General features: G+C 38.9%; 57 protein-coding genes (1 of these 57 only partly in view). 34 read left to right on the top strand and 23 right to left on the bottom strand.

Annotated features, from left to right (window positions below; all coding sequences use genetic code 11):
* The first annotated feature begins 502 nt into the window (after nucleotides 1-502).
* Together H9N25_RS13590 and H9N25_RS13595 are read left to right on the top strand one after the other, a co-directional pair.
* Nucleotides 503-1,024 carry an acyl-CoA thioesterase gene (locus H9N25_RS13590; protein ID WP_167295289.1) on the top strand — a complete coding sequence of 174 codons (522 nt, stop codon included), beginning with the start codon at nucleotides 503-505 and terminating at the stop codon, nucleotides 1,022-1,024.
* A gap of 69 nt (nucleotides 1,025-1,093) precedes the next feature.
* Nucleotides 1,094-2,128: a cation:proton antiporter gene (locus tag H9N25_RS13595; RefSeq protein ID WP_223833384.1), complete on the top strand. Its 1,035-nt coding sequence runs from the start codon at nucleotides 1,094-1,096 to the stop codon at nucleotides 2,126-2,128.
* A 215-nt stretch (nucleotides 2,129-2,343) separates the two neighbouring features.
* On the opposite strand, the gene H9N25_RS13600 is transcribed toward H9N25_RS13595, so the two are convergent.
* The 3 genes from H9N25_RS13600 to H9N25_RS13610 form a co-directional block, all read right to left on the bottom strand.
* Nucleotides 2,344-2,907: a hypothetical protein gene (locus H9N25_RS13600; RefSeq protein WP_190326250.1), complete on the bottom strand. Its 564-nt coding sequence runs from the start codon at nucleotides 2,905-2,907 to the stop codon at nucleotides 2,344-2,346.
* A gap of 9 nt (nucleotides 2,908-2,916) precedes the next feature.
* On the bottom strand, nucleotides 2,917-3,423 hold the full coding sequence (locus tag H9N25_RS13605; RefSeq protein ID WP_190326251.1) for a hypothetical protein: 507 nt from the start codon (nucleotides 3,421-3,423) through the stop codon (nucleotides 2,917-2,919).
* A 305-nt stretch (nucleotides 3,424-3,728) separates the two neighbouring features.
* Complete coding sequence (locus H9N25_RS13610) at nucleotides 3,729-4,142, bottom strand: EVE domain-containing protein (RefSeq protein ID WP_190326252.1); 414 nt, start codon at nucleotides 4,140-4,142, stop codon at nucleotides 3,729-3,731.
* 123 nt (nucleotides 4,143-4,265) lie between these two features.
* Between H9N25_RS13610 and H9N25_RS13615 the strand changes: the two genes are divergently transcribed.
* The 3 genes from H9N25_RS13615 to H9N25_RS25110 all read left to right on the top strand — a co-directional run bounded on the left by H9N25_RS13615 (nucleotide 4,266) and on the right by H9N25_RS25110 (nucleotide 6,047).
* Nucleotides 4,266-4,997 carry a hypothetical protein gene (locus H9N25_RS13615; protein ID WP_190326253.1) on the top strand — a complete coding sequence of 244 codons (732 nt, stop codon included), beginning with the start codon at nucleotides 4,266-4,268 and terminating at the stop codon, nucleotides 4,995-4,997.
* Between the two features lie 356 nt (nucleotides 4,998-5,353).
* Entirely contained in the window at nucleotides 5,354-5,881 is a 528-nt protein-coding gene (locus tag H9N25_RS13620; protein WP_190326254.1) for a Crp/Fnr family transcriptional regulator, read from the top strand.
* Between the two features lie 31 nt (nucleotides 5,882-5,912).
* Nucleotides 5,913-6,047: a hypothetical protein gene (locus tag H9N25_RS25110; protein WP_255524465.1), complete on the top strand. Its 135-nt coding sequence runs from the start codon at nucleotides 5,913-5,915 to the stop codon at nucleotides 6,045-6,047.
* Nucleotides 6,048-6,081: 34 nt separating this feature from the next.
* Here the strand turns inward: H9N25_RS25110 and H9N25_RS13625 are convergent, their stop codons facing one another.
* Both H9N25_RS13625 and H9N25_RS13630 read right to left on the bottom strand, forming a co-directional pair.
* On the bottom strand, nucleotides 6,082-7,251 hold the full coding sequence (locus H9N25_RS13625; RefSeq protein ID WP_190326255.1) for a pectate lyase: 1,170 nt from the start codon (nucleotides 7,249-7,251) through the stop codon (nucleotides 6,082-6,084).
* A 56-nt stretch (nucleotides 7,252-7,307) separates the two neighbouring features.
* A complete protein-coding gene (locus H9N25_RS13630) occupies nucleotides 7,308-7,511 on the bottom strand; it encodes a hypothetical protein (protein WP_190326256.1) in 204 nt (67 codons plus the stop codon).
* Nucleotides 7,512-7,796: 285 nt separating this feature from the next.
* On the opposite strand from H9N25_RS13630, the gene H9N25_RS13635 reads away from it, so the two are divergent.
* The 8 genes from H9N25_RS13635 to H9N25_RS13670 all read left to right on the top strand — a co-directional run bounded on the left by H9N25_RS13635 (nucleotide 7,797) and on the right by H9N25_RS13670 (nucleotide 16,630).
* Complete coding sequence (locus H9N25_RS13635) at nucleotides 7,797-8,345, top strand: hypothetical protein (protein WP_190326257.1); 549 nt, start codon at nucleotides 7,797-7,799, stop codon at nucleotides 8,343-8,345.
* Entirely contained in the window at nucleotides 8,249-9,346 is a 1,098-nt protein-coding gene (locus H9N25_RS13640; protein WP_190326258.1) for a transglutaminase domain-containing protein, read from the top strand. The genes H9N25_RS13635 and H9N25_RS13640 overlap by 97 nt, the downstream gene beginning before the upstream one ends.
* Nucleotides 9,343-10,371 carry a hypothetical protein gene (locus H9N25_RS13645; protein WP_190326259.1) on the top strand — a complete coding sequence of 343 codons (1,029 nt, stop codon included), beginning with the start codon at nucleotides 9,343-9,345 and terminating at the stop codon, nucleotides 10,369-10,371. Before H9N25_RS13640 ends, H9N25_RS13645 begins: the two co-directional genes overlap by 4 nt.
* 151 nt (nucleotides 10,372-10,522) lie before the next feature.
* Complete coding sequence (locus H9N25_RS13650) at nucleotides 10,523-11,752, top strand: O-antigen ligase family protein (protein ID WP_190326260.1); 1,230 nt, start codon at nucleotides 10,523-10,525, stop codon at nucleotides 11,750-11,752.
* A 14-nt stretch (nucleotides 11,753-11,766) separates the two neighbouring features.
* On the top strand, nucleotides 11,767-13,251 hold the full coding sequence (locus tag H9N25_RS13655) for a hypothetical protein (protein ID WP_190326261.1): 1,485 nt from the start codon (nucleotides 11,767-11,769) through the stop codon (nucleotides 13,249-13,251).
* A gap of 6 nt (nucleotides 13,252-13,257) precedes the next feature.
* Nucleotides 13,258-13,632 carry a hypothetical protein gene (locus tag H9N25_RS13660; protein ID WP_190326262.1) on the top strand — a complete coding sequence of 125 codons (375 nt, stop codon included), beginning with the start codon at nucleotides 13,258-13,260 and terminating at the stop codon, nucleotides 13,630-13,632.
* Between the two features lie 728 nt (nucleotides 13,633-14,360).
* Nucleotides 14,361-14,657 carry a hypothetical protein gene (locus H9N25_RS13665; protein ID WP_190326263.1) on the top strand — a complete coding sequence of 99 codons (297 nt, stop codon included), beginning with the start codon at nucleotides 14,361-14,363 and terminating at the stop codon, nucleotides 14,655-14,657.
* 746 nt (nucleotides 14,658-15,403) lie between these two features.
* Nucleotides 15,404-16,630 carry a phage tail protein gene (locus H9N25_RS13670; protein WP_190326264.1) on the top strand — a complete coding sequence of 409 codons (1,227 nt, stop codon included), beginning with the start codon at nucleotides 15,404-15,406 and terminating at the stop codon, nucleotides 16,628-16,630.
* Nucleotides 16,631-16,777: 147 nt separating this feature from the next.
* Here the strand turns inward: H9N25_RS13670 and H9N25_RS13675 are convergent, their stop codons facing one another.
* The 3 genes from H9N25_RS13675 to H9N25_RS13685 form a co-directional block, all read right to left on the bottom strand.
* A complete protein-coding gene (locus H9N25_RS13675) occupies nucleotides 16,778-17,467 on the bottom strand; it encodes an ATP-dependent Clp protease proteolytic subunit (RefSeq protein WP_190326265.1) in 690 nt (229 codons plus the stop codon).
* Nucleotides 17,468-17,545: 78 nt separating this feature from the next.
* Complete coding sequence (locus tag H9N25_RS13680; protein ID WP_167295302.1) at nucleotides 17,546-17,815, bottom strand: hypothetical protein; 270 nt, start codon at nucleotides 17,813-17,815, stop codon at nucleotides 17,546-17,548.
* A complete protein-coding gene (locus H9N25_RS13685; protein ID WP_190326266.1) occupies nucleotides 17,796-18,356 on the bottom strand; it encodes an RNA polymerase sigma factor in 561 nt (186 codons plus the stop codon). Before H9N25_RS13685 ends, H9N25_RS13680 begins: the two co-directional genes overlap by 20 nt.
* Nucleotides 18,357-18,520: 164 nt before the next feature.
* Here H9N25_RS13685 and H9N25_RS13690 point away from each other — a divergent pair, with 164 nt between their 5' ends.
* From H9N25_RS13690 to H9N25_RS13700, 3 genes are read left to right on the top strand one after another with little or no spacing between them, the layout of a single operon-like run.
* A complete protein-coding gene (locus tag H9N25_RS13690; RefSeq protein WP_190326267.1) occupies nucleotides 18,521-19,237 on the top strand; it encodes a hypothetical protein in 717 nt (238 codons plus the stop codon).
* A gap of 30 nt (nucleotides 19,238-19,267) precedes the next feature.
* Nucleotides 19,268-19,903: a hypothetical protein gene (locus tag H9N25_RS13695; protein ID WP_190326268.1), complete on the top strand. Its 636-nt coding sequence runs from the start codon at nucleotides 19,268-19,270 to the stop codon at nucleotides 19,901-19,903.
* Between the two features lie 17 nt (nucleotides 19,904-19,920).
* Entirely contained in the window at nucleotides 19,921-20,376 is a 456-nt protein-coding gene (locus H9N25_RS13700; protein ID WP_190326269.1) for a DUF4262 domain-containing protein, read from the top strand.
* Nucleotides 20,377-20,712: 336 nt separating this feature from the next.
* Here H9N25_RS13700 and H9N25_RS13705 read toward each other — a convergent pair whose 3' ends face one another.
* Complete coding sequence (locus H9N25_RS13705; protein WP_190326270.1) at nucleotides 20,713-22,746, bottom strand: plastocyanin/azurin family copper-binding protein; 2,034 nt, start codon at nucleotides 22,744-22,746, stop codon at nucleotides 20,713-20,715.
* A gap of 7 nt (nucleotides 22,747-22,753) precedes the next feature.
* Nucleotides 22,754-23,359, bottom strand: coding sequence for a hypothetical protein (locus H9N25_RS13710; protein WP_190326271.1), 606 nt, complete (start codon nucleotides 23,357-23,359; stop codon nucleotides 22,754-22,756).
* Nucleotides 23,360-23,810: 451 nt separating this feature from the next.
* Here H9N25_RS13710 and H9N25_RS24655 point away from each other — a divergent pair, with 451 nt between their 5' ends.
* Entirely contained in the window at nucleotides 23,811-24,452 is a 642-nt protein-coding gene (locus H9N25_RS24655) for a glycoside hydrolase domain-containing protein (protein ID WP_223833385.1), read from the top strand.
* A complete protein-coding gene (locus tag H9N25_RS24660; protein WP_330221109.1) occupies nucleotides 24,407-25,531 on the top strand; it encodes a DUF4091 domain-containing protein in 1,125 nt (374 codons plus the stop codon). Before H9N25_RS24655 ends, H9N25_RS24660 begins: the two co-directional genes overlap by 46 nt.
* 289 nt (nucleotides 25,532-25,820) lie before the next feature.
* Here H9N25_RS24660 and H9N25_RS13720 read toward each other — a convergent pair whose 3' ends face one another.
* Nucleotides 25,821-28,079: a glycosyl hydrolase family 95 catalytic domain-containing protein gene (locus H9N25_RS13720; RefSeq protein ID WP_190326272.1), complete on the bottom strand. Its 2,259-nt coding sequence runs from the start codon at nucleotides 28,077-28,079 to the stop codon at nucleotides 25,821-25,823.
* Nucleotides 28,080-28,215: 136 nt separating this feature from the next.
* The gene (holA, locus tag H9N25_RS13725) at nucleotides 28,216-29,238 is read right to left on the bottom strand and encodes a DNA polymerase III subunit delta (RefSeq protein ID WP_167295313.1); all 1,023 of its coding nucleotides are present in this window, start codon (nucleotides 29,236-29,238) and stop codon (nucleotides 28,216-28,218) included.
* A gap of 212 nt (nucleotides 29,239-29,450) precedes the next feature.
* Between holA and H9N25_RS13730 the strand changes: the two genes are divergently transcribed.
* Nucleotides 29,451-29,909 carry a type I restriction enzyme HsdR N-terminal domain-containing protein gene (locus H9N25_RS13730; protein WP_167295590.1) on the top strand — a complete coding sequence of 153 codons (459 nt, stop codon included), beginning with the start codon at nucleotides 29,451-29,453 and terminating at the stop codon, nucleotides 29,907-29,909.
* 896 nt (nucleotides 29,910-30,805) lie between these two features.
* Here the strand turns inward: H9N25_RS13730 and H9N25_RS13735 are convergent.
* The 4 genes from H9N25_RS13735 to H9N25_RS13750 all read right to left on the bottom strand — a co-directional run bounded on the left by H9N25_RS13735 (nucleotide 30,806) and on the right by H9N25_RS13750 (nucleotide 38,092).
* The gene (locus tag H9N25_RS13735) at nucleotides 30,806-31,999 is read right to left on the bottom strand and encodes a Gfo/Idh/MocA family protein (RefSeq protein ID WP_190326273.1); all 1,194 of its coding nucleotides are present in this window, start codon (nucleotides 31,997-31,999) and stop codon (nucleotides 30,806-30,808) included.
* Between the two features lie 314 nt (nucleotides 32,000-32,313).
* Nucleotides 32,314-33,678 (bottom strand): 3-keto-disaccharide hydrolase, encoded by a 1,365-nt coding sequence (locus H9N25_RS13740; protein ID WP_190329156.1) that lies wholly within the window; start codon nucleotides 33,676-33,678, stop codon nucleotides 32,314-32,316.
* Nucleotides 33,679-33,727: 49 nt separating this feature from the next.
* Nucleotides 33,728-35,083, bottom strand: coding sequence for a Gfo/Idh/MocA family protein (locus H9N25_RS13745; RefSeq protein WP_167295315.1), 1,356 nt, complete (start codon nucleotides 35,081-35,083; stop codon nucleotides 33,728-33,730).
* 342 nt (nucleotides 35,084-35,425) lie between these two features.
* Nucleotides 35,426-38,092: a valine--tRNA ligase gene (locus tag H9N25_RS13750; RefSeq protein WP_190326274.1), complete on the bottom strand. Its 2,667-nt coding sequence runs from the start codon at nucleotides 38,090-38,092 to the stop codon at nucleotides 35,426-35,428.
* Nucleotides 38,093-38,415: 323 nt separating this feature from the next.
* On the opposite strand from H9N25_RS13750, the gene H9N25_RS13755 reads away from it, so the two are divergent.
* Nucleotides 38,416-38,838 (top strand): DoxX family protein, encoded by a 423-nt coding sequence (locus tag H9N25_RS13755; protein WP_190326275.1) that lies wholly within the window; start codon nucleotides 38,416-38,418, stop codon nucleotides 38,836-38,838.
* Between the two features lies 1 nt (nucleotide 38,839).
* Here H9N25_RS13755 and H9N25_RS13760 read toward each other — a convergent pair whose 3' ends face one another.
* Both H9N25_RS13760 and H9N25_RS13765 read right to left on the bottom strand, forming a co-directional pair.
* Nucleotides 38,840-39,475: a Uma2 family endonuclease gene (locus tag H9N25_RS13760; protein ID WP_190326276.1), complete on the bottom strand. Its 636-nt coding sequence runs from the start codon at nucleotides 39,473-39,475 to the stop codon at nucleotides 38,840-38,842.
* A gap of 253 nt (nucleotides 39,476-39,728) precedes the next feature.
* Nucleotides 39,729-41,711, bottom strand: a complete 1,983-nt coding sequence (locus H9N25_RS13765) for a heavy metal translocating P-type ATPase (RefSeq protein ID WP_190326277.1) — start codon at nucleotides 41,709-41,711, stop codon at nucleotides 39,729-39,731.
* Between the two features lie 347 nt (nucleotides 41,712-42,058).
* On the opposite strand from H9N25_RS13765, the gene H9N25_RS13770 reads away from it, so the two are divergent.
* The 3 genes from H9N25_RS13770 (at nucleotide 42,059) to H9N25_RS13780 (ending at nucleotide 45,676) form a co-directional block, all read left to right on the top strand.
* Nucleotides 42,059-44,092 carry a M13 family metallopeptidase gene (locus H9N25_RS13770; RefSeq protein WP_190326278.1) on the top strand — a complete coding sequence of 678 codons (2,034 nt, stop codon included), beginning with the start codon at nucleotides 42,059-42,061 and terminating at the stop codon, nucleotides 44,090-44,092.
* Nucleotides 44,093-44,372: 280 nt separating this feature from the next.
* A complete protein-coding gene (locus tag H9N25_RS13775; protein ID WP_167295321.1) occupies nucleotides 44,373-45,188 on the top strand; it encodes a DUF2625 domain-containing protein in 816 nt (271 codons plus the stop codon).
* Between the two features lie 23 nt (nucleotides 45,189-45,211).
* Nucleotides 45,212-45,676: a DinB family protein gene (locus H9N25_RS13780; protein WP_167295322.1), complete on the top strand. Its 465-nt coding sequence runs from the start codon at nucleotides 45,212-45,214 to the stop codon at nucleotides 45,674-45,676.
* Between the two features lie 49 nt (nucleotides 45,677-45,725).
* Here H9N25_RS13780 and H9N25_RS13785 read toward each other — a convergent pair whose 3' ends face one another.
* Complete coding sequence (locus H9N25_RS13785; protein ID WP_190326279.1) at nucleotides 45,726-46,064, bottom strand: MmcQ/YjbR family DNA-binding protein; 339 nt, start codon at nucleotides 46,062-46,064, stop codon at nucleotides 45,726-45,728.
* Nucleotides 46,065-46,307: 243 nt separating this feature from the next.
* On the opposite strand from H9N25_RS13785, the gene mnmD reads away from it, so the two are divergent.
* The 6 genes from mnmD (at nucleotide 46,308) to mazG (ending at nucleotide 51,255) form a co-directional block, all read left to right on the top strand.
* Entirely contained in the window at nucleotides 46,308-46,970 is a 663-nt protein-coding gene (gene mnmD / locus H9N25_RS13790; RefSeq protein WP_190326280.1) for a tRNA (5-methylaminomethyl-2-thiouridine)(34)-methyltransferase MnmD, read from the top strand.
* A 557-nt stretch (nucleotides 46,971-47,527) separates the two neighbouring features.
* Complete coding sequence (locus H9N25_RS13795) at nucleotides 47,528-48,475, top strand: aldo/keto reductase (protein ID WP_190326281.1); 948 nt, start codon at nucleotides 47,528-47,530, stop codon at nucleotides 48,473-48,475.
* Between the two features lie 78 nt (nucleotides 48,476-48,553).
* Nucleotides 48,554-49,663: an AI-2E family transporter gene (locus H9N25_RS13800; protein WP_167295326.1), complete on the top strand. Its 1,110-nt coding sequence runs from the start codon at nucleotides 48,554-48,556 to the stop codon at nucleotides 49,661-49,663.
* Between the two features lies 1 nt (nucleotide 49,664).
* Nucleotides 49,665-49,961 carry a hypothetical protein gene (locus H9N25_RS13805; protein ID WP_116253049.1) on the top strand — a complete coding sequence of 99 codons (297 nt, stop codon included), beginning with the start codon at nucleotides 49,665-49,667 and terminating at the stop codon, nucleotides 49,959-49,961.
* 17 nt (nucleotides 49,962-49,978) lie between these two features.
* The gene (locus H9N25_RS13810) at nucleotides 49,979-50,428 is read left to right on the top strand and encodes a DoxX family protein (protein ID WP_167295327.1); all 450 of its coding nucleotides are present in this window, start codon (nucleotides 49,979-49,981) and stop codon (nucleotides 50,426-50,428) included.
* Nucleotides 50,429-50,448: 20 nt separating this feature from the next.
* Nucleotides 50,449-51,255 carry a nucleoside triphosphate pyrophosphohydrolase gene (gene mazG / locus H9N25_RS13815; protein WP_190326282.1) on the top strand — a complete coding sequence of 269 codons (807 nt, stop codon included), beginning with the start codon at nucleotides 50,449-50,451 and terminating at the stop codon, nucleotides 51,253-51,255.
* A gap of 81 nt (nucleotides 51,256-51,336) precedes the next feature.
* Here mazG and H9N25_RS13820 read toward each other — a convergent pair whose 3' ends face one another.
* Nucleotides 51,337-51,720: a YchJ family protein gene (locus H9N25_RS13820; protein WP_223833387.1), complete on the bottom strand. Its 384-nt coding sequence runs from the start codon at nucleotides 51,718-51,720 to the stop codon at nucleotides 51,337-51,339.
* 74 nt (nucleotides 51,721-51,794) lie between these two features.
* Here H9N25_RS13820 and H9N25_RS13825 point away from each other — a divergent pair, with 74 nt between their 5' ends.
* The 3 genes from H9N25_RS13825 to H9N25_RS13835 are packed head-to-tail and all read left to right on the top strand — an operon-like array spanning nucleotide 51,795 to nucleotide 53,493.
* Entirely contained in the window at nucleotides 51,795-52,595 is an 801-nt protein-coding gene (locus tag H9N25_RS13825; RefSeq protein ID WP_167295329.1) for a tRNA pseudouridine synthase A, read from the top strand.
* Between the two features lie 36 nt (nucleotides 52,596-52,631).
* Nucleotides 52,632-53,078 carry a hypothetical protein gene (locus H9N25_RS13830; protein WP_190326283.1) on the top strand — a complete coding sequence of 149 codons (447 nt, stop codon included), beginning with the start codon at nucleotides 52,632-52,634 and terminating at the stop codon, nucleotides 53,076-53,078.
* A 13-nt stretch (nucleotides 53,079-53,091) separates the two neighbouring features.
* On the top strand, nucleotides 53,092-53,493 hold the full coding sequence (locus tag H9N25_RS13835; protein ID WP_190326284.1) for a hypothetical protein: 402 nt from the start codon (nucleotides 53,092-53,094) through the stop codon (nucleotides 53,491-53,493).
* Between the two features lie 55 nt (nucleotides 53,494-53,548).
* Here the strand turns inward: H9N25_RS13835 and H9N25_RS25315 are convergent, their stop codons facing one another.
* The gene (locus H9N25_RS25315; protein ID WP_330221038.1) at nucleotides 53,549-53,824 is read right to left on the bottom strand and encodes a hypothetical protein; all 276 of its coding nucleotides are present in this window, start codon (nucleotides 53,822-53,824) and stop codon (nucleotides 53,549-53,551) included.
* Nucleotides 53,821-54,768 carry an ABC transporter permease gene (locus H9N25_RS13840; RefSeq protein ID WP_330221039.1) on the bottom strand — a complete coding sequence of 316 codons (948 nt, stop codon included), beginning with the start codon at nucleotides 54,766-54,768 and terminating at the stop codon, nucleotides 53,821-53,823. Before H9N25_RS13840 ends, H9N25_RS25315 begins: the two co-directional genes overlap by 4 nt.
* A 178-nt stretch (nucleotides 54,769-54,946) precedes the next feature.
* On the opposite strand from H9N25_RS13840, the gene H9N25_RS13845 reads away from it, so the two are divergent.
* Both H9N25_RS13845 and H9N25_RS13850 read left to right on the top strand, forming a co-directional pair.
* Nucleotides 54,947-56,215, top strand: coding sequence for an exo-beta-N-acetylmuramidase NamZ family protein (locus tag H9N25_RS13845; RefSeq protein ID WP_190326285.1), 1,269 nt, complete (start codon nucleotides 54,947-54,949; stop codon nucleotides 56,213-56,215).
* A gap of 145 nt (nucleotides 56,216-56,360) precedes the next feature.
* Complete coding sequence (locus H9N25_RS13850; RefSeq protein ID WP_184469249.1) at nucleotides 56,361-56,567, top strand: hypothetical protein; 207 nt, start codon at nucleotides 56,361-56,363, stop codon at nucleotides 56,565-56,567.
* 27 nt (nucleotides 56,568-56,594) lie between these two features.
* Here the strand turns inward: H9N25_RS13850 and H9N25_RS13855 are convergent, their stop codons facing one another.
* Nucleotides 56,595-57,671: the 3' portion of a PAS domain-containing sensor histidine kinase gene (locus H9N25_RS13855; RefSeq protein WP_190326286.1), read on the bottom strand. 783 nt of this gene lie beyond the right edge of the window; the window shows 1,077 of its 1,860 coding nt (coding positions 784-1,860); the start codon falls outside the window, past its right edge — the gene reads right to left on this strand; it ends in the stop codon at nucleotides 56,595-56,597.

Consider the following 57,671-nt stretch of genomic DNA (forward strand, 5'->3'; position numbering starts at 1 on the left):
CGGCGTTCTTCGCTCTAGACTGTGGTTTTTCAAGGCAAGCCTAGCATAGTGCTCATAACTAATGCCAAAAAATACGAATCAAAAAGATCGAATAATTGCACATATTAGGAAGGAAAACACTATTTCAATCTGCAAAATCTGTTTGCTCTGCGGGAACAACCTTACTCATGCTTTCCCGCTGATCTCGCAGATGACCGCAGTAAACAAAATAATAAATCTGCGAAAATCTTATTCACCTTCGGTAACATAATAAGAATTCCATTTTAATTGAAATGAGTTTTGGATCTTAATTTCGTCAGCTGTAAAGGAGCGACGAAGCAATCGTACAACTATCGCTAATAGCGAGCGCATTAAGATTGCTTCGTCGGCTGAAAATGCCTTCTCGCAATGACGATTCCTCGAAAACAACTCCGTCCAAATGCTTTAATTTTTCTAAAAATGATCACTCAGCGTAAAGACCGCCTATGCTATTTCACCACATTTTACTTACTTTTGCCATCAAATGAGTTTAAAAAAGAAATTTGCCAGAGAAAGTTTTACCATCATGAACGAATTGGTATTACCAAATGATACCAATACCTTAAATAACCTAATGGGCGGACGCCTGCTTCATTGGATGGATATTGCAGCGGCAATTTCGGCCCAAAAACACTGCAACCGCATTGTGGTTACCGCTTCGGTTGATAATGTTTCTTTTAAACAGCCCATTAAATTAGGTGATGTAATTACCATCGAAGCCAAAGTTACAAGGGCTTTTAATACCTCGGTAGAAGTCCGTTTAGATGTATGGGCAGAGAATATTCCAAGTGGCGCACGCCAAAAAAGTAATGAGGCTTATTATACTTTTGTTGCGGTTGATCAGAGTGCGCGTACCATACCGGTACCCGAACTTGTTCCGGAAACGCCAGAAGAAATTGATTTATTTGATGGTGCTTTGCGCCGCAGGCAATTGCGACTGGTTTTAGGAGGCAAAATGGACCCTGATGAGGCCAGCGAACTCAAGGCACTTTTCTTTAAAGCATAATTTTTACATTAAATTGCTTTCAGCTTAGCCTGATTGTTTTATTTTAGCGTTTACCCTACGCTGAAAAATATGACAACTTATACCATTCTTATTATTTTAAGCGGATTAGTAATTTTCTCTTATCTGTTTGATTTAGTGGCGAGTAAAACCAAAGTACCATCGGTTTTATTGCTGCTCCTTTTAGGTATTGGTTTACGTTTGCTGGTCGATAACCTCAAGATACAAACCTTCAATTTCCTGTCTATCCTACCCACACTGGGTACTGTAGGCTTAATTTTAATTGTTTTTGAAGGTTCTCTCGAACTTAAATACGACCGACATAAAAACAAGATTATACGCAGTGCTTTTTTCTCTGCCCTAAGCATTTTAGCTGGAACTATCGTGGTAATAACCAGTATCATTTACCAGATCACCCACCACAATTTATATACCTGTATTGCCAATGCCATTCCCTTTAGCGTAATCAGCTCGGCTATTGCCATCCCTTCGGCAGCAGCATTAAATAATACCGATAAAGAATTTGTGATCTACGAATCTTCTTTTTCAGATATCCTGGGGATTATCATTTTCAACTTTGCCATTACCAACCACTCTATCAATACCTCTGCTTTTATTGGCCTGGGTTTAAGTACCTTCCTCATCCTTTTGCTATCGGCCATTGCCTGCGTGGTGTTGTTGTACGTAATGGGCCGACTGGTACACCACATTAAATTCTTCTTAATTATAGCCATACTGATACTGGTTTATGCCATTGGCCAGTCATACCATTTATCTTCACTGGTTTTAATTTTAAGCACCGGATTATTCCTGAACAATGCCGATGCCATCGAGAATGCCTGGTTTAGGGGAATCTTTTTATATAAAAATTTAACAGCCGATTTATCCCAGCTCTATCAATTATCGGCAGAAAGTGCTTTTATATTACGCACTTTTTTCTTTGTTATTTTTGGTTTTACCATGAATATCAACAGCCTGAACGACAAAATTGTACTGGCTAATGGTTTTTTCATTTTGATATCGATTTACATCATTAGAGTGGTATTTCTCAAAATATTCAAAAAAGAAAACCTGAGTCCGATTTTATACATTGCCCCCGAGGACTGATCAGCATTTTGCTTTATTTCAACCTGCCAGCTTCCTTAAAAATACCAGAAGTGGGTACACCATTTTTATTCCTGGTTGTACTGGGATCGAGTATTGTAATGACGCTGGGTATCACCTTGAGCAAAAGAAATACGGTGGGGCATTAGTTTATTGGGTTGATTGTGGAAACTGGTTAATCGGTTAATTGTTTAAATCGGTTAATTGATAGCCAACGCCTAGGGTTTAAAGGAAGATGATATGCTTTTTAATTGTTGCAGCTCAGCCAGTACGTTTGGATTGGCCTGGTAATAAATAGAATAATAACTCAGCTCGTTTATAGGCTTAGCACCTTCATTGTTAAACTTAAAACGTGCTACATTAGGGTTAATGGCATGAATAGGTAAAGCAAATGCATTGCCCACTGCAGTAAAAATAACCGAATAAAAAGTGATGGCGGCATAGTCTTTTAAATCAGGTGCTTCGTGTCCAAATTTGTCAACGCTTTTACCCCGCTCATCCGTATGGTACTGATCCGGATCCTCATCCCCTACTTTAATGAGATTGATGCCTTTAAAGTCTTTTTTAACGGCACGGATCTGCACGGTTTCAATTTCATTCAGCAGTACCGGAATAAGCGTACCATCGTGATTTAAAACCACCTTTACCGAATCTACCCTTTGTAAAATACCTTTGCACTTAGCCTTTTCGGTTTTAACAATGGCAATGTATGGCTTTACTCCCTGAGCTTTTAATAGCGTACAGGAGAGAAAAAAGATGAGCACAAAACAGATGGTTTTCATATTAAAGCATTAAGGTTTGTCTGTATAATATGCTTTTGAATACTTTTCCAGTTTGTGATACTCATTTGCAAACAGACTGGCGTCTTTATTGATTTTAAGCGTCATTTTATTTGCTAAAATTTCAGATGCCAGGCCATAACCTACGCCAGCTACCATTCCGGCAGATGTTACACTTGCTAAAATAAACAACCGCGAATCATCAGGAAGATCACCCAAAAATGCCATAGAACCAATAGCTGCGCCGCAAATTGTTCCGTACAATAAGCCTTGAGCTGTGGTGAAGCTGTTTTTCTTTAAACGGATACTCATAATATGCCGGGCCTTTATCACCACAGATTTTCCATCAAGATCGAGCGTAAGCCCCTCACTATTGATCTGTGCTAAGATGCCTTTATGTGTACCTAAAGAATCGGTTTTTACCTTTACCTGGTAGTGGTTAAATTCCTGTGCGCTACTTCGATTCACGAATAAGCAGGTGGCCAGAACAACGAGCGATGCAATTATTTTAAATTTCATGTAGAGGGCGTTAATCGTAGATAAAAATATCAATAAAAACTGAAATTAATAACTAACAACTGAAATTGCCAACTGCTTACTGAAAACTGCCAACTGAAAACTTTAGTGCGTAGCATTAGGCGCTTAGCGTGAAAACTCCCAACTGAAAACTCTCAACTCCAAAATTTAGTGCGTGGCACTAGTCGCTTAGCGGGAAGACTCCAAACTCCCAGCTCCAAACTCCCAACTTTATTACCCCCCTTAAATAGACTCAAGACTTCCGACTTAAGACTTTGGGACTCTGGACTTGGGACTCCGGACTAACCCTACGCCCCCATTTCCAGAATCTTATCAAATTCTGCGGCTTTTAATGGCATTACCGATAAACGCCCCTGGCGCACCAGCGAAATATCAGCCAAACTTGGCTCGGCCTTGATCTGCTCTAAGGAAACCGGGTTCTTTAACGTTTCTACAGGCGATAAATCAACCACTACCCAGTTGGCATCATCAGTAGTTGGATCTTGATAAAACTCTCTTACTACTTTGGCAATACCCACCACATTTTTACCTTCGTTACTATGATAAAAAAGCACCAAATCGCCTTCTTTCATGGCTTTTAGGTTATTTCTGGCCTGATAATTACGCACGCCATCCCAAAAGGTACGGCCATCTTCATTAAATTTTTCCCAACTGTATTTAAAAGGCTCTGATTTTACTAACCAATATTTTGTTTTTTCCATGTTTAAAGTGGTTTAAAGGGCATTTTTTATGTGATCGTTGACAAAACCGTTGACAAAAATGCTAACAATCCCGTTGACACCTCCGCAAGGCATACGATTTAAACTTTCAAAATTTAAAGCAGTATGAAAACAAGCAGTGCCAAATCACAGTCCGAAAACCACTTTATTAAAGAGTGGAACGGGACGGAATTCAATCTGTCGATCCCCGCAAAAATAACACATTCGAACAAACCTTTCATATATTTTTATTGGCCAAATCCGGACAAATATGGAAGGCTGGAAAGAGCCAGAAAGGGCGGTATCGGAGGGGTAAACGATTCGAAGATCTCGGTCAAAAAGAAAGCTGTTGCCGCAGTCGATGCCATCACCCAGATGCTCGGCAAGGGATGGAACCCATTTACCAATGCCTATGTCGACCTGGGTGTTCAGGTCAACCTTACAATACTCAGCCCTATTTCCAAATGCCTGGATGTCTGGCTGGAACACAGAGAGGAACGCCGCAATAGTAATATGATCGGCAGGACAGCCTTAAAGAACAACAAAATAGTCGTGAAGCACTTCAAGGACTGGCTTGAGCTCAAGGGCTTTACCAATCGCAAGATCGGAACATTCAACTCAATCGATATAGACAATTTTCTGGGCTTCAAGATGAATCAGCTCAAATGGGGAAAGGTGACCTATAACACGTACAGGTGTGATGTTGGCACTTTCTTTTCCTATCTGAATAAGTTCAAGGTGGTCCATGATGGGTATTTCACGAAAAATGGCCGCGCGTTTCGGATTTATGCTGACACCCTGTTTCATTTTAAGCTGATCACCCCATTTCAGGGCAAGCTGGCCGTTTTGATCTTCTGATCAAAGCTTTTCAATATATTCTTCCTCAATAACTTTTCAAATTGGCGTAAAATAAGAGGCTCTAGCGTAGCATCTCTATGGGAGGTAACTCTTGTGACCTGGCTATTGATTTGAGTCAATCTATGCCGCTTTTTTTGGAATTTGAGCACTTCTAACTTGGGACATATAAATGTCCGGTTTTGAAGAAAATCGGTCTTGAGTTAGACCAGGCGGGGGGATGCGATAGAGAAAAGCGAGTTTGGTACCGATGTTTATATTTGTTTAGAGGGAATTAACATTATATGCTACATCCGGCAACTAAATTGGCGGCCAGCTTGGCCTGAAATAGAGGGGTTACATTTGATGAAATATACAAGGTGATCACCGAGACTTTTAAACGCAAACACCTGTTGCTCAGACCGGGGGAAACTGCCCGGAGACTGTACTTTATCCGCAGTGGATTTTTACGTGCCTTTTTCATTGACGAAAATGGAAAAGAGTGCACCACGTGGTTTATGGGGAAGGGCGATCTGATGATCTCGGTTTACAGCTTTTTCACCCAAAAACCTGCCCATGAGTACATACAAGTACTTCAGGACTGTAAACTCCAGTCCATAAGCTGGCAGCAACTGAACGCATACTACGCCGATTTCCCACAAGGGAATTTGCTGGGCCGGATCGTCACACAGAAGTACTACATCATGAGTGAGGAAAGGGCGATTTTCCTGCGTAGTCAAACCCCGACATTACGCTATGAAAAATTGCTTGAACACCACCCCGAGATAGAGCAGCAGACAAGCCAAAACAACATCGCCTCCTATCTTGGAATTTCCCGTGAAACCTTAAGCAGAATCAGGCGTAAAAAATTGCAAATGTGTCACCAGACACAAAACGGCCAAAATTAAGCAGCTATCTTTAACTATAAAAATTTGACTTATGAACGCAAAGCTCAAAACTACAATGCTGTTTGTACTGGTGATCTGTGCATGCAAAAAAGAACCGTTCAACAATAATATTGTGAAAAACGAAATAGCCACTATTTCAATATCCCTGGATGAGGCAAAAACTTAATGGCTACACAAATAGCTATTTCAAAAGCCAGTACTTAATACTGTTTAGACAAAAGAGAGTTGATATAGAGCTCGATCATCGTATAGCCGTTAATGTCTATTGCATTACGGTCGCTAGGATCATTAGATTTTAATTTTCTTGCTTTCTCCCAACTGTCTGGCATGCCATCGTGATCATCATCTCTAGGTGCCTTTCCTGATTTGTATTCAGGCCATCCCCCAACTTGTTCTGGAAAATCAATAATCCCTTTTTTAAAACTAGTTTTTTTGGCCTTCTCGGGATTTACTAAACCCAATATTATCCTCCCGTCCACAGCATCCCTCTTCGGGAAATTTGCGCCAACATTTCTCATCACTGCGCTAAAGGCATCCTTAGCGGAACTGTAATTTAAGACAGCATATTTTTCAATATAAAAAGGCTGTTCTTTGACAAGCCCTTTCCGTAAATCCAATGGCAATTCCGATAGATCAATACCATAATTATTATTATCAGTTATCAAGGAATCATTCTGCATGATGTTCCCTTTTAAGTACCATGTCCCAAGTCCTTTTGCCTTTTGCGCATTATAATTGGCTTTTACAAATTTAAGTCTGGAGACTGTTGCAGGGCCTGGAAGATAATAATTATTGACCAGGTTTATTGCTGAACTGCCTCCATTAATCTCGACCTCTCCCCCGTAGCAGGCATTTTCCGTTCCCCAGTTATAAATCACATTATATCTATAATCTACCAATGCAGTAGTATCATGTGCCCTGGCACCATTAAAACGAACAGTCCGGCTATTTTGATCAGCAATTAAATTGTGGTGGAAAGAAACCCGTTGACCTCCCCAAACTCCGCCATAAGACCGTTTGCCCTTAGCATGCCCTGCATCATAGAGGCCTTCGCTTATAATACACCACTGGAATGAAACATTTTTGACATCATATAGTGCTGCACATTCCTCGTTGGCCCAACTGAATGAGCAATGATCTATGATGATGTCATGGGCATTCTCGATATCAATCCCATAAGAACCAGAGGGTAACCTACCTCCGGGACGGGACCGCAGGTACCTGATGATGATGTTACCATGGTTTTTGTCCTTAATCCCTGATGCACCATTGATAATCAGCGACCTGCCTTTCAGGCATATACCATCTCCGGGTGCTGTCTGTCCTGCTATAGTTAGGTTAGATCTTTTTATCCTTAAATCACTTTTCAATTCTATTATTCCCGAAACCCTGAAAACAATTGTTAGCGGATCATTTGGATAACTGTTCAGTGCCCCCTTAAACTTCCATCTCCACTATCATTAAGGTTAGCCACCTCTACCACCATTCCGTTACGTCCACCTGAAGCAAAACACCCGAACCCTTCGGCCCCTGGAAATGCAAGCACTTTTTTTTGATCATAAGTAAAGTGATATCCGGAAATACCATACCAAGAAAAAATACAGAATAGGAAAAGAAGTTTTGACATCATAGCAGCGTTAATTAAAAAATCATCAATTGTGTTTCAAAACTGCAAGTTAACAAAAAGACCACATTTAGGATCTTAATAAATAGTGATGCCATCGACGATTTTTTCAGGCTCAGCTCCGACTTGACTCTAAGCCTACAGCTACGATATTGCGAATATCAATAACTAAGCATCCTCAGCAAAGAAACTACCTTACAGCCGACCAAAAAGCTCGCATTATCGGATTAAAATTATAAAATCACTTTTTTGTTATTTATATTGCCACACCAATTATAACCGATAAACACTATGCGCTTCTCACTCAATTTTTCAAAAAGTTCTCTTTTAATCAAAATATCCGTAATCGCATTTTTTTCAACTATTTTATTCAGCTGTACAGACAATGAACACGGTTTAGCAGAATCGTTTCAGCTAGCGGGCAATAACCGGCAAGAAATCAAAAAAACCCTTGAGCATTTCAACGCAGAAAAAAACAGCAAAAAGATTCGCGCAGCTGAATTTCTTTTATCACAGATGAAGTATCAATTTCATCATGAAGGTGCCTCAAAGGATAGCTACGATAGTCTTCTTAATATATTGAGTAAAGTTCCATACGAAAGAATGGAAAAGCTTGAATTCATTTGGGACAGCTTAAGGAAATCTCTTAAAACACCGATCAGAGATGATGCTGACCTTATTTGCGACTTAAAAAACATTTCTTCACAGAACTTAATAGAACATATCGATGCTGCTTTTGACGCATGGAACAAGCCTTGGTCAAAAAATATATCTTTCGGGATTTTTGCGAATATATATTACCATATAAGCTGGTTAACGAGCAGCCGGACAAATGGATGATCGATATCCAAAAAAGGTATCATTCTCTAGCCGAAAAAAACAGCTCACAGGCCGATCCTTATCAGATGTGCCTAGCTATTAATAACCAACTAAAAAAAGATTTCAAGATACGGTCATTCCCTTCTATCTGGGATCTAAATTTTCATGAGCTGGATATGTTAAAGTCGGGAAAATGCTATCATGCGACCCAGTACACAACTTACGTCATGAGGTCACTGGGAATACCTATAGCGATGGATTTTACCCCATATTGGGGAAACATGAACGGGGGACATGAATGGAATGCTTTAATATTCAATGGCCACCCGGTTCCATTCATTGGGTCAGAATCTGATCCAGGGCTAACAAAAATTGATCTGGCACGACAAAGGAAAAGGGCAAAAATATTCCGTAGAACTTATAGTTTCCAACAACAAAGCCTGGCTGCGCTAACAAAAGACCCTTTAGATATCCCGGTACTCTTTAGGTCCGCTCAGCTCAGGGATGTAACGGATCAATATATCCCGGTCTCAGATGCCGTGGTGAGTAATCTGCCCTCCGGTCAAAATGGAACACCGTTATACCTCTGTGTTTTCAACCGTCAGCAATGGATGCCCACGGCCTGGGCAATGATTAAGCACGGAAAATCAAAATTCGTAAAGATGGGAAGGGATATTATCTACTTACCAATGTATTATCAATCTGGAGAGCTCTCAGCCGCCGGCAATCCTGTATTGATCAACAGCGAAGGATTATCTGTTCAGATCAACGACAACGGAGATAAAACAAAACTTGTTATCAAACAGAAAAGTCCGGAGGGCCCAGGTATTACAAAAGGACAGGAATATGAACTGTTGATCTGGCAAGGCAAGTGGAAACCAGTTGAGAAAAGAACTGCGACTGCAGATTCAATTGTTTATAACGGGATCTCAAAAAATGCACTCTACCGGATAACAAGTAAGGACAAAATGTCAAAAGAAAGAATTTTTATCATTGATAACTGTAAGCCGCTTTGGAAATGAAAAAAAAGATATTAGCTGTTACAATGATTGTATTGATTATAGGTTGCAAACGCAAAAACCAGAGCAACGTCAATTTTTCGCATCTACAGAACATGGAGGATGTGTCTGATACAATCGAATTAACAAAAGAAGCTAAGGTCAGGGTTTATTGTACTGGGGAACTGAAACCAGATTGGGCCAATGTAAGTCGTGAATATATTGGCCAGGACGACGATATTGAAGTTTTTTTTAGACAGGCTGACAACAATATAAAAAAAATAATATTTAAAGAGTCAGATAAAAAAGGAGATACTTTGGTTGCTGAAATAGACCAAGTTAAATGCATCCAACATTATGATAAGGTTTTGGAGAAATACGTCGCCTTCATTACCATACCCCGCAAACTGGTTTTAAATAAGACTCGTCCGGACAGTTCTTTTGAATTTGATATCGCCATTGGTGATAATGATGATGGCATTAAGCAAAAAGCAAAATTATGCTGGGCAGGCCACAAGGACCCTCTTTTTGAAGGAAGGTTGGCGAGCAGAATAGTGATTACAGACCATGATTCTGTATCCCAAGACCAAAGAGTGGCAATAGCAAAGAAGATCACGCATCCCGCCACAGACCTGGCAGTTTTTCCACGCTACCTGATCGGAAACCTTGTTGCCGGGCAGGTTAACGATGTAGATGATTTGTCGGGATTTTTTAGGACAGGCTGGGACAACGATAACATTTATCTTTTGCTAGAAATTAAAGATTCTGAACAAAGAAAATTCAGGAACGAAATCCTGGCAAAAGATGATAATTTTGTAGACAGAGGATGGATCGAAGATCTCAAAGGCAAAAAAATCTGGCAGATGAACCTGATTCAATCAAAACCTGGTGGCGGTGCGTTGAAAAACCAGTATTGCGATACCCTACTGTCATTAGTTCCCGGAAAATATGTTGTTAAATATTCTACTGACGAATCACACGCTTGGAACGCTTGGGACGCACCTGCACCAAAAAAGAAGTTTTGGGGTATTACGGTTTCGAGCAAATAGGGTGTATTAGTTAATAGACCTCTTGGTAATATCCTACACACTTTTGCTAATATAATACCAGATATCGTACAATTATCTGCCGATTTTTATTGATAAATAATCGTGTCCTTGACGATTAAAGAAACAAATATAAATTAAAGGTAATATTAACTTGCTCTCACCGAAACTGATATTTAACAAGGGAATAACTATATGGTTTTTAATAATCCTATGGTTCGTTGTATCTGTAATTTTAAATAGCAGGTCTCTTCTTATCGGAACCTTAGTAGTATTGCTATTTTACATTATCCGCGAGAACAGGAGTATTATAAACAGACTGAGGATATACTATCTGGGCATACTATTTTCGGTCTCAATAATATTGCTTGCCTGTTTTTACAAACAGGATTCTTCCCGTGGCCGGGTACTCATATATAAAATCTCTTCAGGAATATTCTTTGATAGTGGAATCTACGGGATCGGTATCGGCAACTTTAAATCGACCTACTTACATTACCAACAAAAATATTTTCAGTCTGAAGAGAAAGACTATTCTGAAGAAGCCTTACTGGCAGATAATACCTATTATCTATTTAATGACTATTTTCAGTTTGTGCTTGAAGCAGGCTTATTGGGACTGCTAATAGTTATTCTATTCTGGACCCTGATTGTTAGAGCTTTTGTTTCCTTTTATAAGCTGCATAAAAGCCTCGCTGAAGAAATCTGTTTTATTGCTGTCATCCCACTTGTTTTTGCGGCCCTCTTCAATCATCTGTTTGAAAAAGTTGCTGTACAGTTAATATTCTGCCTTACCTTTCCTGGTATAATCTATTCAGAGTTCGGGCAGCGCCAAAAAAGAAAAATGTTATGCCTTACGGCATATCTTACTTTCTTCTTGATTTTCTTGTTCAACAACAAAAATCAACTGCTGCTCCGCAATTCGTACAATCAATTGGAAGAAGCGCAAATACTTGCCTCTAGCGGATATTCCCTGGAATCCCTGGACTCACTTGAGCACATCAAAACTTCTGTCAGGTATACCACAGCATATCAGTTAACCTACGGCCAGCTGCTTTATAAAATACACCGTTTCAAAGATGCCCTACCCTTTTTAAAAAATGCATCCGCGGGATTGCCATCCTCAGATTTATACCTGCTTATCGGACTTTGCAACAAAAACCTGAGAGCTTATGACGCGGCTGAATATTATCTAAAATCGGCAATAATGATGACGCCAAACCGCTTCTCTCCCAGGAGTGAGTTGCTATCTATCTATATCCTCCGGAATAAACATATCGAAGCAAAAGAAGTAGCCCTTGATATCCTAAAGCTGCCGGTAAAAATTGATTCACAAAAAGTTCATAAAATCAAATCTATTGCCTATAAATACTTAACCTCTTAATCCAATAATAATTTATGAAAAAAAAGATCCTTTTTACCCTAATTACAGTAATTCTCGGTATCATTATTTATTCCTGCAGAAAGGAACTCACTAAGCCAGATGATGTCGAGCTATCTGCGAAGTTGTCCGTTACGGAAGCAAAGGCTTATTTCAAATCCATCTCAAAAACTCATGAAACGGAAGGCATTTTCTCCAAAGCTAAATATGATTTACTTAGGCCTCTATGGCACAGGGCGCAATTGGGAACAACTAGTGAACATTCGTTTGTGGAGGTATCTTTACAAAATCCGGGACTAAGTTTTGCACTTTTTGCTTTCGATCAAAATGGGGATCCTATCAAACCTGATGTATCTGTAGCAAAGTATGTCTTCAAACGGCTGATCCTTTACAAGGATAACCAAACCAGTAAAATAGTACCAAGAATATTGACCTATGTCGCAGATAAATCCTATCTGGAAAAACATAGCTTTGATGCAACCGGATCAAAGATAAATGCACTTAAAAATTTCTCAGGATATATACAAGTACATGACATCAATAATGAACCGATTTCAATCTATAAATATATAAACGGATCAAGGATTTTTAAACTGCGAGCTGCAGACCTCAAAAACACTCAAGGCCCTAAAACAGAGGGATGGCAAACCAGCTGTGTTCCGACTTATACCTGGCAATGCACTTATATAGCAGATAGACCCGACTTAGGGGAAGTCTGTACAGATTACGTCTACAGTGGTGACTCGTGTACTACCTATTGGGTTCCGGATCCAGATCCGAATCAGCCTGGAGAAGGTGGTAATACTGGAGGAACCGGCTCAATGTCAAGTACAAAGATCGCTCAGGCTACAGTTTTTGATGATGGCAAGCCAAAGATCGCCGATATAGGAAAATATATAGACTGTTTCTTTGATGGAAAGGTGGCCCAGTCTTATACGATGACAATATATGCTGATCAACCTGTTCCAGAGACCACAGACTGGTTTAAGCTACTTACTCCTGGCGTGTCAACAAATAATCCCTTTGGGGTTCCAACCGGGATTGTCTGGACTGCTCCGGATGGAACGTTTTTTGACGTAGGCCATACCTTTGTTACTTTCGAAAAGAATAATGCGGATGGTACAAATGTGAGGCAAACTCTAGGTTTTTATCCTTCGGCTAATCCTCTTGTCTCTAAAGGAGCAATGGAAGATAACAGTGGTCATGATGCTGATGTGAAATATACAATGAATGTGACAAAAGAACAGTTTGAGGCAGCACTACAAAAGGTAGAAAGCGACTTTAACACTAAAGATTATGTATTACATAATCTGAATTCAACAGAATATAATTGTACAGATGCCGCAATTAGCTGGATGAATGCAGCGGGAGCAAATTTTGGAAATTCGGCATCAGGATCCTTTAAGAATACCCCTGGAGGCTTTGGACAAGTTCTAAGAAATATCCCTGGAGCATATACAAACCCATCATCTGGCATCCCTAGTAAAGGCCCATGTAATTAATTAGCTATGAAAAATACAAAAACCATAATTCTTTTAGTACTTATGATATTATTAAGTCTGTTCTCAGGTATTTCAATAAACAGGAACTGGGGCTTTATTTATCAGTTTGAATTTATAGATTTTTTACAACTTCGCGAGAGAGAATTCAAGGATTATCTAATTTGGGGAATTATTATAGTATCGCATGTTGGCATTATATCTCTTCCCTTTCTAGTAAAGACTAGCTATTTTAAAAAAGTGCTTTTGTATTTTCCTTTAGTTTATCTGTTGGGCTATTTACTTTTAGAAGCTGGATTCTTTATGCTGTTAATTCCATTCATGATTGTTTGGATTGTAACTATAGTTTATCATCGGAAAACAGAGAAAAATCTAGCATCATAAATAGAATCTTGGAAGGGATCTTGGGCACGTCTGAAAGTACACAGTGAGCATATACTTGCGGAGGATGCAGGCTGTTGACCGTGTAATTGTCCAATATTAAAGTGGGTTCGATTAAAAAGAATATTCAACTGATTAATCGAACTCCTTAATACTCAACTGGGATTAAAGTTTGAGATTTATTGAAGGAAGGCAACTCTGAACAAATATACACTTCGGATCCAAATCCATTTCCCTCAGAACTTTTCGTTTAATCCATCCGATTGCCGCATTTATCCTTAATCCAGATGTTTCTAAAGATCAAAATCCATTCGCAGGTACTGGATGTATATTTCATCAAATGTAACCCCTCTATTTCAGGCCAAGCTGGCCGCCAATTTAGTTGCCGGATGTAGCATATAATGTTAATTCCCTCTAAACAAATATAAACATCGGTACCAAACTCGCTTTTCTCTATCGCATCCCCCCGCCTGGTCTAACTCAAGACCGATTTTCTTCAAAACCGGACATTTATATGTCCCAAGTTAGAAGTGCTCAAATTCCAAAAAAAAGCGGCATAGATTGACTCAAATCAATAGCCAGGTCACAAGAGTTACCTCCCATAGAGATGCTACGCTAGAGCCTCTTATTTTACGCCAATTTGAAAAGTTATTGAGGAAGAATATATTGAAAAGCTTTGATCAGAAGATCAAAACGGCCAGCTTGCCCTGAAATGGGGTGATCAGCTTAAAATGAAACAGGGTGTCAGCATAAATCCGAAACGCGCGGCCATTTTTCGTGAAATACCCAATCAACATGACATGCCGCTAGAAATACAATTAGAACCAGAAGCCGTGATTTTCATTGCGTCACCAGGGAACGCTATTAAATTCGTTGCAATTAACGTTAACGATGATTTTAAATGGTCGATAAGAATTGGAAGTGAAGATAGATGCTTACAATTATTCCCTGACACTCTTGGTCACTATGATATCGAAGTTTATGAAAACAATGATCTAATCACGGATTTCTATAAATACATGAGATAACCCATCCCTGGCGTACGCATGCCGCTTGTACGTTTCCATATTGCCTGGACATTGGGCTGGATGGCTTGTGCTTAACAGAGATTTAATTGACGGATTTATTAATCACAAGTCAGGCCTATACTTTGGCCAGCGCTAAGACTTGCGCTAAATGTAGTGAACATGTTCCCGTATTCAGGGACACGGCTGCAGATTTATATGAGATATTGATGCCTTTAAGCATAAACTGCCAGGAGCCAAGGAAATTTGTACTTGTTATAAGATACAAAAGAAACGAATTATTCTATTCCCCCTCAACTTTTGCGATTGATCCCAAAAATCCCAAATGGCCGGTTATAGTCCTTACCAAGGCTCCGACAAAGCCATAGACCAACCATACCTTAAGATAACCTTCTCTTTACCTTTTATTTAGCTATTGTTAACATGCTGCGCTAAAGCTACGCAAATCTTTGACCTACCTAATCTACACCAGGGCTATAACTCAAGCAAAGCAAGTGCGAAGCAGTATGCAAGCAAGTACCTGGCAGGCCTGGCCGGAAGGTGGCCTAAACGTGGGGTAAATGTGGCATGAAGGTGGACTTTAGAATAGTTTTTTTGGGGGACTTTTAATCAGACGGATTAATTTGGGTTATCATCCCTTTTGATTAACCTAATATACTAAAATAAGCCAGGAAAACCAGACATAATACCCGCTATTAGGTATTTCACAAGGAAAATCGATCCTTTAACTTGCTTAAAATCAAAATCCAATGATACGCAAACTACTAATACCCTTGTTATTGTCAGGTTCAATAACATCAATGGTCTATGCTCAGGAATGTGAAAAACTATTATCTGATGGCCTCTATTCTTTTACTAAAATGACGAACACCAACTCATTTAGTCACGATTTAAGAACTTATTATCTTTCTGAAATCTTCAAATCGGATATGAAATCTGGTAAATGGGGTGCTTCTTTAACCATCCCTATTAAAGGGGTACCATTTTCAATCGGCGCAAATGATTCGGAAGATAAGTATACAGAATTAAAGACCAAGTTGTTGTCTATTACAGAACTAAACATAGGTGCTGAAAACGCCCAAATGCTGCTGCAATCAGTACCAAATACCAATTTATATGAAGCCTACGTTAATTGCGTAACCAAAAACGGGCAAAACAACCTATATGGTTTTATTCAGGGTACAAATGTTGAAACAGAAGATGCAGTGGTGTTTACCATCCATTACCGGCCATCATCACCAGGTGACTCCATGCCAAAAGTTACCTCATTTAATGTATACCCCACCAGCGCACTATTAAGTGGCAAACTCGATGTAGGAGAATCATTAAAGGGTTTTACTACACTGGTAACCTGTAAGCGGCCGGCGAATGAAGATGTGATTTTAACCATTCAAACTGACCGGGGTTCATTCTCCAGCAAAGCTTCTGCACAGGATAATATGACGGGTACCAAGGAATTTCCAATCGGAACCATTATTACATCTTATTTGAATTATGAACAGTTTAATACCGTTACGAAAAATCACGACAAGAGTCCGGGGGGAATTTTTACTTCCAATAAAAGTAAATGGGCACCTTGTGATGGCCGTCCGGTTCCAAATTCCAAGTTTCAAATATTAACGTCGCAAATTAATGTCCCTGATTTGCGGGGGATGTTTGTTAGAGGGTTAAATATTTTTGATCCCTACCAGCCCGTACCTGCAGTTACTAAAGAGAAAAGTGATCCGGATACCCGCGTTGTTGGCGGATATCAAAGTGATTCTTTCCAGGGCCATAAACATCTTGATAAAGACAACGTTGGTGTACTGATTTCTGAGAAACAAGCGCCAAATACGCCAAGACAAAGGTATACTGTTGAAGGAACAGCGGCCGTAAATACCGAGGGAAGAATACCAGCCGGATATGGTGACCCCAGAATAAGTACGGAGACAAGGCCAAAAAATATATCGGTTTATTATTATATCAAAATTAACTAAGGCATTATGCCATATAACTAAGTACAAAATCAATAAAGAGTCGCATAGGCCTTGTGGCTCTTTATTGATTATTTTGAGCATTGCGCATTATTTTTAAGCTAAAGAACCAGCTGACTTGTGCTAGATATATTTAAATCAAACAAAACCCTATTCCCCACGCGTTAACACTTCATCTGTCATTCCAAATTCCTTTGCTTCGGTGGCGGTCATCCAATAATCGCGACTGGCTATTTCATTTATCCGCTCATAACTTTGTCCGCTATGTTTCGCCAAAATATGGTACAGATCCGACTGGACTTTTAACACCTCTTTAATCCTGATATCCATATCAATAGCCGTTCCTTCTGCCCCACCCGAGGTTTGATGGATCATGACCCTCGAGTGCTGCAGGGCCGAACGTTTACCGGCAGCTCCCGCGCACAACAATACCGAACCCATAGAAAGCGCAATGCCCGTACAAATGGTGGCCACATCTGGCGCGATATATTGCATGGTATCATAAATACCAAAGCCTGCATACACCGATCCCCCAGGCGAATTGATATACAATTGGATGTCGTTTTTGGTATCAACCGACTGCAAAAAAAGCAATTGTGCCTGTATCACATTTGCATTCCGCTCATCAACGGCTTCCCCTAAAAAAATAATCCTATCCATCATCAATCGCGAGAAAACATCCATCTGTGCTACATTCAGCTGGCGTTCTTCCGTAATATAGGGCGTCATGGCAACAGGCAGGGTATAAGCAGCGGTTCTGTCCATATACTGATCTACATAAAGGCTGTTTAAGCGTTGGTGTTTTACCGCATAAAGGCGGAATTCTTTGTTAATATCCATCGTATTGATTTTAAATTTTGGGCATAGCGATGCCCCTGCCCCGATAATAGGGCATGATGTATAAATTAAATTGATTGTTTATTTGTGGAACAAACGCATTACCTTTTGCCTGAAACTTTGATGCTCAACGGTATTAAACAGCGTTTCGTGTATATTATTGATTTCATTTTTCAGCTGTTTCCGGCTATAATCGCGCACCACCTGGTAGGTTTTGTTCTGCCAATACACTTGCTCTCTAAGTTCAGGCTGTAAGATCATTTTGGCTTCGAACAGGAAACTTTCTCCATCCTTAGCATCCGACAGCAGATAATGCTCTATCAAACGGAGCTCATTCAACAATGTCTTCATATTTTAAGGATTTAGCTTTAACGGTATTTTTCACTTTTTCGAGGCATTTAAATTTCTGGGCGGTTGCAGAGCGCGCACCAGAAAAGCCAAAACGTCCGGCCAATGTTTCCATATCCAGTTTTTCATAATAAAAAGCACTGAGCAATTGCATGCATTTCTGTCCGGCCTGCTCCAATAAACGCAACAGTTTCCCAGAAGAAACTTCCTCATAGCGGGTATCAGCCAAATCGATCTCTTCATTAAAAACAAGGCCCAAGGAATCGAGGGTTACTTTCCTGTCGTTTTCCTGGTAACGTTTAATCCATAAATATTTGGCGATCCCAAATAAATAGGCTTTCTCCTGGTACTTCAGCTTTAATCCCGAAACCTGTACTTTCTCATAATATACCACCAGTGCATCCTGAAAAATGTCTTTTGCTTCTTCGAATGATCCGCCCATCTTGCTCACATGCCTTGCAACCAAAGGGAAGGCCTCTTTATAGAGTTTCATAAAAAGTGCTTCGCGTTGGCTGGGCTTCTCATTAATGAACGTTGCTGTCATGATTATTATGCTTTTAATAGTATGTGGGTATTTTCGATCAGATATCACCTAAAATTAACAATTATTTTTTTGGTGGCCTGACAAAAGCACCTGCTAATTCTTGCTGTCGGATTTAAAACAAAAAGTACAAGATGTATTATTGCAGTGCTTATATTAGCCATTAAATGACAATCGACGAACTAACCCTGGAAGTTTTAGCAGATAAAGCCTTATCTCAATTTGACAGTAAAAAACTGGTAAGCTGGGCGGTTAGTGTTTTAGAATTGGGTTACGAAAACGAAAATTTATTTATTCTTGCGGGCTTAGACTTTGATTCGACAGAAGAAAGAGAACATTATTTTTGGAAAAGTATTGCAGACCTCAAACTCAATGTTGAAAAAACTGAAGAGCAATTGCTTGAAAAATATGCACAGGCGATTGCCAATAGAGCCATTGAGAAAAAGATTAGCATTGAATATGCATTTCAGCAAATGAATAGAATAGTTTCAGCAAGCGGATACGACAGCAAATACTTAGCCTTTTACGAAATAAACGAAGATCTGGAGTACCTGAAGTACGAGAATAAAACGATATATCATTCCGGGCTAACTACGGAAAATGCAAACGAATTTATCTTTGAAGAGTTTAGGTTTTTTGCCTTGATGGAAGATTTAAAAATTCCACAAGAATTTAGAAACCAGTGTTATTGTCAGCGATGCAAAAAGCTTAATATTCCGGTTACTAGGAATAAGTTCCAATTAAAAAGACCTTTTAGATATGCAGTCTCGACTTGTGGCATTTGTGGATCTGAAAAGCTTAAACACAGCAGTGATCACGAAGTGAAGTGGATCATAATTAATGAGTATAAAAAGGCTATGTTAAATGCTCATGTATTCAGTTAGCACAACACTAAATCAAAAGGAATAGAATTAATGATTTCAACAAAAAATCTCAGTTTACTCCCAGATAGAACATCACTGGAGAATATTTGTAAAGCGATTTCAGTTTTAGACGCAATAATTTGTCAGGAATGGCAGTACCGTTATTATTCATTCTATTCGAACTGGGGCCCCGACGAACAATGTTTGCAAATGCGAAATGGTTCGGGTGAAGAAATTCATATATTATTTCTACCGAACGGCTGTGCAATAAATGGTACTGCGCTGGACTATAAGCAACAAGATAAGACTAAATTAACAGCCAATTTGCCTGCAATTTTTAATGAATTTGTTTTTGGGGAGCCAGTCGCATCACTGGGTACTACATTTTGTATATGGACCACTGAACCGAAAAACTGGCAAGTTGGACAACTTGAAAACATTGAAGATCATTCAGGAGAAATGTTGAGCATTTTTGACGGAGATCCTCAGACTTATGTTGATTGGGCGACTGATTATTTTGAAGGTAGTTACAAAGCAAGTGGAATCCCTCTGGAAACCGCATCAAAAATTTATAGTGGACAAACACTGACAAAAGAAATGGTTTTATCCATTGTTGAGGAACTGGAAGATTGGGAACAACTTGAAACTGATCTAAAAGAAATCAGTTATCCTTATAACTTCAAATAGCAAAAAAAACTTAAAAAATGAGCGAAGCGCAAAAAAGACTATACTTTGAAATGGTCGACAACAATATAGAAAAACACGGCTTTCATGTAACCTATGTGCTCGAAGCAAAAGACTTTACCCCGTTTGGCTATTCAAGCGGTTTGTATAAAAATTTTGGAATCCCCGAGGCTTTTGTTTCCGGCTTGCCCAATGGACTTACCAATACATTAATTACCAATTATGCTCAAGCATTTAGGGATCAAAAAGTGCCTTTAAAACAAAAATTAGCTAATCTAATCGATCGTTTCCCGGTATATATCATTCCGGTAAAAAATGAAGCCTTGAATGAAAAAATACTGAGTACGTTCAGATTATATGAAAACGATTACTTCGAATCTATCCAAATCATTTTTCCGGATTTAGATGGGAAGTTCCCGCAGGAGGTAGGTTATAATTATGACCAGGAAATTTTTGGTGATTACGAACTAAAATAAAGTCTTTTTACTTGAGTTCGATAATTAGTATTATAGTATTATTTTCTTCAGTGCTGATTCAATATTAAGGCCTCCCGTTCTGTCCGTAGAGTTAAGCATAGCGTCTCTACGGATACAAGAATAAAATTGAGTTTAAAACTCAACTAAAACGAGTCACAGACTCTTATCTATTATTAATCCGTAGAGCCCTTCGGAACTCTACGGACAGACACGTTGATTCAATATTAAGGCCTCACACAAAGCCACAACATTGAAAATTTAGATATAAAAAAAGCAGATTAAGCGCTTAAATCAACGCTCAATCTGCTTAAAATTATTGCCGGTTAAAGCCGAATATTATTTAATCACTTTAATCTGTCCTTTCATCACCATGTAATGGCCCGGATAGGTACAAATAAAAGGATATACACCCGGTGTTTTAGGTACTGTAAAATAAATCGTATCTGATTTTCCAGGCTGCAATAATGACGTGTAAGCCAGCACCTTAGGTGTGCTAGGAACAAAATCATACTTTTCGCCATCAAGACCCATTTTCAAGGCCATTTCCCCTACCGCATTGCCCGATCCCGGTGTGGTAAACACAAAATTGTGCAACATATCGTCAACATTTTTAAAGGTTAGTTTTACTTTAGTACCTGCCTTTAAGGTAATGCTGGTCAAATCGAATTTTAAACCTGGCTTAGTTCCTAACACAATCGTTTTATCAGGTCCTTTAGTCCAGTTTTCTGGTTGTTGGGTAACATGTTTTGCAACATCGGTATTCCCTTTAACTGAGCCTCCGGCAGCTGGCATATTGCCCATTTGGTGATGATCCATGCCCTCCATATGGTGTTCGGCCGGCGCGTTGCCTGTGGGTTTATTTTCAGCAGTTAATGCCAACTTTTCTCCATCGGGGATCTTGTTTAGAGTATAATAGCCGTAATTGTGCAACAAAGGGATCTTGTCGTTCTCGGCAAGTAATCCTTCCATTTTAATTTCGTGGATGTAACCTTCTTTTAAGCTATCCAACACTAACCGCACTCTTTTGTGATCAGGAGAAACAACAATGGCTTTAATGCTGCGTGCCGATTTATTGATCACCGGACTGCCGTAAATGTGGTGATATTTATAGGTAAAAGTAGATAGTTGATAAGCACCGGCATCCCGGGCGGTTTTTTCATCAACCGGCATGGTAAACTCGAGCTCAAAACCATCGGGCTGGGCCTTTACCGTTTGCACTTCAAATGGCACAATACCCGACCAGGTTAAACGCTGTAGCCCGTATTCGGCTTTGCCTGTAGATGACCATCCTCTTGAAGTCATGCCCACCAGCATACTGCCATCGGAGCCCCAGTTCATCCGGAGAATACCGGAAGAAAATCCACGGCGGAAAGGGAAAACCACGCCCTGGTATACCCCTTTAACTTTCTCTAAAAACACCCTGTTGATGTTACTCTGCGATTGGTCGCCTACAAAAAGCTGCCCTTTAAATGGTCCCATGTTGCCATTATCGGTATAATTGAGGATACCTGATGTAGAGTTGCCCATAATCGAATGCGGAATCCACACCGATGGGGTTTTTAATCCCGGAACCCTTTTGGCTACTTCGAATTCGGGCTCGCCAGTATCGGGAATATCATTTTTACGCAGTTTAACCGGAGAACCTGGCTCACCTGCCCATACCAGGCCGGCAGGATTACCTACAAAATCGCCTTCCGCTACGTGGGTAATGCTGCCCGAGCCTACCCAGTCGCCCTGGTTTTCGGCATAAAATATTTCACCGTCGCTATTTAGCGCCATTGCTGCAGGCGAGCGGAAACCGGTTGCAAAAGGTTTTAACTTAAAATCGGGGGTGAATTTGAGCATCCAACCGTGCCATTTAGATAAACTGGCGCCATAACCAATCCAGCCCACGTTAAGCGTAACCACCATGTTGCCATCTTTATCTAATATAGGTCCATATGCATATTCGTGGTAATTGCCCGATAATGGCCACGAGTACATGGTACGGTATTCATCGGCTTCGCCATCGCCATCCAGATCGCGCAGGCGTGTAATCTCGGCGCGCTGGGTAAGGTAAAGGTCTCCCTTGATGTAATTCAAGCCCAATATTTCGTGCATCCCATGTGCAAACAAGCGATATTTAGGTTGTTGCCCACCTTTCATGTACGGGTTAGTAATAATCCACACTTCACCTTTGCGGGTAGCTACGGCCAGCTCATCATTAGGTAAAAAAGTCATTCCACCAACTTCGAGTGCGATTTCTTTTGGGATGGGAACGGTTACTATGGGATAAATCTGTTTCTCCGTTTGTGCTTGTGTTTGTGCTTTTACGGTTACCAGTCCACTGCCCAGTAACAAAAGAGACAATAAGTATGTTGATTTTTTCATGTCTTGATTACCAGGTTAGCGAATAGGTTAACGAATCGGTGGCATTCGCCAGCAGTACCAGCAGCTCTTTGCCTTTCTGGGTTTTCCTGATAAAAGCTTTTGTGCCATCCGCAACTTTTAGGGTATAAGCCTTATCGCCAACAATGTAAGTATTGTTTTTATGTGCTTCGATGGTTGGTGCGGCAGCAATACGACAATAAAGCGGCTGCTTGCTATTGCTGATGCTGATGGTACGGCTTAATGCGGTACCATCACTTAAAACGGTTATTTTATCGGTTACATCGGCACCATTAGCCTCATATAAAAATGTTGGCATTTTGCTTTTATCTAATACATAACCCTTGTTTTGAAGGTCGTCAAAAGCAATAGAATCAGGCCATGCGGCCTCTTTATCAGCCAGCACAGCAAGGGCAGGTGCTGCAGAAAGTGGTAAAACAGTACCTAAAGGTTTGGCGAGCTGAGGTTCTCCCCTATCCTGCCACATTTCTTTCACGTCCATAAAATCTCCACGCCATACCTCAAGCAAGGCACCCTGCTTTAAATCATAAGCATAGTTTACTTTTTCGGGTGTACCTACAGAAATTACATGGGTACGTTTTTTTCCTTCAAACATCAGGAAGCTTCGCAGTAAATAGGGTTTGTTCGTTAGATTGATGACGTAAGGGCTAGTGTTTTGGGCCCTAGTAGAATAGGCTGCACAGCAGATAAGAAGCATCAAGCAGCACATCATTCGCTTATAAATCATAATTTTCATTTGGTTAAGGCGCAACAAAACAATCGGTTGCATAACAAATATATCATTAGCATATCAGTTTACAAAAATTCCGGCGCAACAATTATTAATAAACCTTGCAAATAACTAATTTTCAGAATATTAAACTTAAATGCAAACGGTAGCATAAGCAAGAACATTAAAACCTTTTATATTGCGCACAGGTTATGCCTCAATCTCTGTCTGTTTTTTACATTTTGGTTAGGGCATAGCCCAAGCTCTTATCTATCTATTTCGTTACATAACAACAAACGTTTGCGTAAATAGGCACTCATTAAATCGTATTATTTTAATGATCAAATTACTAATTTGGGGGATGAAATATCTATTCTTACTCTGTTTCTTAGGTTTTTATTTAACCACGGGGGCCCAAAACAAGCCTAATGCCAATATCGACTGGAGTAAAATTAATCCTGGGTTACAGGTTAGTTTTGCCTCTTCAAATATCCGTTATGCGAAAGAAGCTCCTCCTGAAATAACAGTACAGAAAGCATGGACAACAAAAGCATGGAAAGGAGAAAAGATAAACACCCAGGTATTATTGTGGAGCGCTGAAGCATCAAAATCAATCAAAATACAGGTTTCTGACCTGAAAGATACGCAAGGAAATGTGTTAAAAAAAGAAAACATTAGCAGCGGTTTTTTAAAATATGTAATTACTGATGAATTTAAAGACGGTTGTGGTTACAGAAAAGCAAAAGATTTCGATTCTTCTTACGTAGCCGACATTATAGATACTAAAACCGCAGCCATAGGCCTGCTAAAAAATAATACGCAACCCCTTTGGTTAAGCATAAAGGTACCGGCAAACGCTAAAGCAGGCAGCTATTCGGGCCAGATTAAAGTTATTGGCAATAAAGAACAGGAATTACAAATTACTATTCAGGTATTAGACAGAACGCTACCCCTGCCAGCAAATGGAAGTACGATTTAGATCTTTGGCAACACCCGCAAGCCATTGCGCGGGTACACAAGGTTCAAACCTGGAGTGCCGAACATTTCTCATTAATGAAAGAATACTACCAAATGCTGGCCAATGCAGGGCAAAAAACAATAACAGCCAGTATTGTAAACGAACCTTGGGGTCATCAAACATTTGACGACTATCCGAGTTTGGTTAAATGGACCAAAAAAAAGGATGGTAGCTGGAAATACGATTATAGCTTATTTGATAAATACATAGCTTTTGTAATGGAATGTGGAATTACAGATCGTATAAACTGCTATAGCATGGTGCCCTGGAAAATTGCGTTCACCTATTATGATGAAAATCTTGGGCAAGAAGCTGTGCTTAAAGATGCGATTGGATCTGAAGCTTATAATCGTTTTTGGAAGACCATGTTAGTTGATTTCACTGCGCATTTAAAACAAAAAGGATGGTTCTCCAAAACTTATATCGCCATGGACGAAAGGCCCATGGAAGCCATGAAGGCGGTTATAAAATTACTGAAAGAAACAGATAAAGATTGGAAAATTGCGCTTGCGGGTGATTATCATGGTGAGATAGAAGGCGATATTGATAACTATTGTATTGCTTCTAAATGGGATTTCCCTGCTGAGGTACTGCAAAAGCGCCAGCAACAAGGCAAAATTAGTACCTGGTATACTTGCTGCACTGAACCCTATCCAAATGCATTCACCTTCTCTTCTCCAGCAGAACAAGTTTGGATGGGCTGGTACTCGGCAAATAAAACCCTTGATGGATATGTAAGATGGGCTTATAACAGTTGGACAAAAAATCCACTGGTTGACAGTCGTTTTACTGCTTGGCCAGCTGGCGACACCTATCAGATTTACCCTGGTCCATTAAGTTCTGTGAGGTTTGAAAAGCTTATTGAAGGCGCACAGGATTTTGAAAAAATTTCGCTGTTGAAAGCTCAGTATGCAGCCAATAAAAACACAAAACAACTTAATGCACTCAATAGTGCATTGGCAACTTTCGACATTAAGTTATTGGCAACCACTTCAGCAGATGAAATGTTGAAAAAAGTAAAAGACCTGTTAAATGACTAATGGAATAAGTTTACAGATTAGATTATCGGCGTGCATATTATGATGAAAATTTAAAGTTTTGCAATCATGTCTTTTGCATACCGATCAATCAGAATTATGTTAAAAGATTTCTCCGTTTCGCTGCGCTTCAGCCGAATAACGCCTGTTTTTTGAAATCTATCGTTGATCGCCTGTCGAAGGGCCTGCCTTAATACTTTTTATACGCCTCTATACTCCGTTGAGCTCAGTTTGTACTGAGCTCAACGTGGCAAAATTTAGGGAAACCTGTGTATAATACAGCTTCATCTCATTATTCGTAACCGTTTTCAAAAACAATAGTTTGTTGTTTTTTTAGGTTTACTTCAACAATTCCATCATCGCCCATTTTTACACTTTCAGTCGGTAAATCTCTTACCACATAGGTTTTAAAAGGCAGTTTAATTCTAAGTAAACCCTTTCTTTCTGCATATACGGTTATCTTTGTTGGCACACCGTTTTCTTTATTTCCACTTACTAAAAAGGCGCCTTCTGCACGCAGGTTATTAAAAGCAACATCTTTCCAGCTTTGTGGTACAGCCGGAAATACCTGTATGTAACCATTTCTACTCTGTAATAAAAGCTCCTGAACGCCCTGTGCAAAGGCAAAATTACCCTCTAAGGTAAACGGACGGTAGGTAAAGCCAGAGTACTGCCCTCCTTTTTGATCGCCGTTTAAGTGAAAACTATTTGCAGAGCAAAAATTTGAAGCAAAAATTTCTAATTGTTTTGCGGCCTTATCGGCTTGGTAAGCCCTTGCGTATATAGAAGCCATCCAGCTAAAAGAATAACCACACCATTCCCTTGTACCTATTTCTTCTAAGCGTTTTAACGAATTATCAATAATGGTTTTATCTTGCGCGCGGTTAACATCTAATAAATCGAGCGGATATATGGCCATATATTGCGAAAAATGCCTGTGGGAGCCCGTTAAATTAGATCCGGGTGCAATGGTAAAACCAGTTTCATTTATTTCATAATCCGGTAATTGCTTTAGTACTTCTGCCCAATGTTTACTTTCGTCTATTTTACCCTTTGCCATGCTTACTTCGGCTGCGGCTTTAAATAAGAATTTAGCTAACGATAAATCATAGTTGGTCCAGTTTAAAAACCAAGCTTTTATGCTGTTATCGTTATACTCAGGACTAGAGCTTAAAGGCAGTGAACGTTTGCCATCCTTCAATCTTGTAATGTTCTCCAGATAGGTTGCTGCTTCGCAGATGTATGGATAAGCCCTGGTTTTAAGAAACCTTTTATCCATGCTATATTTCCACTGCCAATAAAAATGTTGCGAGGTCCATGCGCTTACGGTTGGCGAAAGTGAATACTGGATCCATCCACCCATCGGATCGCCATTTAAGGTAACCACACCTGGTACATTTAAGCCATTAACACCAAAATATTGTTTGGTATAATCAAGGTTCTTTTCTTTGATCTTCCATAGCCAATCGGTAAAAGTGCTCCCCTCTGCCAGGTGGTTAGCGGTATATGTTGGCCAATAACTCAATTGGGTATTCAAATCATTATGAAAATCGCCTTTCCAAGGTGGTAAACTGCCATTATCGGCTGTCCAAACGGCTTGTAAAGTTATGGCTGGCGCACCTTTTCTGGCTACACACCCTAACTTGTACATTTCTAAATAGTATTGTTTTTGAATTAGCTGATCGGGAACAGAGATATTCGATTTATTCCAGAAATCCTTCCACCATTTGATATGAGAATCCCAGCCGGTAGGCTCTTTCGCAGTTGAAGAAATGACAGGTAATTTTGCAGCTTTATCATTACTAATGGTCCAGGAGCCGATTACATTGCCATTCGCCATTGTTTTCCATTGAACCAACACCTCATAATAATGACCTTCGTAAGTAGGCTGACGGTAACGGATACTATTTATAGTATTGGCGACTGTTCCTTTTTCATAGCCCAGTTTCTGCAAACCTTCTCCTGCATGGCTGTTATCGCCTTTTTCTATCAAATTATTGGCATAATTATGCACAATCAAGTTAGGTATGATTGCCGTAGATTTAAGATTTTCGAAACTAAAATATCCCCGTTGCTGCTCCGCATGGATGTAACAGTTAAAAACAGTACCATTTTCGAATTTTACGGTATTTAAGGCCGTTTCAATATCCAATTCGTTCGACAATACTTTACCTAGCTTCGCAATATCAAATTCCATTGCCGCGGCAGGCAATTTGGTTGGATACGGACTGTTATCATAAGGTTCATCGCCTATTTTTTGAACGGCTGCGTAATTATTTTGGTGAACCTGCTCTTCTACCCACTTAAAATTAAGCTTTGTGATATCCAGCGCTTTACGTTCATCCCACAGATCTGCCCGGTCTAATGAAAGGCGGAGTTTATTGTTCTTCCCCCAGATTAAAACGCCTAACATACCATTCCCAAGAGGCATGGCTTCATCCCACCTGTTAGCGAGTTTAGGAAAAGAAAGATTATACGGTTTTAATAATTGTGCAAAGCTTGTGACAGAAAAGCACAGGAGGAATAAAACAATTGTAATTTTAGTTTTCATTTGTTTGTTTAGAAATGGTTAGCACGTGTGGTGTTATATCAATTTCTAAAATAATGATATTAAATTACAATAAAACCGCTAAAATTTGCGCAAACGTTTGATGGGTAATATAAAACAGGCAATTGCAAAAAAAAGACTAGTGCACAATTTTGAAAACGAGTTCCTTTAAGAGTTCTCCATCATCAACATTTCCGGTACTATCTAAACCTTTGCTTTTTAAATCGTATTCGCGGAGTAACCCGATCACCTGAAAAACTTTTCCGGTGTTGTAATTTCTTGCTGCTACCTCATAATCTTTAATAAAGAATGGAGGCACGCCCAAAGCTGATGCGGCATCGGCCTTGTTTGGGATATAATGGTATTTTAGAAGTTTAGTAAAGTAACCACCTAAATTGGCCAAAACCATTACTGTTGGATTGGCTTTAGGGTTGCTGGCGAAGTAATTGATAATTTTATTGCATTTCAGCACATCGCGGATGGCCAGTGCCTTCTGCAATTCGAAAACGTTATATTCTTTACTAATGCCTATGTTTTTCTGAACCAGATCGGTATTAATGGTTACTTCTTTTGGAACATTGAGCATTAATTTTTCGATCTCATTGGCAATTTTAGAAAGGTCGGTTCCTAAATATTCGGCCATTAAAGCCGATGCCTGCTGATCGATCTTGTAACCTTTATCTTTAATAAATTCCTCGATCCAGGGTACCAGTTTATAATCGCGGACAGGATCTGACTGAAAAATCAACCCACTTTTACTAATGGCCTTATAGATTTTTTTTCGTTTATCGAAGTTCGCATACTTAAAGGCCAAAACCAATATGGTACTCGGTAAAGGCTTTTCAAAATAATTGAGCACAAATTCGCCCTCTTTGCTGCTCGCATCTTCTTTGCCCCACTTTAAATCCTGTGCCTCTTTAACAATTACTACCTGGTAATCAGACATCATTGGGTATCGCTTTGCAGCACCCAAAACCGTTGCCATATCGGTATCTTTGCCATATAAAACTGTCTGGTTGAAGCCTTTTTCGGCATCATTCAGCAATTTATCTTCAATATAATCTGTTACTTGATCGATATAGTAAGATTCTTCGCCGTGCAGCAAATACACAGGTTTGAATTTTCGGGCTTTGATATCTTTAATAATTTCGGCAGCAGTCATTGCCCGTAAAATTACGATTTAGGTTTAAGGATTTGGATAAATGTTTATAAATTAAGGAACGTTAGATTTGAGCTGTGAGACATTAGCAGGAAACTTCCAGACGTAATCAAAATTAACTAACTTTGAAGCTGTAATAATTGTTTTATTGTTGCCTGTTAGCGCTAATGGAAAGCTGTTAACCGAAAACTGCCAACTATAAATTGAAGACTGAAATATTTAACCCTACCCCGCTTAACCTGCCGCCCTATCCATTTAAAATTACCCAAAAGGATAATGTAGTTTTTATTTTCGATGAGATCAGGAAGAAACACCTGGTACTTACGCCAGAAGAATGGGTGCGCCAGCATTTTATACAAAACCTGATTTTGGAAAAAAAATTCCCACGTACATTGATCCAGATTGAAGGTGGTTTGGTGTTAAACCAATTGCAAAAAAGGAGCGATATTTTGGTTTACAATACGGCTGGCGAAAAACTGATGTTAATTGAATGTAAGGCACCCAAGGTAAAGATTACACAATCGGTTTTCGAACAGGCATCGCGGTATAATTCGATACACCAGGCGAAATGGATTGTGTTAACCAATGGTTTGCAGCATGTTTATGCCAAGATGGACCTGGAGAAAGGGAAGTTTAACTTCGTACAGGAAATGCCTGAATATTTTGGATTATAGGATGTACATAGTTTCTTCATTACTGAGGAACGAAGACAATCACAACTTTACAAAATGATTCTAAGTTTTTTCTGGAAAGCAGAAATAGTAGCGTTTAGGTTTATCCAGCCCCGCTCCCGCTTCTGCCAATTGAAGAAATTGGCATCCCGCTTTGATCGGGTTTAGGTGGCACAGCCAGCAAAACCATTAGGGGTTGCATGGAGCAAGAATAACATCTTTTTTCTGAATCATGCGATTCATCTATCGGTTGGTGTCCCACCGACCGAAACTTAATCGGCATCCTCAAAACGAAATTAGGATAATGCTCTTCTTGGTCGGTGAGACACCAACCAATAGGAAAATAATTAATCGCATATTTTGTTATCCTGAACGTAGTGAAAGATCTTTATTGAATAATTTGAGTTCTTTTCTGAAAATCAGGTACAGAAGTGCTTAGGTTGGTTCAGTCCCGCTCCCGCTTCTGCTCCGATGAAACCTGTGAAACAAGCAAGCTCACCATAAAAAAACAAAATATACAGTGCTTAAATCGGGAGCATCTCGCTTTGATCGGGTTTAGGTTGCACAGCCAGCAAAACGATCAAAGGTTGGAAGGAGCAAGAATAGCGCTTTTTCTGAATCATGCTATGCAATCTTCAATAGCAGCAAAAGCCCTCAGATTCTAAACCTGATTGACGCGAAAATCCTTTTTTGTCATCCTGAGCGTAGTCGAAGGGCAAAAAAGATTGGAGCAGAAAGCAGGACAAAGGTTAAAAAGATTGACTACAATTGCTTTCCAAAATAAAATGAAAGTAGCATAATTATCTTCTTGGTCGGCGAGACACCAACCAATAGGAAAGATTTGCTTCGCAGAGCCTCCGGGTTCTTCCGTCGTTCAGAATGACAAAAGAAAATATGATCTAAACACTATATTCCGTCTTCCAAACCTGTTTATTCCCGCTATAAATGGCTTCGTTACACATGGCTACACATATGGCCGCCTGGGTTCCGGTATTGATATTCGATGCGGGTTCTTTCTTGGTTGTTATCGATTTATAAAACTCATCTAAGGCATAATTTGTACCATCTATAGTGGGTTTATCTAAAATCGGGATGCCCCCATCTTTATTTACCACAATTTTTGTAGCTCCAGTTACCCCATCAACAATACCTAATTCTTTTTTAGCACTTTCTTCGGGATAAAATAACCCGGTATTGGTAAGCAAAGAGACCGAACCTTTTGTACCTTTTATTTTAAACAGATATCCATCATGCGCATTGCCACAAGTAGCCCCAAAGTTGCCAATCATTCCTTTTTCGTTATAACGCAAAATGGCCTGAATATTATCATAAGTTTCGCGTCCGTCTTTAAACACATCTATCCCACCCGATCCCATAATTTCATCAGGTTGCGTTTCGAAGGCCCAATTGATAAAGTCAATCTGGTGCGATAAAAGTTCGGCAGCTAATCCGCCAGAATATTCCTTATACATGCGCCAGTTGATTTTACGCTCTAAAGCCGGATCTGGCACCGCCCTGCGCCAATTACCATTACGGTCCCAACGGCAATCGATCTGGCTAACCTTACCCAAATAACCACTTTGTACCATGTCTTTCACCTTAAAATATAGGGGCGAATAACGGTATTGATATCCCACCTGAAAAACCTGATTAGGATATTGTTTTACCAGTTTTTTAAGTTCGAGCGCCTGGTCAATATTATAAGTCATGGTTTTTTCTACGTACACATGTTTACCAGCCAGTACCGCATCTTTTGCAATTCTGAAATGCTCGCTTAATGGTGTGGCAATAAAAACCGCATGAATGGTTTTATCGTCCAAAACTTTGTGGTAATCTTTTATGGCCTTTGCATCAGCAGGAACATACTTTTCGGTTTCCTTAAGCCTAAAATCGAGTAAATCGCAATAAGCTTTAATTTTATACTTTGCTGGCATTGATTTAATTACCGACAAAACGCCTTTGCCACGATCGCCACAACCAATCATGGCCACATTAATAATTTCATCAGCCACTAAATTAGCAAAGCCCTGGTTACCCAAAAGTAAACCAGAGCCTAACAAAGTGGTATGTTTTACAAAAGATCGACGATGCATGGTATAATGATTAAAATATTAGTTATTGAAGCGCGCAACTCCTGCTATTATTAAGGGCTAGTCCCGCCAATGCTGCAATCTTTTTGTTGCCGCATCTGCAATAATAACGAAAATGCAACAAAAAGTATTTTCGCGTATGTCGGGGCTATTTAATTACTTTCAGTGCTTATGGGTTTGTTTCACAGCATAAACGCTAATGATAAACCCGATTGAGCTAAATAGCCCACAGCGTAGCGAGGACTATAAGCGAAAGCGGGACTGAAGGCTGCCATATTAAACTCACGTGCGTTTTCAAACCAATAAAAAACTTACACTTATAAATTTTTGATTTTAATGGTCCTAAAATCCACCTTATTTCCATGGTCCTGCAATAGGATATGTCCTTTTGGTGCTTCACCAAAGTTTTTCCAATCTTTATACTTGCTGATGGCAACCAATTTTTTAAACTCTTCAGAGCCACGTGTATATTCTAACACTTTAACCCCATTTAAATAGTGTTCCACTTTGTTATTTGGGTACACCACCACACGGCCATTGTTCCAACTGCCGATTGGGCGCAGGTAACGGGCTTCTTTTTTCGAAGTTATTAAATCATATAAAGATGCTAAAGTACGGTTTCCATCTCTGCCTAATTTTGCATCCGGATGTAATACGTCATCTAAAACCTGATACTCAAGTCCGATGGCAGAACCCGTATTTTTTTCGCTTAAGGTAACAAAATATTTTACACCGCTATTGGCTCCAGGTGTTAGCTTAAATTCGAACGATAAATCAAAAGCAGCATATTCATCTTTGGTCACAATATCGCCGCCATTGGTCGATTCAGCACCTCCAGATGGTTCAACGCTGATTACGCCATCGGCAATTTTCCACCCTTTGGCAGGGAAAGTAGTTTTATAAGCACCAACCCAACCTGCATTGCTTTTGCCATCGAACAATAGCTTATAACCTTCCGATTTTTCGTAGGCAGATAAAGTATTCGGAGTTAAATTAACCGTATAAATTCCTTTTGGAAAAGCCTTGGCTTTTAACCCTTCTGTTTGGATGTTAATATTTTTGAAATAAACCCTCTTACCATCGTTCTCGAGGTTATTGCCAATACCGTGAACCTGTAAGCCAATAAACCCAGATTTATCTAAGGTATCGATTACGTAGGCAACAGGTGTTCCATTTACCCAGGTTTTGGTTTCGTTACCAATACATTCAATTTTGTAGTGATTAAACTCATTCTTTTTATACAACGGTTTTGCAGATGGATTAAGCTCTAAAGGATAAAGCCACAATCTTCTGGCTTCGTCGTAAATGCCACCAGTCCAAGCCCGCGGTGTAGGGTCTATTTCCATCTGCCTGCCAAAAACCAATCCTTTGCCATTGTTTCCTTCTGGTTTAATATGACTACGTGTTTGCACCCCCGAGTTGGTGGTTTCGCCTTCTAGTTTCACATCAAGTTCTAAAATGAAATCGCCATATTCTTTTTCGGTAATTAAGAATGAATTTGGTGTGCCTTTGGTCATTGTTCCCACAATCATTCCATCTTCAACCTTGTAAGGAGCAGCACCTGCAACGGCTTTCCAACCGGTAAGTGTTTTACCGTCAAATAATGGTTTTGTTTTTTGAGCAGCAGCTGATAAGCTGATTAGCGAAAGCGCTAGAATACTATATTTTTTGAAATTTAACATGATTTTTTTTCTTGCCGTCATTCTTCCTTGCAATGACGATATTTCTGTTTTAATATTTAAATACTTTTCCATTTGCCATTACTTCCTGTTTACCTTCATCAAAAACTGCTTTCGCACCCGTGTGTACTGCAGCATTGGTCATGATATTGGCAATAGAGTGCGAATAACCCGCTTCAACAGGAGCATTTGGTGTTTTACGGCTACGCACACATTCCATCCAGTTGCGCATATGGCCAGAAGTTAAGGCATCCCCGCCCATATTGGCTCCTGTAGCCGCTTTAATTTCGGTTTTACTTAAATCAAACTCCGGCAAAAGATTGGCTTTTAAGCCCATCGCTGCGGCCTCTTTTTCCTTTAAGCCACCTTTTGGCGATACTTTATTGGTAATTAAATTCAGCTCGCCACCGTTCGAATAATAAACCTCGCCTACATCACCCACACTATTCTGCATTCTTGAAGTAAAAGTAACCTGAAAGCCATCGGTAGTATCTGGTTGGCCATAATCGAATACGGCTACCATCGAATCCCAGTTTCTACGGCCATCTTTCCAGGTGTAAATACCTCCGTTTGCCACTACACTTCGCGGATGTTTTAAATTGGTAAACCAATGCACCGTATCAATCTGGTGCGACATCCACTGCCCTGGCATTCCCGACGAATAAGGCCAGAACAACCTGTATTCCAAATATTTTCTCGGATCGAAGGCTTCAACCGGGCGATTCAATAAGAAACGTTTCCAATCAATATCTTCTTCTTTTAATTTAGCCACTAAATCTGGTCTGCGCCACCGGCCTGGCTGGTTTACATTCCATACCAGATCTACAGCAGTGATCGGTCCGAATTTTCCGTCCTGTATAAATTTTGCTGCATTGATATAATTCTCACCACTTCTTCTTTGCGAACCAATCTGTACAATCTGTTTGCTTGCTTTAACGGCTTTAAAAGCTGCTTTGGCATCGTCCATAGTTTCGGCAAAAGGCTTTTCTACATAGGCATCGCAACTGGCTTTTACGGCCTCTATGGTGTGAAGTGCATGCTGAAAATCGGCGGTGCTGATAATTACGGCATCAAGATCTTTAGTTGCATAAAGCTCATCATTGTTGCGACAGGCTTTAATATCATGACCAAATTTTTCTTTTAAATGGGCAATTCCTAAATCTCTGCGGTAATTCCATAAATCAGAAAGGCCAACAATATCGAAATTCAGCTCCTTGTTGTGGTTCAAAAAACAAGGCAAAAGCGTATCTTTAAAACGATCAGAAAACCCAACAACACCAACGCGTACCCTATCATTAGCACCGATGATGCGTCCATAACTTTTGGCGCTCATGCCCATGGTACCTGCATAGGTTGCTGCAGCAAATATTGCCGATTGCTTAATAAATTTTCTTCTGGAATTTTCCATTTGGGATATTAGGTTAGATTATCGGTTAACAAGTTCGCTATTAAACAAACCATTTTAATAAAACCTAAATTATGGTTAATAAAAACAAACCTTAAATATTCGCAAGTAATATTTTTGAAACTTTATAATAAAACAATGGCTTATAATCATATTAACCTTAAATAAACAGCCAAGAAGCCTGTATTTACGGCAATAGCATATTTTTATGGAGATCTAGGAAAACGTTTGAAATAATTTATTCTTAATGAGATAATTTTAATTAACTACTAAATAAAAAAGCCTTTCAGAAAATAATCTGAAAGGCTTTTTAGGGTGACGATCGCAGCGTCTGTAAAGTTATTATTATCCTAAAACCGCTAGGCTTTCTTCAATAATTTTGATTTTAGCTTCAGCATCGGCTTTTTTATTCCGTTCGTTTGCAATAATTTCTGGTTTTGCATTCTGTACAAAGCGTTCGTTACTCAATTTAGCATCAACCGACTTTAAAAAGCCTTGTAAATATACTAAATCGGCATTTAAGCGTTCGCGTTCTGCCTCTATATCAATGTTTTCTGTTAGTGGAATAAAGAATTCATCTTTACCAGCCATAAAAGCAGTTGCACCAACAATTTTATCGTTTACAATTTCGGCCTCTGATACATTGGCTAATTTGAAAACAATGTTTAACCATTTTTCGTAATCGAGATCAGAGTTTATTTTGATACTTAAAGGTAACGCTTCTTTAGGAGAAATCTGCTTCTGGTTCCGTACGTTTCTAATTTCAGCTACCACGGTTTTAATTACCTCCGCATCTTTCAGTAGTTGCTCATCAAAAGCGCCACCTTTCGGAAATTCGGCTACAATACAACAATCCATTTCGCCACGGTCCGCAAACAAATCATCATGCCATAACTCTTCGGTAATGAAAGGCATATTCGGGTGCAATAATTTGATGATATTTTCGAAAAAAGCAATCGTTGCTTTATAACTCTCTGCATCAATCGGTTGTTGGTAAGCCGGCTTAACCATCTCTAAATACCAGGCACAGAAATCATCCCAAACCAATTTATAAGTGATCATTAATGCTTCTGATAGGCGATATTGCTTAAAGTTGGCTTCAATTTCTACCAAAGCTTCGTTAAAGCGGTTTTCGAACCACGATATGGCCTGGATATTCGGGTTTGCGAGGTTTTCGTCAACTTCCCATCCTTTTACCAAACGGAAAGCATTCCATATTTTGCTGGCGAAATTACGTCCCTGTTCACAGTAGCTTTCATCGAACATTAAATCGTTGCCCGCCGGTGACGACATTAACATCCCCACGCGTACCGCATCGGCACCATATTTTTCGATCAATCCAATCGGATCAGGTGAGTTACCCAACGATTTAGACATTTTACGGCCTAATTTATCACGCACAATACCTGTTAAGTATACATTCGTAAATGGCTTTTTGCCCATAAACTCATGCCCGGCCATAATCATACGGGCCACCCAGAAGAATAAAATTTCAGGCGCGGTAACCAGATCATTGGTTGGGTAATAATAATTGATGTCTTTATTTTCAGGATTTTTAAAGCCGTCGAAAACCGAAATTGGCCATAACCATGATGAAAACCAGGTATCCATCACATCATCATCTTGCCTTAAAAATGGCTCTAATTGATGTTTGAATCCAGCTTTTTCAGCTTCTGAACAGCTTTCATCCAAATGTTTTTTCTTCCAGAATTCTTCTAACGCTTCATCTTTGGTTTTGGCAACCACCCAATTTCCTTTATCATCATACCAGGCCGGGATTCTTTGCCCCCACCATAACTGACGACTAATGTTCCAATCGCGAACATTTTCCATCCAGTGGCGGTAGGTGTTTTCAAATTTATTTGGAATCAGGTTTACCTCTCCATTTAGCACATCATCCAAAGCAGGCTGCGCCATTTCTTTCATCTTTACAAACCACTGCATCGAAAGTTTTGGTTCGATAGCGGCATCGGTACGTTCAGAAAAACCAATCTGCGATTTATAATCTTCAACTTTATCTAAATGCCCGGCTTCTTCCAACATTTTGGCAATTTTTTTACGGGCAACAAACCTGTCTTCGCCTACTAAAATAACCGCTAATTCATTTAAAGTTCCATCATCGTTTAAGATATCGGTAACTGGTAAATTGTGCTTAACACCAAGCTCATAATCATTCAGATCGTGCGCCGGCGTAACTTTTAAACAACCAGTACCAAACTCAATATCAACATATTCATCTTCAATAACCGGAATTTCGTGATTAACCAAAGGCACAAAAACCTTTTTACCTTTTAAATGTGTAAAACGTTCGTCATTCGGATTGATACAGATTGCTGCATCAGCCATAATCGTTTCCGGACGCGTTGTAGCTATTGTTAAAAACTCGTCTTTTGTTCCCGAAATCAGGTATTTAATGTAATATAGTTTTTGGTTTACTTCCTTACGGATTACTTCTTCATCAGAAACGGCAGTTTTACCAGCCGGATCCCAGTTTACCATACGGATACCACGGTAAATCCACCCTTTTTTATATAAGTGGATAAACGAATCGATAACCGCTTCAGAAAGATCCTCCTCCATGGTGAAACGGGTACGGTCCCAATCGCAGCTTGCGCCTAATTTCTTTAACTGGTCTAAAATAATACCGCCGTATTTCTCTTTCCACTCCCAGGCATATTTCAAAAATTCTTCTCGCGAAAGGTCTTTTTTATTGATACCCTGCTCTTTTAACATCGCTACAACTTTTGCTTCGGTAGCAATAGAGGCGTGGTCTGTTCCTGGCACCCAACATGCATTTTTACCTTGCATGCGGGCTTTACGGATCAATACATCCTGAATGGTATTGTTGAGCATATGCCCCATGTGTAGTACACCTGTGACGTTTGGCGGCGGAATTACAATGGTGTAAGGTTCGCGTTCATCGGGTTCGGAATGGAAAAATTTCTTCGATAGCCAATAGCTATACCATTTATCTTCTGTTTCTGCAGGATTGTACTTGGTGGATATGCTCATGAATGATATTAAAAGTCCAAAAATAGCTAATTAAGCTGAAAGACCAAAGCAGAGTAAGCCGAAAGACTCAAGCAAAATCAAGGCGTTTTAATATTCTCTATTCCTATGTTGTGTTTATTTTTTGGAGAGCAGGTGCAGCATTCATTTTAAAGTGAGTCCTGCTTTTCGTTTTACTTCTCCCGATGAAGAATCGGGCCTGCGCTCACTACAATCAGTATCTAGGTAATAAAGGTTTAGAAACATTGGCTATGCAACCTTAAATCGTGCGCTATAAATATGATTTAATAGATAATTGTATTTTAGCAAAAAACACTCAAACTACAATGAACGCTAAAAATTTAAAAATTGGTTATGCCATACTAAGAATATCAATCGCTATCATTTTATTATCGCACAGCATACTAGGCATGTTTGATGGCGGAATTAACGATTTCGGCAATTTTTACCTGAATAAAAATGGATTTGCACCCTTTGGAGTAGCAATAGCCTGGATAATTAAACTTTCACACATTGTTTGTGCAGTGCTTTTAATTATGAACAAATATATCCGGCTGGCCTATTTTGCAACAATTTTTGTATTGATTATGGGAATAATCATGGTCCACTTTAAAGAGGGCTGGTTTGTTGTGGGAGGCGGAAGAAACGGCATGGAGTATAACTTCGTACTTATATGCGTACTAACCGCAATTATGTTTTTGAATGCTGCCTTAAATGATACTGCTCAAAAATCAAAAACGGAAAAATGAGTTAATCGATATCGTCAAAAACATCATCTAATTCCAATTCAAAACCTGGTAATACCGATGAAGTGATTTTTTCGCTATGGGTAAATATTTTAGAGGGCTGAAATTTGCCCGAATCATTAAGGGTGTAAATGAGGATGCTTTGATCGCTTTGGCTAACCACCCAATATTCTTTAACACCGAATTCTTCATAAACGCGATATTTATTAAGCAATTCCATTTTGGTATTGCCGGGAGATAAAATTTCAATAACAAGATCGGGCGCACCGATACAGCCGCGGGCATCTAATTTACTTTTATCACAGACAACACAAATATCGGGTTGTAATACCGTATATACATCTTTATCAGCTTTACTTCCTTTTGGAAAACGGACATCGAACGGGGCAGAGTAAACTTTGCAGGGTTTATCTTTTAGAAAAATGCCTAAATTTAAGAAGATACTGCCAGCGACTTCCTGATGCACCCTTGAAGGCGCAGGACTCATTTTAAAGATTTTACCTTTAATCAGTTCTACTCTTTCAGGAAAAAGCCAGTTTAAATAATTAGAGTAGCTATAAGTTAATGATGCATCAAGTTCATTGAATTGCCTTACGGGCTCATCATCATTTAAAACTGGATATTGAACAGGTTTAGACATAAACGAATATACTAATTTTTATAGTAATCCACCTTTCTGTTTTTCAACATATATTACTTACCATTAACAAGTTAATAAAGACAAAGGCTGTTTTACCCTAATCTTCTTAATACCCTTAACTTCTTAATGGTAAACGGATCCCATTGTTTTTCATCATGAAGAAGTTAAGAAAGGTTAAGGCTTTATGTAATTTTCTTAATTATCTAAATGCGTTAATGGTAAACGATTATAGACTCCACATACAAATTGCGTGTTAAAACTTCATTTTCTGTATTCTTACCGCATTTAAAATGGCCAAAAGTGCAACACCAACATCGGCAAAAACGGCTTCCCACATGGTTGCTATTCCTCCTGCTCCTAAAATTAAGACGATCGCTTTTACAGCAAATGCCAGTACGATATTCTGGATCACAACCTTTTTGGTTGCCTTACCTATTTTAACCGCGGTTGCAATTTTAGAAGGCTGATCGGTTTGAATCACCACATCTGCGGTTTCAATAGCAGCATCGCTTCCCATTGCGCCCATGGCAATACCAATATCGCTGATGGCCAACACGGGCGTATCATTTATTCCATCGCCAACAAAAGCTACCACCTTACTTTTGTCGCTTTTAATTTCTTCTAGCCTGGCAACTTTATCTTCAGGTAATAAATCGCCAAAGTAAGTATCAATGCCTAAGCCTGTTGCTACTTTTTTAACAATTGAGGTTTTATCACCACTCAGCATCACAACCTGTTTTATTCCGTTTTCATGAAGTTGCTTAACGGCTTCGGCGGCATCTTCTTTTATTTCATCGGCAATTAGCACATGGCCAACGTATTTCTGGTCAACAGCAACAACAACGATACTTTCTTCAATCGATGCAATCCTGGCATCAAAGGCAATATTAAATTTTTCTAAAAGCTTTGTGTTCCCTGCCAAAACTGCTTTGCCATTTACCATGCCCTTTAAGCCCATTCCAGCAATTTCCTCAATATTTTCGGCGGGATGAATTTCTTTCTCTCCTGCGTATTCTACAATGGCTTTCGCAATTGGATGGGTAGATTTTGCTTCAACGGCAGTTAATAAATTCAAAAACGTTGCTTCATCGATACTGCTTTCTACTTGCTGAACCTTAAAAACGCCTTTTGTCAAGGTTCCTGTTTTATCCATTACAACAGTATTTAGCTTGGTAATTAAATCGAGGAAGTTAGAGCCTTTAAAAAGAATCCCATTTGCCGATGCGGCACCAATGCCACCAAAATAACCCAATGGGATGGAAATTACCAGCGCGCACGGGCAAGATATAACCAGAAAAACCAGTGATCGGTACAACCAGGTTTGGAAATGATATTCGCTCCCTAAAACCAAAATTGGAATAGTAACCAGTGCGAGGGCTAAAAAGAAAACAATTGGTGTATATATTTTCGCAAACTTGCGAATAAAGAGTTCGGTTTTAGCTTTGCGCGTAGTGGCATTCTGAACCATTTCCAGAATGCGCGACAATGCGCTATCAGCAAAAGCCTTGGTTACTTTTACTTCAATTACCTTATCCAGATTAAGCATCCCCGCTAAAATCGATTCGCCTTTATTAATTGTACGTGGTTTGCTCTCGCCCGTTAAAGCAGCAGTATTAAAACTGCTTTTATCACTAATCAGTTCTCCATCTAAAGGGATTTTCTCACCAGCTTTTACCTGTATAGTTTCGCCAATTTCTACCTTTTCAGGATTAACATCTTCGTATTTTCCGTTACGAAATACATGTGCTACATCTGCCCGGACATCAAGCAAAGCTTTGATATTCCTTTTGGCCCGGTTTACCGCAGCCATTTGAAACAACTCACCAATGGTATAAAAAAGCATCACCGTTACCCCCTCCGGATATTCGCCAATAGCAAAAGCACCGATTGTAGCGATAGACATTAAAGAGAATTCGGTAAAGAAATCTTTGGCTTTAAAAGTTTCCCAAACCTCACGTAAAACAGGAATACCCACAGGTAAATAAGCTAATATATACCAATAAGGCCGGATGATCTGAAATGCAGGAACATTAAATAGATTATCAAACGCAATTCCAACAAGTAACATAGCCAATGTTACTATGGCAGGCAAATAAGTTTGAAAGGCCGATGGATCTCCTCCATGATCGTGGTCGTGCTCGTCGCCTTCTTCGTGCGAATGATCGTGGTTATGTTTTGGGGCGGAATGTACTTTACTGCTGCAACAGCTATCTTCTTTATCGTGTGAGTGGCTCATTATATCTATTGTATGCTAAACATCATTTTTATTTATTATCGATAAAACCTCGCAGGTTTAGATAACCGTTTTCAAATTTATGGAAAATAAAACGCTTTATTCCGAATCATTCTTGATAGCAATAATTTTTACAAGCGCACAATAAATTTTGTTAAAAAATGTTAATAGTGTATAAAAGATTTAAAATCATGAAATCTATTAAAATTTCTTTTTCAGCATCTGAACTCATTAGACGGCTTGGTTTAGCGAAGATTTACTACTGGTTTAACAAGTAATATTCTTAATATATAACACCAGTATTAATTAGTATTTCATAAATTTCGCATAATTACTAACTTATTAAGCGAATGAAATACCAAAATTTGAAAAGATATTTTGCGGCGCTAGGTATAGTCGCTGCTGGCTTTTCTGCAAATGCTCAAACCAAAAAATTTATCGACCCTGCTAACATGGACCTTTCTGTTAAGCCGGGCGACGATTTCTACACCTACGCAAGTGGTACGTGGGTAAAAAATAATCCTGTTCCTGCTAAAGAAACGCGTTGGGGTTCATTTAACGAACTTCGCGATTTCAATATCAATGCAGTAAAATCTTTAGTTGAAGATGCCGCTGCTGACAAGTCTGCTCCTGCGGGTTCTGTTAAACGTAGAGTTGGCGATTTTTATACGGCCGCCATGGATAGTGTAACCATAGAAAAATTGGGTTATACACCAATAAAAGCCGATTTAGAAAAAATTAAGCAGATTAAAAACATTCAGGGCGTGTTAGATCAGGTTGCTTACATGCGAACCAATGGTTTAGGCGGTGGTATGTTCGGCCTAGGTGTAGGCCAAGACCGCAAGAATGTAAACAAATACATGGTGAATATTGGTCAGGGCGGTACAACACTTCCCGATCGTGATTATTATCTGAAAGATGATACCCGCAGTGTTAAAATCCGCGAGGCTTACAACACCTATATGGTTACGCTATTTACCTTAACAGGAAGTACGCCTGAAGAAGCAAAACAAAAAGCAGCAACAGTTTACAAAATAGAAAAAGCCTTTGCTGAAGCGCAGATGAGCCGTTTAGAAATGCGCGATCCTTACGCCACCTACAACAAACTTACTATTGCAGAACTGAACAAAAAAACTCCGGATATTGACTGGACAACCTATTTACCTAAATTCAAAATCAAAAATCAAGATACCGTTCTGGTTTCTTCGCCTAAATTTATGGCAAGCCTGGATGGAATGTTGAAATCGGTTCCGGTTAGCGATTGGCAGACCTATTTAGAATGGAACATTTTAAAGGGTTCTGCTTCTAGTCTAAGTTCTCCATTTGTTAAGGCGAGTTTCGCTTTCACACAGGCTCAAACTGGCCAGAAAGTACAAACACCACGTTGGCAAAGAATGTCGTCTTTAACAGATGGCACTATTGGCGAATTATTGGGCCAGCTTTATGTGGCTAAATATTTCAAACCAGAGGCTAAAGAACGTATGAACCAAATGATTGTGAACTTGCGTAAAGCATTCGAAATCAGGATTAATGGTTTAGAATGGATGAGCCCTGAAACCAAACAAAAAGCATTAGCTAAGTTACATGCATTTACACCAAAAGTGGGTTATCCGGAAAAATGGAAAAACTACGATGGTTTAGTAATTAATAAAAATACTTATTTCCAAAACTTACGCAACGCAAGTGTTTGGGGGTATAATGAAATGGTCGATCAGTTAGGCAAACCTGTTGATCGCAAACGTTTTGGCATGACACCTCCAACAGTTAATGCTTATTACAGCCCTACTTTGAACGAAATTGTTTTCCCTGCTGGCATTTTACAATTCCCTTTCTTCGACCCAAATGCTGATGATGCTGTTAATTACGGTGGTATCGGTGCAGTAATCGGCCACGAAATGAGCCATGGTTTTGATGATAGCGGAAGTCAGTACGATGCTGCCGGCAACTTAAAAAACTGGTGGACGGCTGAAGATAAAGCCAAATTTGACGCTAAAACAAAAGCTTTAGGCGAGCAGTTTGATGGCTACACCGTATTGGATACCGTTCATGTAATCGGTAAATTAACCATGGGCGAAAATATTGGCGATTTAGGTGGCCTAAATGCCGCTTATACCGCTTTTAAAATGACCAAACAAGGTCAAAGTAATGAAAAAATAGATGGCTTTACACCAGATCAGCGTTTCTTCCTGGCCTGGGCACAGGTATGGAGAGGTAATATTCTACCAGAAAGTGCTGCCCAGTTAATCAAAACAGATCCACATTCTCCAGGCCCATACCGTACCATTGGTGCACCAGTAAATATGGATGCATGGTACAATGCTTTTGATGTTAAACCTGGCGATAAGCTCTATAAAAAACCAGAAGACAGAATTAGAATGTGGTAAGTTAATTTAATTATTTATATTACCCCTATATTGTAAACGTCCCGATTATTTTCGGGACGTTTTTTATTGGTGTGCTTTCAGAGGTTACCATCTGACATCTACCGAAAGTATCAATTCACTCTGAAAACCAATAGTTTTTATAGTTATGAGACAAATCTGGAGGCTGGTAACCCTCCCTCACAATCAAGTCCAATATTTCTACAAATCAAAAAATTAATCTATCTCCCTTCAGCAATTCTTAATTATCATTCTATCTTTGGAAAAACATAAGCCCCTTTTCATGAGAAGCGCATCCAAAACAATTCTTATCCTAAGTTTAACTTTATTCTCTTCAATAACCTTTGCTCAAGATAATAAGTTAATCAGTCTCGAAGCATTGATAAACAAAACCGATCCGGCTTGGCCACTGGTACAAAAATGGATTGACTCTGCCAAAAATAAGGTTGAAGTGTTACCTGTTGATTCTGCAAAAGCTAAAGAAGTATTATATAACTCACAAATGACTACCTATGCTACACTCGGCTCAGTAATTTACAATACTGGCGGCATAATGGTTGATAACGGATGGATTAGAATTTTAGGTTCGGGCAGCGAAAGATTGAACAGGAATATTGCTGAGTGGAACAAAGGAAAAACCTTAAAAGAGTATGGCGATAACATTCCTTACCTTTTAATTGCCGATGATGCTGTTGGCGGTTTCTTCGCGATTAATTACGGTGGTTTGGGCAAAGACATCAAAAACGTGTATTACCTGGAGCCAAACAGTTTAACCTGGCAACCACTTGGGGCTGGCTATGGCGAGTTTCTTGTTTTTTGTTTCGACAGCGATCTTTCTAAATTTTATAAAGGCTTACGTTGGAGCAGTTGGAACCAGTTTATTGCAAATTTAGATGGCACCAAAACTTATAGCTTTCGCCCTTATTTATGGGAAGAAGGAACCGACATTGATAAATGCACAAGGAAACTTGTTGGGATTGAAGAAATGTACCGTTTTAATATCATGAAGTCAAAAGAACTGAATGCAGGTAAAGGCATAAAAAAAGACGAAACCAGCAAGGAGGAAACGAAAAAAGAAGAAACCAAAAACGAGCAGTAAGTCGCCATTTATAAAACAATTCAATGTCTAACACACTTGCTACCATTACCCAGATTAAAAATACCAGGACTTTTATACTAGAACTGGTAAAAGATTTGAGCATCGAGCAGTTAAACAAAATCCCTGCAGGTTTTAACAATAACATCATCTGGAATATTGCCCATTTAACCGCGGCGCAGCAAAATATGTGTTATGTACGATCGGGTTTAGCAGTAACCATCAAAGAAGAACACTTTTCGGCATTTTTAAGCGGCACAAAACCTGAAAAGTTTATTGAGCAGAAAGCGATTGATTCGATTTTCGATGCACTCTTAAACAGTATGGACCGTTTAGCCGCTGATTATTCGAGTGGTATTTTTCTAAAGTTCGACCCATGGGATAAACGTTATGGCATGAAATTAAATTCAATAGAAGATGCGATAAATTTTATCCCTTTCCATGAGGGTATGCACATCGGCTACATCATGGCCTTAAAGAAACTGGTATAAAAATATTGTCTTGAAGATATTTCGATTCTTCCGTGTTTCTATGGCAAACTTAGGCGTACTTAGCCTGTGTTTTCTTAGGTAATTTAGCTAAAACCATCGCTCTCGAATCGGCCACTCTTTTTTTCAGTTCTGTTTCATTAAACACCTCCAGGTTATCAACACGTATCCATTGTCTTTTAGCCATATGGTGGGCCTGCTGTATGCCATCTCTAGCCGTTAATACATCAAACTCTTCGGGATCACACTTTATAGAGAAACTATTATCTTCATCAATGGCGATAATGAAATACATTTTTTCTTCGATCATAAAGCATAAATGTCCCCATTTCATTCCCTCAGTTGTACCAGGTAAATTCAAACAATATTCTCTGAAAGATTCGATATCCATTTTAGGGTTTAGGGTTTAGGGTTTAGGGTTTAGGGTTTAGATGAGATCAAAGCTAACAACAAAAGGTTAAAGAAAAAAGACCATAGTTGAAAGTACAATGAGAAAAAGTCAGAAGCCGGGAGTCCGAAGATTAAAGCAGATGAGCACTCTTATCTTTGGCTAATTTATCGACAAATATTTTGATCCTGTGTCTATATTTGTACCAGGATCTTGAAATCCAAGCATCCTTTTAAATCCTAGCTCATGAATATTATAACCCCAACAGCTGATGGCTCTAACACCCTTTATAACGAAACTATAGGCGAACATTACCACAGTAAACATGGTGCATTACAGGAAAGCAAACACGTATTTATTGATGCCGGATTAAAATTTGCTTCTACCGATCAAACTGAAATTTCTATTTTGGAAATTGGTTTTGGCACCGGATTAAACTTTATTTTAAGCTTCGATTATTGCGATGCGAACAACATCAACCTCAATTATACCAGCATAGAAGCCTTTCCGCTTACTACCGAAGTGATTGAGCAAACAGGTTATTCAGCATACGTTCCTGAAGTAATATGGGCAGATTTTATCTCAAATTACCCAGAGGCGCTTAAAGCACCTCAAAAATTAACTTCGCTTTGCACATTAGAAATTCCGTATACTACATTGGCCGAGTACCGCAGCGACCAAAAATTTGACCTGATTTATTATGATGCCTTTTCTGTACAACACCAGCCAGAAATGTGGAGCGATGAAATTATTGCCCATGCCTGCAGTTTCTTAAAACCTGGTGGAACTTTTGTTACCTATGCCATTACCGGAAAATTGAAAAGAGCAATTAAAGCATGTGGATTTACCATAGAAAAATTGCCTGGTGCCCCAGGGAAAAGGGAAATGCTTAGGGCCATCAAAGGTTGAAGGTTAAAAGGTTGAGGCCATAAGGTTTTTAGGTGATTATAAGCTAAAAAACAAATCTTAACTTAAGGTTCTTTTTTTGGAAAGCTTAGCAGAAGCTATTGGTTCTCTGCAGTCTCGCTCCCGCTTCTGCCGATGAAATATCGGCATCTCGCTTCGATCGGGTTTAGGAGGCTAAAACAGTACTGCTACCTGGGGTAAAATAAACCCGACCGACAGCGTTATCCCGATTTGAGTATTATTTTATTTATTGGTTTATCTATCGGGATTAAGCAAAGGGCGGGACGGGTTTAACCGAAGCACCACAGGCCTTGCTTTTCTAAAAAGTAGAACGCATTTTAATTTATGGAGAAAGATTGCTTTGGTTCCGCTTATCTTGCCCCGTGTCCGATAGCTATCAGAGACGATTATGGCAACGAACTGACTACAATAAACCGACTAACAGGAATAACTTTAAAATTGAAGGTTGACTGCTTTCCAAAAAGTACTGACATAATTCAGACTTCTGCACAAAACCTCAGTCCATATAATTTTGTTAGCATACTATTAATATTCATATCATGGAAAAAAGAATTTTAGGAAAAACCGATTTAAATATTGCGCCCATCGTATTTGGAGGAAATGTTTTCGGCTGGACGATTGATGAAAAAAAGTCGTTTGAAATATTAGACCAATTTGTAGAAAGCGGTTTCAATTTTATCGATACAGCAGATGTGTATTCGCGTTGGGCACCCGGAAATAAAGGTGGTGAATCGGAAACGATTATAGGAAAATGGCTTAAGAAACATAATAAACGCCACGATGTAATTATTGCAACAAAGGTAGGCTCTGATATGGGTCAGGGTAAATCTTTAAAGAGAGATTATATCATAAATGAAGTAGAACATTCTTTATCGCGCCTACAAACAGACTATATCGATCTTTATTTTTCTCATTTTGATGACGAAAGTACACCTGTTGAAGAAACCTTAGGTGCTTACGAAACTTTAATTAAAGCCGGCAAAGTACGCTGGATCGGGGCATCGAACTTTTCTGCAGACAGACTTAAAGAATCTTTGGTTTATGCTACCGAACATAGCCTGCCCTGTTACGAAGTTTACCAACCAGGATATAATCTTTACGATAGAGAAAACTTTGAGCAGGAACATGAAAAAATTTGCCTGGATTATGGCTTGGGCGTTGTAACTTATTATTCGCTGGCCAGTGGTTTCTTAACCGGCAAATACCGTAGTGAAAATGACCTGAATAAAAGCCAGCGTGGTGGGGGCATTAAAAGGTTCCTGAACGAACGGGGCTTTAAAATTTTAGCTGCACTAGATCAAGTTGCTGAAAAGCACCGTATCGAGCTAGCTTCGGCAGCCCTGGCCTGGTTAATTTATCACCCATCAATTACGGCCCCAATTGCAAGTGTTACCGATTTAAGCCAGTTAAAATCGTTCACTGAAGCAGCAAATTTAAAATTAACTGCTGAAGATATTTCCCTTTTAGATAAAGCGAGTATCTATTAAAAATAATCTCTTATATTTAAATGCCCGATTAATAAAACAATTAATCGGGCATTTTGTATTAAACAGAATCTAAAATATATGAAAGACAAACTATCATTTCTACCCAAACTTGCATTGGTTCTTTTCTGTCTAATGAGCCTAACCTACATTGCCATTTTAGGGCAATCGCTGTTAGCTCCTTTACTTTTCTCTTTTTTAATGGCGATTTTACTATTGCCAGTGGGTAACTTTTTAGAACAACGATTAAAGTTTAAACGAAGTCTATCAACTATTGTTTCTGTAATACTGATGATAGCCGTAATTGGAGGGATCATATATTTCTTTGGCAATCAATTAAGCGATTTATGGGCAGATTGGCCTTTACTTAAAGCAAAAGCAGAAAATTCTTTTACCGAATTGAACAAATGGAGCAAACATACTTTTAATTTCAATCTCGAAAACACTACCTCCTATTTAAAAGACAGTACCGAAAAAGCTTTGGCTACCAGTGCTGCTATTGTTGCTACAACCCTGGCCACACTATCTTCTACCCTATTATTTTTAGGTTTTACACTACTATTTACATTTTTCATTTTAAACTACCGTAGGGTATTATTTACCTTTTTAACTTCGGTTTTTAGAGAAGAGCACAAAGAAAAAGTTTCAGAAATTGTCAGTCAGATTCAATATATCATAAAAAAATACATTATTGGTCTATTTCTGCAGATGCTTATTGTTACGGTATTAATGATTACCGTACTGAGTTTATTAGGTGTTAAATATGCGGTTCTGTTGGGCCTGGTTGCAGGTATTTTTAATGTAGTTCCTTATTTGGGAATATTCTTTGCCCTGTTAATAAGCTGCCTAATTACTTTTGCAACAGCAGGTGCAGGTAAGGTACTTCTGGTTTTGATTACTTTTGTTGGCATTCATGCTATAGATGGAAATGTATTAATGCCACTGGTGGTGGGTTCGAAAGTAAAAATAAATGCATTATTTGCCTTTATTGGTATTGTAGTTGGCGAAATGATTTGGGGAATATCGGGCATGTTCTTATGTATTCCTTATCTGGCCATGTTAAAAATAATCTTCGATAGAGTAGATAACTTAAAACCTTGGGGCATTTTAATGGGCGAAGAGCATAAACCCGACAAAAAGAAACGTGTTTACCGGATTACAAAAAAGATTAAATTAGAAGAAAAAGACTAAAATGGCCGAAAACAGATCGCCTCATATTTTAAGCACCTCTGCCAATCTTTTAGGTATTTGCTTTATTGTACTTACTTCTTTAAAAAAACTTGCACTTACCGATGGTTCCATAATTGATGAATTTGCCGTAGCTGCCGTAATGTTTTTTATGACCAGCTGTATCTTATCTTTTATCTCTATGAGAAGAGAAAGAAATGCAAGTCAAAAGTTAGAAAAAGTTGCCGATTTTGTCTTTCTATCAGGCTTGGTTGTCTTATTCGTAGCAACAATTTTAATTGCCTTTAATCTGATCAAGTAAGTTAAAAATTGTAATAAATGAAACCTTTATTTGTATTACTTATCGTTTATGTTGCCCTATTAGCCTTTGGTGGTCATACCACCTTTGATAAAGGAAATATTTTTGCAGGTAATATCGCCATGGGTGTGATGTTACTTTTTACAGCTATCGGGCATTTCAAGTTTAAAACCAGTATGGCTGCCATGGTTCCGCTATTTATCCCTAAAAAAGTAGAAATTGTACTTTTAACAGGTGTGCTGGAAATCTTATTTGCTATCGGCTTAGCGATTGAAAACACCAGGTATTTTACCGGGATAGCCCTAATTATTTTTTACATTGCTATTTTACCTGCCAATATTTACGCTGCCAAACACCGCATCAATTACGAAGATCTGCATAAGCCAGGCCCAGGACCAAAATATTTATGGTTCAGAATACCCTTTCAGCTTTTCTTAATCGCTTGGGTTTGGTACTTTAGCGTTCGATAAATATAGCTCAACCATAAAACATGCCTAACAATCCAATTCCTGCAAGTGCCAATAATCCAGCTGATGCTTTTACACGTTTACTCACTGTTTTAGATACGCTACGTACGCAATGTCCGTGGGATAAAAAACAGACCATGGAAACACTGCGCCATTTAACTATAGAGGAAACGTACGAGTTGAGCGACGCCATTTTAGACGGCGATTTAGATGAAATTAAAAAGGAACTTGGTGATGTGATGATGCATCTGGTTTTCTATTCGAGAATTGCTTCCGAAACCAATGATTTTAACATTACAGATGTTTTAAACGGGGTTTGCGATAAACTGGTAAACCGACATCCACATATTTATGGCGATGTTGAAGTGCAGAACGAAGAAGATGTTAAACGAAACTGGGAACAGATTAAACTGAAAGAAGGCAACAAATCCGTGTTGGGCGGTGTTCCTTCTTCACTACCTGCTTTGGTTAAGGCTGCCCGCATTCAGGAAAAAGCCCGCGGTGTGGGTTTCGATTGGGAAGATAAAAATCAGGTTTGGGAAAAGGTAGAAGAAGAACTTCAAGAATTTAAAACTGAATTTAATGTTGCTGATAATACAGCCATTGATATCGAAAAGGCCGAATCAGAATTTGGTGATGTACTTTTCTCTTTAATCAATTATGCACGTTTCATTAACATCAATCCTGAAAATGCATTGGAAAAAACCAATAAAAAATTCATTAAACGTTTCCAGTACCTCGAAACCAAAGCAAAAGAAAACGGAAAAGCCTTGGCCGATATGACACTTGCAGAGATGGATGTGTATTGGAATGAAGCAAAGAAAATATAGCAAAAAGGAGTAAAATCGCAAAATTCACATTAATTCTGCGAATGGAATCGCAAATTTTATATGAATTTTGCGATTTCAAGTTTATTCATAAAATTTTCCATCAACATAATACCATTGCCCATCTTCTAACCTGAAGTTAGATTTTTCATGCAATACTTCAGTCTGAAATTTCTTATTGAGGTAATAAGCCTTAAACTCTACGGTATCAAAATCTGAAAAAACAATTTCGAGTTTTAGCCATTTGGTATTTTTCGCACTGCTTAAATAAGCACTTTCCGAATGCCCTTTTCTTTTACTGCGATGCGTAGTATCGTAAAGATAAGCAGCATCTGCTACTACAAAAGCCGAATATCTGGAACGCATTAAAGCTTCTGCAGTTGGTGCCTTTTTCACTTTTAAATGATAAGGCTGGCAACACTGGTTAAAGGCGACTCCACTTCCGCAAGGACAGTTTATTAAATCCATGATTAAAATTTACCGCACAAAAATATGATTTAATATTCCTGCTGCTAAAATTTCCGTAAAATTGCAGCTGAAAAATGAGGTATTTCTTTCACATTGCATATCAAGGCCAGTACTTTAGTGGGTGGCAAAAACAACCTGGGGTAAAAAGCGTTCAGGAAGTTATTGAACAAACACTTTCTAAGATTTTAAAATCGCCGATTGCTATTAATGGCTGTGGGCGGACCGATGCGCATGTGCATGCCAGCCAGTTTTTTTTCCATGCTGATATTGAAAAAGAAATTGATTTCGATCTGCTTTATATTTTGAATAAAGCCTTACCTTATAATATTGCGGTATTCGACATTATTAAAATGGAAGGTAAACCCCATGCCCGGTTTGATGCTGTACAGCGGAAATATGATTATTTTATCCATACCTATAAAGATCCTTTTTTAAGTACCCAAAGTTCCTTTTATCAATTAAACAATTTAGATTTTGATAAAATGAAAGCGGTTGTGAAATTATTACCCCAATACAAAGATTACAGGGCTTTTTGTACACATCCGGATAAATACGAACATACCATATGTAATGTAATGGAAGCTGATTTATTTGTAAATCCAAAAGGCGACAGGCTGAGGTTTCATATTGCCAGCAACCGCTTTTTAGGGAAAATGATCCGCATTATTATGGGTAAAATTTTAATGGTTGGTAAAGGAGAACTTAGCTTTGATGAATTTGAAAGCGAGCTGATTACCCTTCAACCTTCAAAACTATCATTACCCGCCCACCCTACAGGCTTATACCTTTCAAAAGTTACTTACCCCTACCTCAACCTCGAACCACGGACTGAATTTATTCATAGTACGCAAGGTATAGACTGGATTTCAATTTAAGTGTAGCGTTTTCATATTGAGCTCCGTTTAAGGGGTATGAAAGTTCAAATCTGTATTTTCCTTTTTGCTCTGATCTTATCTTTAGGTTGTAAAAAATCTACAACGGTTGATGTTTTATTGGATGGCAACTATACAGGTGTACTGGTAATTACCAATAGTATTAAGTCTGTGCCGGTAACCCGCCCAATTTCAATTTCGTTAAAGGATGGAAAATTCAATATTGCGCCGGGTGCTGATGCTAACTTAAAACCATCTGGAGGTAAGGGAACCTATACCTTTAAAAATGGGATAGGATATTTTACCGATGAGGGCGTTTGGACAGCAGATTTTGATTGGAATATGATTTTAAATGGCGAATACGACATTAGAAGCAGTGGAATAGATTTAACCCTTAGAAAAAGATTCAGTGCAAAGACAGATTTTTCTCCTGCTATCTCTTATGCAACCATAGATTATGAATATATTTTAAAAAGAAGTAATTAATCCGCATACACAAATGAAAAATTTAATATTCTTCTTTATTACCTTATCTACTTTTGTTTTTGGATGTAAGAAAAATTCTGAAACAAAAACAACGAATTACGAATTTGAAATCAATACTTCAAAATCAATCGGTGCATCTACATTAGTATTAAAATCGATTAGTGACAGCCGTTGCCCAGTAAATGCCGATTGTATTAGCGCTGGAGGTGCAACAGTATATTTCAAACTAACGGGCAATAACGTTGATCAGGAAATTACCTTATGCAAAGGGGTTTGTGGCGCATTAGAAAGTGTAAAAAACCTTAAAATTAATGGCATAAATTACTCATTAAAATTAATAGACATCACACCATACCCTCAGCTTCAGAAGAGTGCTATTACACAAACTGTAAAAGTTGAGTTGACAAAAGCTTAAGTTTAGGTTTGCTTGGGCATCGGAAATGATCTGTTCGGTGACCCAAGTTTTTTCCTTATTTAAATCTGATTGCTTTAAGCGGGGAAACCTTGCTGATCAATAGCGAAGGAATAATCAAAACCGTTAAACACACCACTACCGTAACGATATTAAGCAGCAGCACATCGATAAAATGAAACTCTATGGGTGCATAGGCTAAAAAATAAGAAGCCTGGTTAAGTTTAAAAATGTGAGTGGCCTGCTGTAAGAAACCAAGTCCTAAGCCCAGAATATTCCCAAGTAATAAGCCAATACCTATTAAATAAGCTGCATTGTAAAGGAAAATTTTCATAATACTCCAGTTGCTGGCCCAAAAGATTTTAGCATCCCAATCATATTTGTTTTTTCTAAAATCATAATCAACAATGCTGTAACCATGTTAATTACGCCTACAATGAGCATCAGGATTAAAAGCACCTTGGTATTTACATCAAGAAGGCCTAACCAGGTAAAGATATTAGGAAAATTTTCTTCAATAGAATACGAGCGCAGATTGCGTGGAAGCTTTTCATAAATATTATCGGCAATAGGTTTAAGCCTGTTAAAATCCTTAATCTTGATTTCTATGCCACCAATTTCATTCGCTTCCCAATTATTGAGGCGTTTAATGATATTCAGGTTGCCCAGTACAAAGCCCTTATCAATATCTTCTACACCTATATCGTAAATACCTACAATTTTAAATTTACGAGGTCGCAATTGGTTTTGAACAAAATACATGATAAAATCGTCACCTGTTTTAAGCTTTAAACGCTTAGCGGTATAATTCGAAATAAGCAGTTCTTGCATGGCAGCTGTACTGTCAGAAAAATCGATGATGGTTCCGCTGATAATATGCTGTTTAATGTAATCCCATTTGTAGTTTTTGTCTATCCCTTTAAAATTAATGCCTTCAATTTCATTATTTGCCGAAAGGATGCCCGGTTTTGTAGCAAAAGGATAATAATATTCGATATCGGAATTGTTTTTGAGCATCTTTTGCGTTTCTCCATCTAGTACAAAGGGAGAATGCTCAAATGAATTATTCAGATCGTAACGGGTAATCTGTACATCGCCTAAATAGCCCCTTACTTTATCCTGAATTTCAGTTTTAAAACCTTTAATAATGGCTATAGAAAGAATCATAACAGCCAAACTCAACATCACACCTGCTATTGCAATGCGGACAATAAGTTTTGAAAAAGTACGCTCAGATTTAATGGCTATCCGCCTTGCTATGAAATATTCGAAATTCAATTTAATCAATTTGTATTAACAAAAATGCTCAATTCCTTTTTAAAAATGGCATTTTCGAAAATAAATAACCAACTTTAAACATCAACCATTAAGTTGTAACAAGAAAATACCAATAGCATAAATGAAATATGTTGTAAATTGTTTTGTTATAATACCGGAAGATTAGAATATACTGAAAATGAAAAATTACATCAGCTTTGCTTTAACCAGTTTAATTGCATTATCGGCCTGCGGACAACCTAAACCACTCGAACAAGAAGTTCTTGGAAAGAAAAGCCCGGAAAACAGAAAACTAATGATCAAGACTGTTAAGCTGCCATCGGCAATTAAAACCGGTGCAGAGCAGACAGAAAAATATCTTCCCCTATTAAAAGGTAAACGTGTTGGTATGGTAGTTAACCCTACATCGATTATTGGAACGCAGACTTCGGTTGATAGCTTGCTGAAACGAGGTGTTAAAATCCAGAAAATATTTGGTCCTGAGCATGGTTTTAGAGGGAACGCCAGTGCCGGTGTTACCGTTAATGATGATGTTGATACCAAAACAGGCATAAAAGCCATTTCACTTTATGGCAAACACAGCACGCCTACTGCTGAAGACTTAGCAGACATCGACATTATGGTGTTTGACATTCAAGATGTTGGTGTTCGTTTTTACACCTATATAAATACCTTACAGCATGTTATGGAGGCTTGTGCCGCAAACAATAAAACATTATTGATTTTAGACCGTCCAAATCCAAATGGCTATTTAATTGATGGGCCGATTTTAGATCCAAAATTTAAATCGGGTATTGGTGTACAACCTATTCCAATTGCTCACGGCTTAACGGTTGGCGAATATGCGCAGATGCTAAATGGCGAAGGCTGGTTAAAAGATAAGGTGAAGTGCAAGATTACCATTATCAAAAATGCCAATTACGATCATGATATGGAATATACTTTACCTGTTAAACCTTCTCCTAACCTGAATACACAACAATCTATTTTACTTTATCCATCTACCTGTTTATTTGAAGGCACGTATTTAAACCACGGCCGTGGAACAATGTTTCCTTTTACTGTTGTTGGGGCACCTTACCTTAAAGGGAAATTCGATTTCAGTTTTACGCCCAAAAGTATAAAAGGAATGTCTGAAACACCATTATTTCAAGATCAGGTTTGTTACGGCTTAGATTTAAGAACTTATGATACCTCAAAACTGATAAAATCGAAACAGGTAAACATTAGCTGGTTAATCGAACTGTATAAGGCATCACCAAAAAAGGAAGATTTCTTTAATAGTAAATTAAGTAAAGAAATGGGTACTATTGAAAGATTAGTTGGTGTGGCAGATTTTAGGCAACAGGTAATTGATGGAAAAAGCGAAGCAGAAATTAGAGCAAGCTGGGAACCAGGCCTAAGTGCCTACAAAGCCATGCGTAAGAAATATTTGCTTTATAATTAAGGATTGAGTGAGAGAAGGATTGAATGATTGAATTGCCTTTGCAATTATTTTCAAACTTAACAGAAAGAGGTTTGTTATTATTGATAGTTGATAGGCGCTGTGCTATTCAATCATTCAAAAACTCAATCATTCAATCATTTTAGCTATGAGCGGTCCAAAAGTTAAAAGCGATAAACCCGGAAGTAATTACCAGGAAGAGGTACCTAAAGGCCGAGAACCTATAGACCATAAAACGGTTAGAAAGGAAAACGACAGCTTACCCAATAAGCCTGTTCGGACGAATAATCCAGCTAAACAGCGTGAGAACGAAGAACAACCTGTGCACCCGATCAAGAAAGCTCCGAAGGCATAAATGATCTTCAGATTGCAGCTTGCGGTATTATCTGATCGATTTGATTTTTAGCGCAAAGAAAAAGGTAGCGCCTTGTCCGGCTGTACTTTCAACCCAAATTCTGCCACCCTCACTTTTAATAATTTCGGCCGAAATGTAAAGGCCTAAGCCCAATCCCGGATAGGTATGCTGTAAATTGCCGTCTATGCGGTAAAACTGATCAAATACCAGGTGTTGCATATCCTTCGAAATTCCGATGCCATAATCTTTAACGCCTAAAACAACCTCTCCATCCTGATTAAATGTAGTTACATCTATCTCATTGGCATCGGTTGAATATTTAATTGCATTAGATAGAAAATTAATGATTACTTGCCCAATACGCTCCTTATCGGCATAAACAACTGCTTTACTGGATAAACTGCAGATAATTCTGTGTTTAGAACTGATGTGCTGCATTTCGCCTACAATTTCTTCAACCGCGGCATCAAAATTAAATTCTACAGGGTTAAAAGTCATTTTGCCCGATTGAATTTTGGTAACATCCAATAAATCGCCAATCAATCCGGTCAGCCGGTTTAACTGCTGATCCATCTTGCGAACCATATTTGCCTTTTTCTCATCACCTTCATTTCTGATCATGCGTTCGAGCACTTGAGCATATGCTTTAATACTGGTTACAGGTGTTTTTAATTCATGGCTGGCAATCCCCAAAAATTCGTCTTTTTGCCGCTGTAACTGCACTTGCTTAGTAACATCCATTGCGGCATGAATAATGGCATATACCTCACCATTCGAATCTTTAAGCGGTTTATATGTAAAACTGAACCACCGTTTTTCTTCCTGGCCATCAACCAGTAAACGGGCTTCTTCCTGATCGGCATGGTAGGTAACTCCGGTACGGTACACTTCTTTTAAAATACCGACGAATGGTTGTACGTTTAATTCTGGTATAGCTTCTTCAACGGTTTTGCCAATCACACTTTTATCTTTGCCCCAAAACCGGAGCATTTCATCATTAGCCAGTCTGATGATAATATTTTCAGTTTCATAATAAGCGGTGGCCATGGGGATATCATAAAGAAAATTCCGAAAACGCTCTTCGCTTTTAGCAGCTTCCATTTT

The sequence above is a fragment of the Pedobacter riviphilus genome, from assembly GCF_014692875.1.
Classification (GTDB): domain Bacteria; phylum Bacteroidota; class Bacteroidia; order Sphingobacteriales; family Sphingobacteriaceae; genus Pedobacter; species Pedobacter riviphilus.

Bases quoted from the DNA above. Each gene is read 5' to 3' on its own strand.
- H9N25_RS13805 (WP_116253049.1), top strand. From the start codon at position 49,665: ATGGCCGAAAACAGATCGCCTCATATTTTAAGCACCTCTGCCAATCTT.
- H9N25_RS13735 (WP_190326273.1), bottom strand. From the start codon at position 31,999: ATGCATCGTCGATCTTTTGTAAAACATACCACTTTGTTAGGCTCTGGT.
- H9N25_RS13780 (WP_167295322.1), top strand. From the start codon at position 45,212: ATGTCTAACACACTTGCTACCATTACCCAGATTAAAAATACCAGGACT.
- H9N25_RS13795 (WP_190326281.1), top strand. From the start codon at position 47,528: ATGGAAAAAAGAATTTTAGGAAAAACCGATTTAAATATTGCGCCCATC.
- H9N25_RS25110 (WP_255524465.1), top strand. From the start codon at position 5,913: ATGAACGCAAAGCTCAAAACTACAATGCTGTTTGTACTGGTGATCTGT.
- H9N25_RS13605 (WP_190326251.1), bottom strand. From the start codon at position 3,423: ATGAAATTTAAAATAATTGCATCGCTCGTTGTTCTGGCCACCTGCTTA.
- H9N25_RS13785 (WP_190326279.1), bottom strand. From the start codon at position 46,064: ATGGATATCGAATCTTTCAGAGAATATTGTTTGAATTTACCTGGTACA.
- H9N25_RS13740 (WP_190329156.1), bottom strand. From the start codon at position 33,678: ATGTTAAATTTCAAAAAATATAGTATTCTAGCGCTTTCGCTAATCAGC.
- H9N25_RS13825 (WP_167295329.1), top strand. From the start codon at position 51,795: ATGAGGTATTTCTTTCACATTGCATATCAAGGCCAGTACTTTAGTGGG.
- H9N25_RS13820 (WP_223833387.1), bottom strand. From the start codon at position 51,720: ATGGATTTAATAAACTGTCCTTGCGGAAGTGGAGTCGCCTTTAACCAG.
- mnmD (WP_190326280.1), top strand. From the start codon at position 46,308: ATGAATATTATAACCCCAACAGCTGATGGCTCTAACACCCTTTATAAC.
- H9N25_RS13660 (WP_190326262.1), top strand. From the start codon at position 13,258: ATGAAAAATACAAAAACCATAATTCTTTTAGTACTTATGATATTATTA.
- H9N25_RS13690 (WP_190326267.1), top strand. From the start codon at position 18,521: ATGACAATCGACGAACTAACCCTGGAAGTTTTAGCAGATAAAGCCTTA.
- mazG (WP_190326282.1), top strand. From the start codon at position 50,449: ATGCCTAACAATCCAATTCCTGCAAGTGCCAATAATCCAGCTGATGCT.
- H9N25_RS13675 (WP_190326265.1), bottom strand. From the start codon at position 17,467: ATGGATATTAACAAAGAATTCCGCCTTTATGCGGTAAAACACCAACGC.
- H9N25_RS13770 (WP_190326278.1), top strand. From the start codon at position 42,059: ATGAAATACCAAAATTTGAAAAGATATTTTGCGGCGCTAGGTATAGTC.
- H9N25_RS13670 (WP_190326264.1), top strand. From the start codon at position 15,404: ATGATACGCAAACTACTAATACCCTTGTTATTGTCAGGTTCAATAACA.
- H9N25_RS13775 (WP_167295321.1), top strand. From the start codon at position 44,373: ATGAGAAGCGCATCCAAAACAATTCTTATCCTAAGTTTAACTTTATTC.
- H9N25_RS13665 (WP_190326263.1), top strand. From the start codon at position 14,361: ATGAAACAGGGTGTCAGCATAAATCCGAAACGCGCGGCCATTTTTCGT.
- H9N25_RS13630 (WP_190326256.1), bottom strand. From the start codon at position 7,511: ATGATGTCAAAACTTCTTTTCCTATTCTGTATTTTTTCTTGGTATGGT.
- H9N25_RS13680 (WP_167295302.1), bottom strand. From the start codon at position 17,815: ATGAAGACATTGTTGAATGAGCTCCGTTTGATAGAGCATTATCTGCTG.
- H9N25_RS13705 (WP_190326270.1), bottom strand. From the start codon at position 22,746: ATGAAAAAATCAACATACTTATTGTCTCTTTTGTTACTGGGCAGTGGA.
- H9N25_RS13635 (WP_190326257.1), top strand. From the start codon at position 7,797: ATGCGCTTCTCACTCAATTTTTCAAAAAGTTCTCTTTTAATCAAAATA.
- H9N25_RS13655 (WP_190326261.1), top strand. From the start codon at position 11,767: ATGAAAAAAAAGATCCTTTTTACCCTAATTACAGTAATTCTCGGTATC.
- H9N25_RS13710 (WP_190326271.1), bottom strand. From the start codon at position 23,359: ATGTTTGAAGGAAAAAAACGTACCCATGTAATTTCTGTAGGTACACCC.
- H9N25_RS13590 (WP_167295289.1), top strand. From the start codon at position 503: ATGAGTTTAAAAAAGAAATTTGCCAGAGAAAGTTTTACCATCATGAAC.
- H9N25_RS13640 (WP_190326258.1), top strand. From the start codon at position 8,249: ATGGAACAAGCCTTGGTCAAAAAATATATCTTTCGGGATTTTTGCGAA.
- H9N25_RS13830 (WP_190326283.1), top strand. From the start codon at position 52,632: ATGAAAGTTCAAATCTGTATTTTCCTTTTTGCTCTGATCTTATCTTTA.
- H9N25_RS13800 (WP_167295326.1), top strand. From the start codon at position 48,554: ATGAAAGACAAACTATCATTTCTACCCAAACTTGCATTGGTTCTTTTC.
- H9N25_RS13845 (WP_190326285.1), top strand. From the start codon at position 54,947: ATGAAAAATTACATCAGCTTTGCTTTAACCAGTTTAATTGCATTATCG.
- H9N25_RS13850 (WP_184469249.1), top strand. From the start codon at position 56,361: ATGAGCGGTCCAAAAGTTAAAAGCGATAAACCCGGAAGTAATTACCAG.
- H9N25_RS13645 (WP_190326259.1), top strand. From the start codon at position 9,343: ATGAAAAAAAAGATATTAGCTGTTACAATGATTGTATTGATTATAGGT.
- H9N25_RS13835 (WP_190326284.1), top strand. From the start codon at position 53,092: ATGAAAAATTTAATATTCTTCTTTATTACCTTATCTACTTTTGTTTTT.
- H9N25_RS13745 (WP_167295315.1), bottom strand. From the start codon at position 35,083: ATGGAAAATTCCAGAAGAAAATTTATTAAGCAATCGGCAATATTTGCT.
- H9N25_RS13615 (WP_190326253.1), top strand. From the start codon at position 4,266: ATGAAAACAAGCAGTGCCAAATCACAGTCCGAAAACCACTTTATTAAA.
- H9N25_RS13700 (WP_190326269.1), top strand. From the start codon at position 19,921: ATGAGCGAAGCGCAAAAAAGACTATACTTTGAAATGGTCGACAACAAT.
- H9N25_RS24655 (WP_223833385.1), top strand. From the start codon at position 23,811: ATGATCAAATTACTAATTTGGGGGATGAAATATCTATTCTTACTCTGT.
- H9N25_RS25315 (WP_330221038.1), bottom strand. From the start codon at position 53,824: ATGAAAATTTTCCTTTACAATGCAGCTTATTTAATAGGTATTGGCTTA.
- H9N25_RS13685 (WP_190326266.1), bottom strand. From the start codon at position 18,356: ATGACAGCAACGTTCATTAATGAGAAGCCCAGCCAACGCGAAGCACTT.
- H9N25_RS13595 (WP_223833384.1), top strand. From the start codon at position 1,094: ATGACAACTTATACCATTCTTATTATTTTAAGCGGATTAGTAATTTTC.
- H9N25_RS13695 (WP_190326268.1), top strand. From the start codon at position 19,268: ATGATTTCAACAAAAAATCTCAGTTTACTCCCAGATAGAACATCACTG.
- H9N25_RS13750 (WP_190326274.1), bottom strand. From the start codon at position 38,092: ATGAGCATATCCACCAAGTACAATCCTGCAGAAACAGAAGATAAATGG.
- H9N25_RS13600 (WP_190326250.1), bottom strand. From the start codon at position 2,907: ATGAAAACCATCTGTTTTGTGCTCATCTTTTTTCTCTCCTGTACGCTA.
- H9N25_RS13610 (WP_190326252.1), bottom strand. From the start codon at position 4,142: ATGGAAAAAACAAAATATTGGTTAGTAAAATCAGAGCCTTTTAAATAC.
- H9N25_RS13760 (WP_190326276.1), bottom strand. From the start codon at position 39,475: ATGTCTAAACCTGTTCAATATCCAGTTTTAAATGATGATGAGCCCGTA.
- H9N25_RS13765 (WP_190326277.1), bottom strand. From the start codon at position 41,711: ATGAGCCACTCACACGATAAAGAAGATAGCTGTTGCAGCAGTAAAGTA.
- H9N25_RS13720 (WP_190326272.1), bottom strand. From the start codon at position 28,079: ATGAAAACTAAAATTACAATTGTTTTATTCCTCCTGTGCTTTTCTGTC.
- H9N25_RS13755 (WP_190326275.1), top strand. From the start codon at position 38,416: ATGAACGCTAAAAATTTAAAAATTGGTTATGCCATACTAAGAATATCA.
- H9N25_RS13810 (WP_167295327.1), top strand. From the start codon at position 49,979: ATGAAACCTTTATTTGTATTACTTATCGTTTATGTTGCCCTATTAGCC.
- holA (WP_167295313.1), bottom strand. From the start codon at position 29,238: ATGACTGCTGCCGAAATTATTAAAGATATCAAAGCCCGAAAATTCAAA.